The sequence below is a fragment of the Enterobacter sp. SENG-6 genome, assembly GCF_001605945.1.
GTDB classification, from domain to species: domain Bacteria; phylum Pseudomonadota; class Gammaproteobacteria; order Enterobacterales; family Enterobacteriaceae; genus Enterobacter; species Enterobacter cloacae.
In genome coordinates this window covers 23,952-73,514 of the sequence record NZ_LOMM01000017.1, presented here as the reverse complement: position 1 = coordinate 73,514, position 49,563 = coordinate 23,952, and the positions used below count along the sequence as shown (strand labels likewise).

Below are 49,563 nucleotides of genomic sequence, written 5' to 3'. Positions count from 1 at the left end.
GAGATAAGTGCTGAAAGCATCTAAGCACGAAACTTGCCCCGAGATGAGTTCTCCCTGAGACTTTAAGTCTCCTGAAGGAACGTTAAAGACGATGACGTTGATAGGTCGGGTGTGTAAGCGCAGCGATGCGTTGAGCTAACCGATACTAATGAACCGTGAGGCTTAACCTTACAACGCCGAAGATGTTTTGGCGAAGAGACAGATTTTCAGCTTTGATTCAGAGTCCGAAGGATTTTGCGCTGAGACAAGGCGGCAAGCGAAGGAAAGGAAGGAGCATACTGAGGTATGTGACTGACTTTACGAGAGCAGCCAACGCAGTATCAGCCCAAAAGACACAGGACAGAGCACAGGAATTTGCCTGGCGGCTGTAGCGCGGTGGTCCCACCTGACCCCATGCCGAACTCAGAAGTGAAACGCCGTAGCGCCGATGGTAGTGTGGGGTCTCCCCATGTGAGAGTAGGGAACTGCCAGGCATCAAATAAGAAGAACCCCGTACCGTAAGGTGCGGGGTTTTTTGCTTTTGTTTTTCTCCCTCACCCTGCGGGAGAGAGCATCAGACCGCACACCACCCCACAATAAACTCAGCAACCCCATCCTCATCATTTAAATCCAGCACCGGAACCTCAACATCGAGAGCGACATCGCTGGCCACCGCAATGACATACTCATCCAGCGTTAACTCGCTAACATCATGCCCGGCATCGCTTCTGAACAGCAGGATCTTTGCAACGGCCTCATGCTTAAATCCCTCAACCAGCACCAGATCAAGCGTAGAGTGATCCATCCGACTGACCAGATACGCGAGATCCAGCGGTGCTTCATCGGGCGTTTCCGTCATCAATGCCCACCGCTCACGACTTGCCACCATGGTTTGCGCGGCACCTGCCTTACGCAGTTCATAGCTGTCTTTACCCGGTTTATCGACGTCCATATTGTGGTGGGTATGCTTAATCAGCCCTGGGCGGATGCCTCTGGCACAAAGTGCGGGTATCAGCTTTTTGAGCAGCGTTGTTTTCCCGGTACCACTCCAGGCGGCGATAGCTAAAACAGGCGTCATTTTTTCTCCTGCATGGTCTGTAAATCTTCCGTCGTATTCACGTTCACAAATGCAGACTTCCAGTCGCTAAAATCAACGGAATGGCCGCCTGACTGACGCATAAACACCATGACTCTTCGCTCTCCCGCCGTCAGGTAATCCTGCAGCGCTGGAACTAATGATCTATGAATCAGCGTAATAGCAGGATGGTCGCGCTCACCGTCATGCACCCAGACAACCGGTGCACCATCACGAAATTGCACGAGACGCTCCACAAGGCAGGAGGGAATAAACGGCGTATCACACGGGCAGAAAATAAACCACTCTGCCTCAGACTGCTGCATGACCGAGAGCATGCCGGCCAACGGTCCTGGGTAATCCCCAAGAGTATCCTGATAAACGGGGTATCCGCTGCGCTGATAAATATCGATATGGCGATTGGCACTGATGGCCATTGCCGCAACCTGATCTGCAAGCGTGTCAGCAACATGCTGCCAAAGTGGCTTACCGTTAAGCTGCTGAAGCCCCTTATCTTTTCCCGCCATGCGCGTTGCCCTGCCACCCGCCAGAACCACTCCGATGATTTCCTGACCCGGATTCACGAATATCGCCTCTTTTATTGTGGGATTGACCCTGCTAACGTGTCACTCTAAATGAAAGGAGCACCACCATGAAATGTAAACGTCTGAATGAAGTCATTGAACTCCTCCAGCCAGCCTGGCAAAAAGAGCCAGAGCTGAATCTGATGCAATTTTTACAGAAACTGGCGAAAGAGTCAGGTTTTGAAGGTGAACTGACAGACCTTTCTGACGACATCCTGATCTATCACCTCAAAATGCGTGACTCTGCCAAAGATGCTGTTATTCCTGGTATTCAGAAAGATTATGAGGAAGATTTTAAAACCGCATTGCTGCGCGCCCGAGGCGTAATTAAAGAGTAAAAGCTTGTAAGCGGCGGCACCGAAATCGCCACAAGATGATATCCTGAATCATTCGTATAATTTCCGGATGATCGGATGAACGACCAGGCTTTTACTTTCCAGACATTACACCCGGATACCATTATGGATGCGCTGTTTGAGCAGGGTATTCGGGTGGATTCCGGGCTCACCCCGCTAAATAGCTACGAAAACCGCGTCTATCAATTCCAGGACGAGGATCGCCAGCGCTTCGTTGTTAAGTTCTATCGCCCCAAGCGCTGGTTCGCTGAACAAATTCAGGAAGAGCATCAGTTTGCTCACGATCTACTGAATGATGAAGTTCCTGTTGCCGCACCGATAAAATTCAATAACCAAACGCTGCTTACGCACGAAGGGTTCTATTACGCTGTATTTCCCAGTCTGGGTGGCCGCCAGTTTGAAGCGGATAATATCGACCAAATGGAGTGGGTCGCCCGCTATCTGGGGCGTATCCACCAGACCGGACTCAAAACGTCGTTTATTGCCCGCCCGACTATCGGTATTCAGGAATACCTTATTGAGCCCCGCCAGGTCTTCGAAACCTCAGCGCTTATTCCCTCTGCGTTAAAGGACGCGTTTCTCAGCGCGACGGATAAACTTATTGGGGCGGTAAAAGCCTGCTGGCGCGATGATATTTCTGTCCTGCGTTTGCATGGTGATTGTCATGCCGGGAATATTCTCTGGCGTGATGGCCCTCTGTTTGTTGACCTCGATGATGCGCGGATGGGGCCAGCGGTGCAGGATTTGTGGATGTTGCTCAACGGCGACAAAGCCGAGCAACGTATGCAGCTTGAAACGATTATTGAAGCCTATGAAGAGTTTAGCCCTTTTAATTCAGACGAAATTGCCCTGATAGAACCTTTACGTGCGATGCGTTTTGTTTATTATCTCGCATGGTTAATCAGGCGTTGGGATGATCCCGCATTTCCTCGTAATTTCCCGTGGCTTACCGGAGAGGATTACTGGCGCAGCCAGATATCCACATTTACTGAGCAGGTTAAGGTTCTTCAGGAACCCCCACTGCAACTAACGCCGATGTATTAATTGGACACACCCAGGAGAGAGTTAATCATGAAAAAAATTTGGCTGGCGCTGGCAGGTATGATTCTGGCATTTAGCGCTTCTGCTGCACAGTTTACCGACGGCAAACAGTACATCACGCTGGACAAGCCCGTCGCTGGCGAGCCACAGGTTCTCGAGTTCTTCTCGTTCTATTGCCCACACTGCTATGAGTTTGAGCAGGTGCTGCATGTTGCTGACAACGTGAAGAAAAAGCTGCCGGAAGGCACCAAAATGACTAAATACCACGTTGAGTTCCTGGGCCCATTGGGTAAAGACCTGACTCAGGCGTGGGCGGTTGCGATTGCGCTGGGTGTGGAAGATAAGATCACCTCCCCTATGTTTGAAGCGGTGCAGAAAACCCAGACCGTCCAGACCGCAGCAGATATTCGTAAAGTGTTCGTTGACGCAGGCGTGAAAGGTGAAGACTACGACGCCGCGTGGAACAGCTTTGTCGTGAAATCTCTGGTTGCTCAACAGGAAAAAGCCGCAGCCGATCTGCAGCTCCAGGGCGTTCCGGCGATGTATGTTAACGGCAAATATCAGCTGAACATGCAGGGCATGGACACCAGCAGCATGGATATCTTCGTACAGCAGTACGCAGACACCGTGAAATACCTGGTCGAGAAGAAGTAAACCCAATGATATAAAAACGCCGGTCAATGACCGGCGTTTTTGTTTGAAGCTTTGATGTTCTCTATCTGCTCATCTTTCTCTTTCCAGAGCGTATTAAGCCAAAGCTGGAAACGACGTTTGAAGTTCTTATCGTTAACGTAATCCCCATGCAGTTCGGTATCAATTTGCACCAGATCGACACGAACCACGATACGCGTCAGCTTGCCGCTGAGCATATCGAAGAAAGGCGTCTTATCGTTTTCCGGATAGCAGAGCGTCACGTTCAGTAATTTATCGAACTGTGCCCCCAGCACGTTAAGCGCCATGGCAATACCCGCCGCCTTGGGTGGCAGCAGGTTCTGATAAGGAGAGCGAGTCTGAAGACGCTTCTCTTCGGTAAACCGCGAGCCTTCGACAAAATTCACAATCGTTGTCGGATGTGCGCGAAACTTCTCGCAGGAACGACGCGTCGTTTCCACATCCTTACCACGCCGCTCCGGGTGGCGAATCAAATAGCTGCGCGAATAGCGTTTCATAAACGGCATATCCAGCGCCCAGCAGGCCAGGCCGATAAACGGTACCCAGGCCAGCTGTTGCTTCAGGAAGTATTTGTTCATCGGGATATGCTTACGGAACAGCACACATAACACCACGATGTCGGCCCAGCTGTGGTGATTACAGATCAGCAGATACCAGTTCTTTTTGTTGAGTCTTTCCAGACCCTCAACGTCCCACTTCAGGTGAGGATTCAGGCGCAGCAGGATGGCCAACCCTTCGCACCAGCAGTACATCATGAAATTACAAAACGCCGACACGGCTCGCCAAACCGTAGGCAAAGGTAACAGCAGTTTAATTATCCCGGCGATGATGATCGGTACAGAACAGGCGATCGTTACCAGAATAGTTAAAATGATGCTTAACAGTAATGTTATTGCAGCGAGCAATCTCGACATGATGAGCTTTTTCAAATGGTTAGCTGTAAGTTAGCGACCGACTATCCGGTGCAGGGCGCTGATTTTATCAGAAATCAGACAAAATAATGGGGCTTTCATACGGAGAGTTGACAGGCAGCATCTCGCTGCAGAAGATTTCACTACTATTACGCAGCAAACCGGGCATATATCCACATATGCTATATTCTCATTAGCTAGCAATATAAATCACCATACTCACATAACTAATTGATAAATAAATGATAATTATGTAGCCTCACGCTTTTTTTGCGTTTGTTAGTCATATGAAGTGAAAGTATTCACAAACTTATCCACAGTTTAAATTTTGCGAGCGATCCTCACGATCGTAAAATCTTTTCCTGTATCAGGCGCTAATAACTGATGTTTTCATCCTTCTGTGGCATCCTTTAGTCATAAATTGATTAAAGGCACGGACATTATGGTTCAGATCCCAGAAAACCCTCTTATTCTCGTCGACGGCTCTTCTTACCTGTATCGGGCGTATCATGCGTTTCCTCCTCTGACCAATAGCGCAGGGGAACCCACCGGCGCGATGTACGGTGTACTTAACATGCTGCGTAGCCTGATCCTTCAGTATCAGCCAACCCATGCGGCAGTCGTTTTTGACGCGAAAGGCAAAACTTTCCGCGACGAGTTGTTTGAGCATTACAAATCTCACCGTCCGCCAATGCCTGACGATCTGCGTGCGCAGATTGAGCCGCTGCACGCGATGGTGAAAGCGATGGGGCTGCCACTGCTGGCGGTTTCTGGTGTTGAAGCGGATGACGTGATTGGCACCCTGGCGCGTGAAGCCGAAAAAATGGGCCGTCCGGTTCTCATCAGTACTGGTGATAAAGATATGGCGCAGCTGGTGACGCCAGGGATCACCCTGATTAACACCATGACCAACACCATCCTCGGCCCTGAAGAGGTGGTCGCAAAATATGGCGTGCCGCCAGAGTTGATTATCGATTTCCTCGCGTTGATGGGCGACTCATCGGATAACATCCCAGGCGTGCCAGGCGTTGGCGAAAAAACGGCACAGGCACTCCTTCAGGGACTGGGCGGGCTGGATACGCTGTATGCGGAGTCTGACAAAATCGCCGGGCTCTCCTTCCGTGGCGCAAAAACCATGGCCGGGAAGCTGGAAGAGAATAAAGAGGTGGCTTATCTCTCCTATAAGCTGGCGACGATTAAAACCGATGTTGAGCTGGATCTGGGATGTGAGCAGCTTGAGGTACAGCAACCGTCAGCGGATGACCTGCTGAGTCTGTTTAAGAAATACGAATTTAAGCGCTGGACCACCGACGTGGAAGCCGGTAAATGGCTGCAGGCAAAAGGCGCCAAACCGGCTGCGAAGCCAAAAGAGACGATTGTCATTGATGCCGACGATCAGGCTGAAGAAGAAGCCGCAGCGCTCTCTTTTGAGCACTACGAAACCATTCTTGAAGAGTCACAGCTGGTTGCCTGGATCGAGAAACTGAAAAAAGCACCGGTGTTTGCTTTCGACACGGAAACCGACAGTCTGGATAACATTACCGCCAATATGGTGGGCCTGTCCTTTGCGACAGAGCCGGGTATCGCTGCCTATGTTCCTGTCGCGCACGATTACCTGGACGCACCGGAGCAACTCTCTCGCGAACGCGTGCTGGAACTGCTGAAGCCGATTCTGGAAGACGACAACGCGTTGAAGGTGGGGCAAAACCTCAAATACGACCGCGGTATTCTGCAAAACTACGGTATTGAGCTGCGCGGTATCGCGTTTGATACCATGCTGGAATCCTACATTCTGGACAGCGTAGCAGGCCGTCATGATATGGACTCCCTGTCTGACCGCTGGTTAAAGCACAAAACCATCACGTTTGAAGAGATTGCCGGCAAGGGCAAAAATCAGCTCACCTTCAACCAGATTGCGCTGGAAGAGGCGGGACGCTATGCGGCAGAAGATGCCGACGTCACGCTGCAGCTGCACCTGAAAATGTGGCCAAAACTGCAGAAGCACGAAGGGCCGCTGAATGTGTTTCAGAACATTGAGATGCCGCTGGTACCTGTCCTTTCACGCATCGAGCGCAACGGCGTAAAAATCGATCCGACGGTTCTGCATAACCATTCGGGCGAACTCGCCCAGCGTCTGACCGAACTGGAGCAAAAGGCGCATGAGCTTGCCGGTGAGCCGTTTAACCTCTCATCGCCAAAACAGCTGCAAACCATCCTGTTTGAAAAGCAGGGGATCAAACCGCTGAAGAAAACCCCTGGCGGCGCACCGTCCACCTCTGAAGAGGTGCTGGAGGAGCTGGCGCTGGATTATCCACTGCCCAAAGTCATTCTGGAGTACCGTGGTCTGGCAAAGCTGAAATCGACTTACACCGATAAGCTGCCGTTGATGATCAACCCGAAAACGGGTCGTGTGCATACTTCATACCATCAGGCTGTGGCGGCCACCGGACGTCTCTCCTCGACCGATCCGAACCTGCAGAACATTCCGGTACGAAATGAAGAAGGGCGTCGCATTCGTCAGGCGTTTATTGCACCTGATGACTATCTGATTGTTTCTGCTGACTACTCGCAAATCGAGCTGCGCATTATGGCGCACCTCTCGCGTGATAAGGGCCTGTTGACGGCCTTTGCCGAAGGGAAGGACATCCACCGGGCAACCGCTGCGGAAGTCTTTGGTCTGCCGCTGGACAGCGTGACAAACGAGCAACGCCGCAGCGCGAAAGCAATCAACTTCGGCCTGATATACGGCATGAGCGCCTTCGGTCTTTCACGCCAGCTCAATATTCCGCGTAAAGAGTCGCAGAAGTATATGGATCTCTACTTCGAGCGATATCCGGGCGTACTGGAATATATGGAACGCACCCGCGCGCAGGCGAAGGAAAAAGGCTACGTTGAAACCCTGGACGGTCGTCGTCTCTACTTACCCGACATTAAATCCAGCAACGCGGCGCGGCGCGCCGGGGCAGAACGTGCTGCAATCAACGCCCCGATGCAGGGAACCGCAGCTGACATCATCAAGCGCGCGATGATCGCCGTGGATGCCTGGCTGGAAAAAGAGAAACCGCGCGTGAAAATGATCATGCAGGTACACGATGAACTGGTGTTCGAAGTGCACAAAGACGATCTCGATAGCGTGTCGAAGACGATCCACGAACTGATGGAAAACAGCATGAAACTCGATGTGCCGTTGCTGGTGGAAGTGGGAAGTGGTGAAAACTGGGATCAGGCTCACTAATGGTTCGGCGAATAACGCGCTTTTTATGTAAGTTAGCAACATAACGACGTGCGTTTTGTGACGATCATTAGAATTCCCTATGTAAAGAATGAAAAAAAACTACAAAAAGTGCTTTTTCTGCAGCAAAAAAAGGGGTAGAGTTAGCGGCGTAGGGTACAGAGGTAAGATGTTCTATCTTTCAGACCTTTTACTTCACGTAATCGGATTTGGCTGAATATTTTAGCCGCCCCAGTCAGTAATGACTGGGGCGTTTTTTATTGCGGCAAAGAAAATTTCGGACAAAAAAAAAGCGCGGCCATGGCCGCGCCCGGTATTACTCTTCTTCCGCTTCTGTTGCGGGCTCCAGCTCACTGAACCAGCTGTCGAGCTTCTGACGCAGCTTATCCACACCCTGCTTTTTCAGCGAGGAGAACGCTTCAACCTGCACATCTCCGTTGAATGCCAGTACCGCTTCACGAACCATATTCACCTGCGCTTTACGCGCGCCGCTCGCCAGTTTATCCGCTTTTGTCAGCAGCACCAGAACGGCAATATCGCTTGCCACAGCCCAGTCGATCATCTGCTGATCAAGGTCTTTCAGCGGGTGGCGAATATCCATCAGCACCACCAGGCCTTTCAGGCACATGCGCTTTTCCAGGTATTCACCCAGCGCGCGCTGCCACTTGATCTTCATCTCTTCCGGTACCTGCGCGTAACCGTACCCCGGTAAATCGACCAGGCGTTTTCCTTCGGCCACTTCAAACAGGTTAATCAGCTGGGTACGGCCAGGTGTTTTTGAGGTACGCGCCAGGTTCTTCTGATTGGTCAGCGTATTCAGTGCGCTGGATTTCCCCGCATTCGAGCGGCCAGCAAAGGCCACTTCGATGCCGGTATCAGAGGGCAGGTGGCGAATATCGGGCGCACTGGTGACAAAATGCGTCTGTTGGTAGTTCCAGGTAGTCACGTGGTCGTCTCCAAAAATCGTAATCTGCGGGGGATTATACCTGAATGCAGGCAAAAGGCTTTTTTGATTGCACCTGGTCTGTAGGCTTAAGCCCTGGCCGATGTGAGACATCGGCTATAGATGTTATGAGAAATTTCAGAGAAATCGCAGGTGTAAAAAAATACAAACTGTTTTAAATCATAAGATTAATATTGAGTGATTATCTGAAAATCCGTTTTTGTACCCTTTCGTTGCTTGTTAGTTTAAATGAACAAGGTAAAGTGTGCGTCAAGGCGGGGATGCCAACAGGATAATGACTTAGGGATAAGGGTCAGGAGCGCCAGGAGGCGAAGACGCAGGATTGTCAGGATGACCAGCGCCTGGAGGCGTTTTAACAGGAAAAGGAACCGTATCACGGACGGTATCAGCCAACGGATAAACAGGGTTTGTTGTAGGCAAACACGGAATGTCTGACCCGTTAAGGGTTATGAGTCAGGAAAAAAGGCGACAGATTGCTCTGTCGCCTTTTTTCTTTGCTTGCTTTCTGCTAGATTTCGCCGCAATTCTATACTGAAGAAAACGACTTAAAGATAAAACATCATGAAAAAACCGACCTCCGCAGCGGGCGCGAAACGCCCTGCCAAAGCACGCCGCAAAACGCGCGAAGAACTGAACCAGGAAGCGCGCGATCGCAAACGCGAAAAAAAACATCGCGGTCATGCTGCGGGTAGCCGTGCAAACGGTGGCGGTGCATCTGGCGCTTCTGCTAAAAATAAGCCGCAGAAAGATCCACGTATCGGCAGTAAAACTCCCATTCCACTGGGCGTGACAGACACCCCGGTCACTAAGCAGCACAAACCAAAGAGCGAGAAACCTATGCTTTCACCGCAGGCTGAGCTGGATTTGCTGGAGAACGATGAGCGCCTGGACGCGCTGCTGGAACGTCTTGAAGAGGGTGAAACCCTGACCGCTGAAGAGCAGTCCTGGGTGGATGCCAAACTGGATCGCATCGACGAACTGATGCAGAAGTTGGGCCTGTCATACGACGATGACGAAGATGAAGAAGATGAAAAGCAGGAAGATATGATGCGTCTTCTGAAGGGTGGAAACTAACATTTGCACCCGGCAGGAACGATAGTCCTGCTTATAACCCTTCCGGTTATATGTTATCTGGTGTGGTTATTCGTTAAACTACGGCGGTTGTCGCGGCGACAGAAGTGGCTGCGCACCCGAATGATGGTCCGCAATGGGGCCAGAACGGGCCGCCGTATACGAACGCGACACCAACGGAAGGAGTGAGCATGTCTGTACCATCTATCGACTGGGATTTGGCCCTGATCCAGAAATATAACTATTCCGGGCCGCGTTACACCTCATACCCCACCGCGCTGGAGTTCTCCGATGCCTTCGGCGAGGGTGATTTTCAGCAGGCCGTCGCGCGCTATCCAGAACGCCCGCTGTCGCTCTACGTCCATATTCCGTTCTGCCATAAGCTCTGCTACTTCTGCGGCTGCAATAAAATTGTCACCCGTCAGCAGCATAAAGCCGATCAGTATCTGGATGCGCTGGAGCAGGAAATTTTGCACCGCGCGCCGTTGTTTACTGGCCGTCACGTCAGCCAGCTTCACTGGGGCGGCGGTACGCCAACCTATCTGAATAAAGCGCAGATCAGCCGTTTGATGGCGCTTCTTCGCGGCAATTTCCATTTTAATGACGACGCCGAAATCTCGATCGAGGTCGATCCGCGTGAAATTGAGCTGGATGTGCTGGATCATTTACGTGCCGAAGGCTTCAATCGCCTGAGTATGGGTGTTCAGGACTTCAATAAAGAGGTCCAGCGTCTGGTGAACCGTGAACAGGACGAAGAATTTATCTTTGCCTTACTCAACCATGCGCGTGAAATTGGTTTCACCTCAACCAATATCGATCTGATTTACGGCCTGCCAAAGCAGACGCCGGAGAGCTTTGCTTTTACGCTGAAACGCGTGGCTGAACTTAACCCGGACCGCCTGAGCGTGTTCAACTATGCGCATCTGCCGACGCTCTTTGCCGCGCAGCGCAAAATCAAAGATGCCGATCTGCCTTCTGCTCAACAGAAACTGGATATTCTCCAGGAAACCATTACCTCGCTGACCGAGACCGGCTATCAGTTTATCGGTATGGATCACTTTGCCCGTCCGGATGACGAGCTGGCTGTTGCTCAGCGCGAAGGGGTACTGCACCGTAATTTCCAGGGCTATACCACCCAGGGCGATACCGATTTGCTGGGGATGGGCGTTTCCGCCATCAGCATGATTGGCGATTGCTACGCGCAAAACCAGAAAGAGTTGAAGCTCTACTATCAGCAGGTGGATGAAAAGGGCAACGCGCTGTGGCGCGGCATCGCGTTAACACGTGACGACTGCATTCGTCGTGATGTGATTAAGGCGCTTATCTGCAACTTCCGTCTCGATTTCAGCGACGTTGAGTCGCAGTGGGATCTGCACTTCAGCGATTATTTTGCAGAAGACCTGAAGCTGCTGGCACCGCTGGCGAAGGACGGGCTGGTGGATGTGTCGGAGAATGCGATTGAGGTCACGCCGAAAGGGCGTTTATTGATTCGTAATATCTGCATGTGCTTTGACGCTTACCTTCGGCAGAAAGCGCGTATGCAGCAGTTCTCGCGGGTGATTTAAGCCGCAAAAGCATGAAACGTAGGCCGGGTAAGGCGAAGCCGCCACCCGGCTTTTACATTTTTACCCGCTAGCTAAACAGACCAACCAGCGCCGCACACAATACTGCAGCAACTGCGGTTTGCGGCGTATGGCTTTCTGCGGCTCCGCTAGAGAGCATATGTACTAATGTTTCCAGCATGATGTTCACCCCCAATTTCCGGGCACGATCATACAAAACTCATCGACACAGTAAAGCGCAAAATAACGGCAATTTGCGCTCAATTAGTAATCTTTACACAGCGGTGAAGATTACTCCATTCCCAGCTCTTTAAGCTTACGCGTCAGGGTATTACGTCCCCATCCCAGCAGGCGGGCTGCTTCCTGTTTATGGCCCTGCGTATGACGAAGCGCGGTGGTTAACAGCGTGCGTTCCATCTCAGGCTGCGCCTCAGAGAGCAAATTTTGATGACCGGAACGCAGCGCGCGATCGGCCCACTGCGCCAGCAGCGTCGCCCAGCTGTCCGGCAGCGCATGACCCGTACTGCTTTCAGGGGCAGTTGCTTCAAACAGCTCGGCCGGCAGATCCTGAATCAAGACCTCCTGTCCGGCGGCCATGACGGTGAGCCAGCGACAGGTATTTTCCAGCTGACGCACGTTACCCGGCCAGGCCAGGCGGGTGAGGGCGGCATCGGTTTCCGGGTGAAGCTGTTTGGCTTCTACGCCCAGTTCACGCGCGGCGACCTGCAGGAAGTGACGCGCCAGGCGAGGGATATCTTCGCGACGTTCACGTAGCGGCGGTAGATGGACGCGGATGACGTTCAGGCGATGGAATAAATCCTCACGGAATTTTCCCTCCTGCACGCGTTGCTCCAGGTTCTGGTGTGTCGCGGCAATAATGCGTACATCCACTTTCACCGGCGCATACCCGCCCACGCGATAAAACTGTCCGTCGGCCAGCACGCGCAGAAGACGGGTCTGAACATCCAGCGGCATATCGCCAATTTCATCCAGGAATAATGTCCCCCCGTCAGCCTGTTCGAAGCGGCCCTGACGAATGGTATTCGCTCCGGTAAAGGCGCCTTTTTCGTGGCCGAACAGTTCGGATTCAATCAAATCTTTCGGGATAGCCGCCATATTCAGGGCGATAAACGGCGCTTTTGCCCGCGGGCTATGGCGATGTAAGGCGTGCGCGACCAGCTCTTTACCGGTGCCCGATTCGCCATTAATCAATACGCTGATGGACGAACGCGACAGACGGCCAATAATGCGAAACACATCCTGCATCGCCGGTGCTTCGCCAATGATGTCCGTGGTAGGGCCGAAATCGGGCGCATTACGGGGCTGTTGCTGCTCCTGGTAATGGCTAATGGCGCGCTCAACCAGCGCGACCGCTTCGTCGATATCAAATGGCTTGGGCAGGTAGTCGAATGCCCCTTGCTGATAGGCGCTAACGGCGGCATCCAGATCGGAGTGTGCCGTCATTATGATGACCGGAAGCATAGGGTGGCGTTGTTTGATCTGCTTTAAAAGCGCCAGCCCGTCCATACCCGGCATACGAATATCCGACAGCAGAACATCCGGCGTTTTGGTGGTGAGTGCGTCGAGCACTTCGCTGCCGCTCTCAAACGTCGTGCAGCTTAATCCCGCCCCTGTGAGCGCGCGTTCAAGCACCCAACGGATGGAGCTATCGTCATCGACTACCCAGACTATCCCTCGTTGCATAAACGTCACCTTTATTTTTTAATCGGCAGGAAAACCGAAAACTCGGTATGTCCCGGCCAACTGGTAAATTCAATTTTTCCAGAGTGTTGATCGATCAAACTGCGGGCAATGGATAATCCCAGCCCGGTACCGCCTTCGCGACCGCTGACCATCGGGTAGAACAGGGTGTCCTGCAGATGAGATGGGATCCCCGGCCCGTTGTCCTCAACGTCGATGCGTGCCGCCAGCCGATAGCGCACGCCATGCAAGGTGAGCTGGAATGCGGTTCGGGTACGCAAAATGATTTCGCCGCCTTCCGGTCCCAGAGCCTGCAGCGCATTACGCACAATATTCAGCAGGACCTGCTCAATTTGGTCCGGATCGTGCGCCAGTTCCGGCAGGCTGGGGTCATAATCACGCACCAGCGTAACGTTCTCCGGCAGCTCCATTGAGACGAGCTTCACCACCCGTTCAGCCACTTTATGAATGCTTTCGGTGACGTGCATACCCGGCTGTTGCGGCCCGAGCAGGCGGTCAACCAGGTTACGCAGACGATCGGCCTGCTCAATGATGACGTTGGTATACTCCGCCAGCGCAGGGTCCGGCAGCGCTTTGGTTAACAGCTGCGCCGCCCCGCGTAATCCGCCCAGTGGGTTTTTGATTTCATGCGCCAGGCCCCGCACCAGATCGCGGGCAGCAATTTGCTGCGCATGCTGAAGTTGCTCCTGGCTCAGTCGGCGCTGATTGTCCATCGGTGCCATTTCGAGCAGGATCAGCCCTTCAGGAAGACGTTGCGCGGTAAGCGACAAAATATGCGAGCGCCCGTCGATCACCAGCGTCACTTCGTTATCGGTGAACCCCTGACCGGCCTGCAGACTTTCCTGCATCAGGCCAATGTTCAGCGAAAAATAGCTCAATAATTCTGGCAGCGGAGTGCCAAACAGTTTGCGTGCGCTTTGGGCGAGCAGTTGCTGCGCCGCCGGGTTGGCGTAATGAACAGCCAGCTCGTCGTCGACCAGCAAAATGCTGTTAATTAACGAATTGAGGATCTGCCCAGCATCGGGCAGCGTGCCAGTTGCCATTCAGCAGTCTCCTGGAGTTGGTTGCACTAATTTAGTGCAGTATAGCTTTTTCGTCGTAAAAAGCGCGTGAGATCAGGTTGTTGGTGGAGAAAAAAGCCCATCCGGAGATGGGCTGAAAGTTTCCACGGCAACAAAAAAAAGCTTTCGGGGCCGCGCCTGAAGGGTGGCGCGAAACCCGTTGTAACTTAAACGCTGTAGTACAGTTCGAATTCAACCGGATGCGGAGTCATGCGCACGCGGTCGTTCTCTTCAGTACGCAGGGCGATGTAAGCATCGATAGCGTCGTCAGTGAACACGCCACCCGCAGTCAGGAACTCGCGGTCTGCGTCCAGTGCTTGCAGGGCTTCTTCCAGAGAGCCTGCAACCTGTGGGATCTCTTTCGCTTCTTCTGGCGGCAGGTCATACAGGTTTTTGTCCATTGCTTCGCCTGGGTGGATCTTGTTCTTGATACCGTCCAGACCGGCCATCAGCAGTGCTGCGAAGCACAGGTATGGGTTAGCTGCTGGATCCGGGAAGCGCACTTCGATACGACGCGCTTTAGGAGAAGCCACCACCGGGATACGGATAGAAGCAGAACGGTTACGCGCTGAGTAAGCCAGCATAACAGGTGCTTCGTAGCCTGGGACCAGACGCTTGTAAGAGTTGGTGGTTGGGTTCGCCAGGGCGTTGATCGCTTTAGCGTGTTTGATTACGCCGCCAATGTAGTACAGCGCCTGCTCAGACAGACCTGCATATTTGTCACCAGAGAACAGGTTGGTACCGTTCTTGGACAGGGACATGTGGCAGTGCATACCGGAACCGTTGTCGCCAAACATTGGTTTTGGCATGAAGGTCGCGGTTTTACCGAAACGGTGTGCAACGTTGTGCACAACGTATTTGTAGATCTGAATTTCGTCCGCTTTTTTGGTCATGGTGTTGAAGCGGGTTGCCACTTCGTTCTGACCAGCAGTCGCCACTTCGTGGTGGTGAGCTTCAACTACCAGGCCCATCTCTTCCATCACCAGACACATGGTGGAACGGATGTCCTGTGAAGAATCGACCGGAGGAACCGGGAAGTAACCGCCTTTCACGCCAGGACGGTGACCTTTGTTACCACCTTCGTATTTGGTGGAGGAGTTCCATGCACCTTCGATGTCGTCGATAGCCACGTGGGAGCCAGAGATAGAGGCACCGAAACGAATGTCATCGAACAGGAAGAATTCTGGCTCTGGCCCGAACAGAACGGTGTCTGCGATGCCGGTAGAACGCAGGTACTCTTCTGCACGTTTAGCGATGGAGCGTGGGTCACGGTCGTAGCCCTGCAGCGTGCCTGGCTCGAGGATATCGCAACGGATGATCAGGGTTGGCTCTTCGAAGAACGGATCAATGACCGCCGTGGTCGCGTCTGGCATCAGAACCATGTCAGATTCGTTAATGCCTTTCCAGCCACCAATGGAGGAGCCGTCAAACATTTTGCCTTCTTCAAAGAATTCGGCGTTTACCTGATGAGCAGGAATAGTGACGTGCTGTTCTTTACCTTTAGTATCGGTGAAGCGCAGATCAACAAACTTCACTTCATGTTCGTTCAGCATCGTCAAAACGTGTTCAGCGGACATACTTAACTCTCCAGATTGGTCATTGTCGTCGTGGTAACGAGGTCTTCAACTTCTATCAAGGTGGCTATGAGGCCATCTTTTTGCCGTATTTTTATAAAGCGAAATCTGTGCCAACTTTTAAAACACCCCAAAAAGGCGTTATCATGCGCACCATAGTGCAAAAGTGCTGCACCACAATGGTTATGTTGCACCAGTATAGTGCTTCAGTGTGAACACTGAGCACCATATTGGTGCAATTTTCGTTAAAGTGCCCTTTTTACGCTCCGTGAAAGCGATCACAAAGCATCTCTGCAATACTTGTTTGCGGGGGATGTTTGTGATCCTGTTTTGTAGTGCGATTAATCCGTGTACAATAACGCGCTATTTCTAATGCCTGAGGCAAAGTTGTGATCGAAAATTTGCGTAACATCGCCATCATCGCGCACGTTGACCATGGTAAAACTACCCTGGTTGATAAGCTGCTGCAGCAATCCGGTACGTTTGATGCACGTGCCGAAACTCAAGAGCGTGTGATGGACTCCAACGATTTGGAGAAAGAGCGTGGGATTACCATCCTCGCGAAAAACACCGCTATCAAATGGAATGACTACCGTATCAACATCGTTGATACCCCAGGGCACGCCGACTTCGGTGGTGAAGTTGAGCGCGTGATGTCCATGGTGGATTCCGTGCTGCTGGTGGTTGACGCCTTTGACGGCCCAATGCCGCAAACGCGTTTCGTGACCAAAAAAGCATTTGCCCATGGCCTGAAGCCTATTGTTGTTATCAACAAGGTTGACCGTCCTGGCGCACGTCCTGACTGGGTTGTTGATCAGGTGTTCGACCTGTTCGTTAACCTTGACGCGACCGACGAGCAGCTGGACTTCCCTATCATCTACGCTTCGGCGCTGAATGGTATTGCGGGTCTGGATCACGAAGATATGGCGGAAGACATGACCCCGCTGTATCAGGCGATTGTCGATCACGTACCGGCTCCGGATGTTGATCTTGATGGTCCTCTGCAGATGCAGATCTCCCAGCTGGACTACAACAACTACGTTGGCGTTATCGGTATCGGCCGCATCAAACGCGGTAAAGTGAAGCCGAACCAGCAGGTTACTATCATCGATAGCGAAGGCAAAACCCGTAACGGTAAAGTGGGCAAAGTGCTGACTCACCTGGGTCTGGAGCGTATCGACAGCGATCTGGCTGAAGCGGGCGATATCATCGCGATCACCGGTCTGGGCGAGCTGAACATCTCTGACACCATCTGCGACCCGCAGAACGTGGAAGCGCTGCCAGCCCTGTCTGTTGATGAACCAACGGTAACCATGTTCTTCAACGTCAACACCTCTCCGTTCTGTGGTAAAGAAGGTAAATTCGTTACCTCTCGTCAGATCCTTGACCGCCTGAACAAAGAGCTGGTGCACAACGTTGCGCTGCGCGTTGAAGAAACGGAAGACGCTGATGCCTTCCGCGTATCCGGTCGTGGTGAACTGCACCTGTCTGTTCTGATCGAAAACATGCGTCGTGAAGGTTTCGAGATGGCGGTTTCCCGTCCGAAAGTTATCTTCCGCGAAATCGACGGCCGTAAACAAGAGCCGTTCGAAAACGTAACGCTGGACGTTGAAGAGCAGCACCAGGGTTCTGTGATGCAGGCTCTGGGTGAGCGTAAAGGCGACCTGAAAAACATGAATCCAGATGGCAAAGGCCGCGTACGTCTCGACTACGTGATCCCAAGCCGTGGCCTGATCGGCTTCCGTTCTGAGTTCATGACCATGACTTCCGGTACCGGTCTGCTGTACTCCACCTTCAGCCACTACGACGACGTACGTCCGGGTGAAGTGGGCCAGCGTAACAACGGCGTGCTGATCTCTAACGGTCAGGGTAAAGCGGTTGCGTTTGCGCTGTTCGGTCTGCAGGATCGCGGTAAGCTGTTCCTGGGTCACGGTGCTGAAGTGTATGAAGGCCAGATCATCGGTATTCACAGTCGTTCTAACGACCTGACGGTAAACTGCCTGACCGGTAAGAAACTGACCAACATGCGTGCGTCCGGTACTGACGAAGCAACGGTTCTGGTTCCACCGATCAAAATGACGCTGGAGCAGGCTCTGGAATTCATCGATGACGACGAACTGGTAGAAGTGACTCCACTGTCTATCCGTATCCGTAAACGTCACCTGACCGAGAACGATCGTAAACGTGCAATGCGCGGTGCGAAAGAAGAGTAATACGGTCAATCCGTTAGCCGGGTAAGCGCATGCGCCGCCCGGCAGTAAAAAGCCGCTGATTGCTCAGCGGCTTTTTTATTAGAACGAATACCGCAATCCCAGGCGAATCCGGTACTGCTCCCGGTTGTAATCATTCCATCTGTCCAGCCACTGCAGTTCAAGATATGGCAGCCAGTTTTTGTCGATCTTGTAGCTGAATTTATTGGTAATTTCCCAGTGATGATCTTTGCCATTTTTGCTGTGGTAATCATTCACCCGCTGGAAAAAGTGCGGTTCAAAGGTATAAAAAAACGCATCCGTCACTTTGAAATTCCAGTAGTTAGCAAACTCATGCGTATCGTTCTTATCCATCTGCCCGTTATAGTCCGGCGTATCGTAATTGTTATGGTTATAGCGATAGCGGAACGTCAGGTTGAACCCGTCCGTAAATTTATAATTGGTATCTAAATAGACCGCACCACCCGATCCTGCGCTGCTGTCGTTAATCAATCCGCCGGGCTGGAAGGTGAGCTTGTCGGTGGGTTTAAAGAGCGGATACCACCCCTCTATTTCGTTATAGCTGTGCTTAAGCTCATCCCATTTCCCCACGTTATAGGCATTGGTGAACATCAGCCCCGCGCCCATATCGAAGTTATAGCCTGCACGCAGGATCACCTCGTGCAGCTCAGAGGCCGTATTGTATGCTTCGCGGGTTTCGACATAAGCCCCGGCAAATACCGGGCAGGAGACAGACGACACGATCAGTACAGTAATGATTCTTTTCATAATTTGTCCATGTATCAGGTACAGAAAGGCCTCCCTCCTGATGAACAGGAAGGACATAGTGGCCGGTTTTATTGTTATAAAGTGACTGCTGACGCTTTATTGTTGGTGGTTATCTCAGGGGTATTCGCGGTTTGTTTTTTCCGTTTTCCAATCTCCTCGATAATAAAGGCGAAGCGCGCTTCGTTGAGTTTATAAAACAGCCCCATGGTCACGGCGGCAACGACGGCCAGGCCGCACGGCCAGAGGAAAATAAGCTGACGCAGGCCAAGTAGCGTGCCAGCGCTCTGCACCGCATGGGGAACGTAGCCAATCTGGGTCAGCATGATGCCAGGCAGAAAACCGGCGAGGGCGGCAGAGATTTTGCGTGAGAAGGTATAGCCGGTATAAACCGACCCTTCAGCACGAATGCCTGTTTTCCACTCGCCGTAATCAACGGTATCCGGTACCAGTGCCCAGTTCAGGCTGTTCACAAACGCCGTGCCGAAAAACGCCATGCAGGAAAACAGCACGAACAGCAGGGAACTGGTCCCCCAGAAGAAGTTCAGCACGTCGCCCACCGCCCACAGCGCCAGCCCGCCCAGATAGACCGGTTTTTTGCCAAAGCGCTTCACCGCGCCGGGCACCAGAAACACGCCAATCAGAATGCATCCCATGCTGAAAAAGCCCATCCACGACAGCAAATGCAGATCGTTTAGCACGTACTGGGTGTAATAGACCTGAATCGCCAGCTTGATGTTAAACGCGGCAAGGGTACACAGGTTGGCGATACACAACACCAGCAGCGGCGGATTGCGGAAAATCGCGCAGAATGATTTCAGAATGCCGGGCTTATGGTGATCGGGCGTAAGCTCCACGTAGCGCTCTTTCACGCCGCTGTAGCACCACCACATGCAGAACAGGCCACCGGTGACGAACACCAGCGCCGCCACCAGATAGCCGAGGGAGGGCTGGCTGACGAACAGCGCCTGAATGGGCATAAAGCCGACGGTGCAGAGCAACAGCCCCACGGTTGCGCCGCCCTGACGCCACGCCGCAAGCTGCGCGCGCTCGTTCGGGTTTTTGGTGATGGCCGGGACCATCGCACCGTAGGCGCAATTCATCAGGCTATAGCAGAGGCCAAACATCATGAAGAGTACGGTGGCGAGCGCCGTTTTCACCGTCAGGCTAAAGTCGTTGGCCATAAACTGCGCCGTCGCGACCAGCGCCACCGGGACGGAGGCATAAAGAATGAATGGCCGGAATTTTCCCTTCGCGCCGATGTTACGCCGGGTGTCCAGCAGCACGCCGGTCAGCATGTCGGTGAACGCGGTAAAAAACTTCGCTACCAGGAAAATAATGCCGCCATAGAAGGCGGGCATGCCCAGTTCGTCGGTGTAAAACTTCAGCAGATACAGCGTGCCAATACACAGCATCAGATTCGAGCCAAAATCGCCCATCCCGTAGGCGCACTTCTCTCGCAGGCTCAATTTCAGGGTTAACGGATCAGTGTTATGTGTCATGGTCGATCCTCAGAGCGCCCGCAGGGCGCTCTATCTCGTCATTTATGCCGTACGTTTACGCAGTTCGATCTCTTCCACGATGCGCACATACATCTTCTCGTTGAGATTGTAGAAACAGCCCATCGCCACAATGGTGATGACCGCCAGCAGGCTCGGATAGATAAAAATCAGCTGCCGCAGTCCTTCAACCGTTCCGGCGGATTGCACCACGTTGGGCACATAGCCAATTTGCGTGAGCATGATCCCCGGGAAGAAGCCCGCCAGTGCCTGAGATACCTTCCTGAAGAAGGTAAAGCCGGTGTAAACCGTTCCTTCAGATCGCACGCCGGTGCGCCACTCGCCGTATTCCACGGTATCGGATACCAGCGCCCAGTTCAGGCTGTTCACGAACGCGGAGCCGAAGAAGGCCAGGCAGGAGAACGCCACAAAGCTCACCGAGCCGCCGCCGAAGAAGTAGTTGAGCAGATCGCCCGCCACCCAAACCATCAGCCCGCCGATATAGACTTTTTTCTTGCCGAAGCGCCGCACCGCGCCGGGCATCATAAAGACGCCGATAAAAATACAGCCCATGCTGAAGAAACCCATGTAAGACAGCAGGATCGGGTCGTTCAGCACGTACTGCGTGTAGTAAACCTGGATGGCGAGTTTGACGTTAAAGGCACCCAGCGTGCAGAGGTTGGCGATGCACAGGATAAACAGCGGACGGTTTCCGGCAATGGCGCGAAACGACTGCAACAGCCCCGGTTTTTGCGCCGAATGAGCAGGCTGCGTCTCGACGTAACGCTCGGTCACGCCCTTGTAGCACCACCACATAAAGAACAGCCCGAACAGCGAGAAAAGCGTGGCGGCAAAGATATAGCCAAGCTGATCGTTGCCCTCAATCAGGTTCATTACCGGGACAAAACCGACGGTACAGAGCAGCAAGCCAAGCGTGGCGCCGCCCTGACGCCAGGCGGCCAGCGAGGCGCGCTCGTCCGGGTTTTTGGTAATGGCGGGCACCATCGCGCCGTAAGAGCAGTTCATCATGCTGAAGAACAGGCCGTACAGCATGAACAGCACCGTTGCCATCACTGTTTTACCGGTGATTTCAAACGGCGTGCCGACGAAGTTGGCAATCGCCAGCAAGGTCACCGGGAAGGCGGCATACAGCACGAACGGGCGGAATTTCCCTTTCGGGCCGATGTTGCGCCGGGAGTCGAGCATGATCCCGGTGCCCATATCGGTGAAGGCGGTAAAGAATTTGGCAATCAGGAAGATGATCCCGCCGTAGGTACCCGGCAGGCCCAGCACGTCGGTATAAAACTTCAGCAGATACAGCGTGCCGATATCCAGCAGGATGTTAGAGCCGAGATCGCCCATCCCGTAGGCGAGTTTTTCTTTAAACGGCAGGCGTAGGGTTGCCGGATCAGAAGTATGTTGACTCATTATTGTTCTCCGTCTGCCCGCAGGTTTCCCCGCGGGCGAGCCTTATCAGATATGACGTAAGGTATTAAACAGATCTGCCCATTCGCTTTGCTGGCGATAGAAGACCGGCGGTTTGCCGAGCGGGGCAGCAACGGTCACCTCACCGCCCTGGCAGGTTTCACCCGTCCACACATTCACCCAGTTGTCCTGCGGCAGATAGAGCGTCCAGTCGTGGCGGCCCTCTTCATGAACCGGTGCCACCAGCAGATCGCGGCCAAACAGGTACTGGTATTTCAGCGTGTAGGCGCGCGCGTCGTCTTCATAATGCAGGAACAACGGGCGCATCACCGGCAGGCCACTTTTCGCGTTCTGCGCAACCGCAGCTTTGATGTACGGCTTCAGGGTGGTAAACACGGTGGTCATACGTGCAAAGTGCGCGATGGTTTCGACGTCGCCGTCGAACTGCCAGTTGTCACCCGGGCGGTTACCTTCGTGGGTACGCATCATCGGCGTAAAGGCGCTGAAGTCGCACCAGCGCAGCAACAGCTCTTTGGTGCGTTTCATCTCGAACAGGGTGGTATAGCCGCCGATGTCGCTGTGGTGCAGCCCGTGACCAGTCATCGCCAGAGACAGCGCAGCAGGTACGACGGACGCCAGACCGTCGTCCAGGCTCCAGTCGACGTTCTGATCTCCCGCCCACATCATCACCGAGTGCTTCTGGCTGCCGGTATAACCTGCGCGCATGAAGAACAGGATCTCGCCGAGCTTGCCGGTCTCTTCCAGCGCCTCGTAGTTACATTTGGCCCACAGGGAAGGCCAGGCGTTATGCATGATCTCCGCGCTGACGCCGTTATGCAGGAAGGTATCGGTTGGCAGATATTCGCCAAAATCGGCCATCCAGCCACTGCAGCCCAGTTCGATCAGGTTCTTTTTGATCACCTCTTTGTACCAGCCGTAGGCTTCCGGGTTGGTCAGGTCGATGACGCCCGCGTAAAACTCGCCAAACTCGACGTGGTAGTCCTTGCCGTCGGCATTTTTGGTCAGATAGCCGCGTTTTGCCGCCTCTTCACAGAGATCTTTGTCGCTGGCGACGTACGGGTTGATATAGGAGAGGAACTGCACGCCTTCCTGTTTCCACTGTGCAATACGCTCATTAAGCTGCGGATACAGCTCGCTGTTCCACTTCCAGTTCCACATCACGCGTTTGCCAAAGGAGGTCATGCGGATGCCGGACCAGTCCTGCGCCCAGATGCCGTTCACCTTCACCCCGCCCTGACGCATGACGTCGAGCTTGTGCTGACACACCCCGGTGCCGCCCTGAATGCCCAGCGTCACGCCGTCGTAAACCCAGTCCGGCAGCTCCGGCTGACGCCCCAGCAGGCCGGTGAGTTTTTCCAGCAGATCGACGTAGGTTCCTGCACAATCGAAGCGCAGCGTGGCGTTATCTTCCCAGAACGCCAGTTCGTGGAAATCCGGTGCGCTGAAGTCGAAGTTCATGTAGCAGCTGTTATCCACGTGGCAGTAGTACTTCTGGGTGCTCACGAAGGTAGGCTGGGGGAAGAAGGTCCAGTAATAATCGCCGCCCGCATTCTCTTTGCAGTCGGCCTGCCAGGTCACGTAGGTCTGCTTATTGCGGCCCACCCCCTGTTCGCTGGTCCACAGCGGGAACGGCTTTCCGCGCAGATCAAAGTACGAGAACTGCTCGCCGCAGCCGTAGATATGATCTTCAGGCTGGGCCGCCAGCCGCAGCCAGATGCGGTTGTGACAGGTGGCATCATTTTTCAGCTTCAGTTCCAGACGGCCTTCCGCATCCACACCCACCAGCAGCGTCGCGCTCACCGCATCGCCACGGGTAAAGCGGATCGCCCAGCCTGCGCTTTGCTGTGTAACGGTCGCGTCCGTTAGAGCGATTTTTTCGTTGAGCTTGTCTTTGATGCTGAAGTTGCCGCGAAACATTTCGATATCGGCAACGCCCGCGCCGATCCACAGGCAAGGTTCATCGGTGGAGTGGGATAAAATCAGACGGTCCTGCCAGCGCAGGGTGAAGCCATGTTCGTTATTTTTCAGATCAATATTGTGTAGGGTACGCATAGAAAACTCCGTCTTTATTATTTGGCCTGGCTATCCAATAATCCGGCGGCTACGGCAGGGGCTAAGCCCGGGGCCAGCGGCAGGCGGGGGATCACCAGGCAGTGCAGCAGGTGGTAAATATCCTGCTTGCCGTCCCAGACTTTGGTGGTCACTTCGTTGTTGGTGTCCAGCTCCTGCCACCAGGATCCGTTCTCGTAATCCATCAGGTATTTGATGCAGTAATCCCACCATTTCTGATACCAGGCTTCGTACTGCGCCTCGCCGGTTACGGTGTAGAGCGCATACGCTGTGCCCATCGCCTCGACGATCGGCCAGCGCACGCGTTCGCGCACGATAGGCTTGCCGTCCCAGCCAACGGAGTAGACGAACCCATCGGCTCCGTCTGGCGCCCAGGCATCGCGGATGGTGGCGTGGAACAGTCCTTTTGCGTCTTCCAGCAGCCACGCCGGTGGGGTTTCGAAGCGGGCTTCCAGCGCGGCACGCAGGTGCAGCATCAGGCGGCCCCACTCAATCCAGTGCCCTGGTGTGCCGCCGTAGGCGCGAAAACGGTGGGCGGGATTATCGATGTTGTAGTCGCGGATCGGGTTCCAGTTGGTATCGAAATGCTCGTTAACGCGATACTCACCTTTGCGCGCCACGTCGTGAATAATCACCGAGGCGATGCGCAGGGCGCGGTCGAGCCATTTACGATCGTGGGTTACGTCATACACGATGAGGAAGGCTTCCACGGCGTGCATGTTGGCATTACCGCCGCGGTAATCTTCCGTTTTGCTGAACGCTTCATCCCAGGATTCCAGGCACATCTGCTCCTGTTCGCTCCAGAAGTAGCGCTCAATCACCTCAATGGCGTCGTCCAGCAGCCTGCGCGCCTGCGGATGTCCGGTGGTTACGGCGCTCGCCGCGCCCAGCAGTACGAAGAAGTGCTGATAGCCCTGCTTGGAGGCATCCACCACGCCTTCATCGTTAACACAGGCGTACCAGCCGCCGTACTGTTTGTCGCGCAGCGGGCCGTTCAGGGCATTGATGCCGTGCTCAACCAGGGCATACGCACCGGGACGACCCATGTTCGCCGCCACCGCGTAAACGTGCAGCATACGGGCGGTGATCCACAGATGCGTGCCCATATCGCTGCGAACCTGCCCGTTATTGCCCAGCCAGCCGAAGCCGGTCGGTACGGCTGCGTTTTTACCGAAATCAAGAATGCGGTCGGTCTCTTGTTCGAGCCAGCGGTTATGGCTCAGGGTGTTAAACCATTTCATGTTCGGGTCCTTTCTCAACGGCGAGCCATCATTTCGTCGACGATCTCACCCAGACGCTGCAGTTTAGGTACGGAAATATCGCGAAGCATCAGCCCGGTGTCCGGCAGGCCAATCACCGATGACCAGACGGCGCGACCGGCTAAAAAGCCTGATGCCCCCGCCTGCATGGCAACGCTCACGGCGCGCGGGAATAATTTTTCGTCCACGCCGGAGGAGAGGATCACCCACGGCATGGCGATGTGCTCGTTCAGCTTCTTCGAGGCCGTCAGCAGTTCCTGCTGCGTGCCTTTACCCAACAGCGGCATCTCCACTTTGTAGAGATCTGCACCGCTGTCACCCAGCTCTTTGGCCGCATCGATAATCGCCTGTTCGCGGTTAAACCCGGCGCCGCGACGCGGTGGACGCACCACCGGCTCGATAATGCTCAGCAGGCCGTTGTCGTGGCACAGGGAGTTAAATGCCTTCACCATCTCAAGACGCTGCTGCGCGTCTTCATCGCTACGCCACAGCACCAGTAATTTCAGCGCCTTGCCGCCATCGCGTTTGACCGCCTGCGCATCGACGTTCTTGTCGATCGTCACGCTGTCGACGGGAATACCGTTCCCAGGAATAAACTCGTCGGCCGCCACAATCAGCGCGCAGCTTTTAGCTACGGCCTGCTGCTCCACAATCTGGCGATAGCAGAACTGCTGGTCGACGAGAATGGCAGAGGCGTACGGCGACAGAATTTTCGCCGCACTGACCTTAAAATCCGTCAGATGCTGGTCCGTGACCGGCACCGGCGCACCTGCTGCGGCAAACATCAGGCGCATCGCTTCGCGCTGATCGACGGCCAGCATCGCAAAACCGCCGGAAGGTCGGGTGATATCTTTCAGGGTGTACATCGTCATTCCTCAGTCCTTTCGTATCAGTGTGATTTTTTCAGCCCGGCAGATGCGCGAACCTGTTCAAGAATGGCTGTCCAGTCTTCGCGCCCGCGCCCGGCGGCGCGTGCCTGGTTGTAAACTTCGCGGGAAGCCGCGCCCAGCGGCATCGGAACGTGGAGCTGGTTGGCCACGTCCAGGGCGATCCCCAGATCTTTATGTGCAAGGTCGATCATGAAGGCGGGTGAAAGATCCCCTTTCAGCACCTTGTTCGGCCAGGAGGTGGTGAAATGGCCTTTACCTGCAGGCGTGCCGCTCATGACCTTGAGCGCCACCTCAAAGGAGAGACCGAGCGCTTCACACAGCACGGCCGCCTCGGCGGACAAGGCGTTTAGCGCAATGCTCATGTAGTTATTGATAAGCTTCACGCGGATGCCCATGCCCGGCCCGCCGGCGTTAATCAGTTCATTGCCCATCGCCATTAAGACGGGGGTGGCGCGCTCAACCTGCTCCGCCGTGCCGCCTGCCAGCAGGAGCAGCGTGCCGGCGATGGCATGGTCTGAGGTGCGCCCGACAGGTACGTCCATCAGGCTGAAGCCACGCCCGGCCATGTCGCGGATCAACGCGTCGGTTTGCAGGGGATGAATGGTCGACATATCGATCACCAGCGCGTTGCGAGATAAGCCTTCGCAAACGCCGTGTTCGCCAAACAACACGCTGCGCACCAGGTCGCCGTTGGGCAGCATGGTAATGACGAACTCGGCATCCGTTGCGGCCTGCGCGGGCGTTGCCGCCGCCTTCGCGCCGCTCTCCACCAGGATCTGAACCGCCTGCGGGTTCACATCAAAGACCTGAAGCTGGTGACCTTGCTTCAACAGATTCTTCGCCATTGGCGCGCCCATCTGCCCTAAACCGATAAATGCGATTGCTGACATGCCTCTCTCCTGTCATATCGTGTCAATTTTTGCGCGTTTATATTGTCTGTTTTTGATCGTATTTGTAATTTATAGTCAAAAAATTGACAGGGGTCACTTTTTAAACATTTGATGAAATTAAAATGAAGGCATCAGAAATTGCAGAAGGAAGCACCATGACTCGCATCGTTTGTGTCGGCATAACCGTGCTGGATCGCATCTGGTATCTCGATGATTTACCAAAAGAAGGTGGGAAATATGTCGCAAAAGACTATACGGAAGTGGGCGGCGGCCCGGCGGCAACTGCGGCGGTGGCGGCGGCAAAACTGGGGGCATCCGTGGATTTTATTGGCCGGGTGGGTGACGACGATACCGGCAGAAGGCTGCTTGCGGAGCTGGAATCCCTGGGGGTGAACACCCGCTACACGCGCATAGTGAAAGATGCCCGCTCGTCACAATCGGCGGTGCTGGTGGACGGCAGCGGGGAACGCATCATCGCGAACTATCCTAGCCCCGATCTTCCCGCTGCGGCAGACTGGCTGCAGGGCATCGACTTCTCGCAATGGGACATTGTTTTAGCCGATGTGCGCTGGCATGAAGGGGCGAAGCAGGCGTTTACCCTTGCCCGCCAGCAAGGCGTCCCCACGTTGCTCGATGCGGACACAACCCCTCAGGACATCGCGGAACTTATCGCCCTCAGCGATCATGCTGCCTTTTCCGCGCCGGGGCTGCGTCGGGTAAGCCATCTTGAGGAAACGGAAGGTGCGCTTAAAAAAGCACAAACGCTCACAAATGGACATGTCTATGTCACGCAGGGCCGGGACGGCTGCTTTTGGCTGGAGAACGATGCCCTGTGCCATCAGCCGGGTTTTGAGGTCGAGGTGGTTGATACCACCGGGGCGGGGGATGTTTTCCACGGTGCCCTGGCGGTCAGCCTGGCGCAACGGTTATCTCCAGCGCAAGCCGTGCGTTTCGCCAGCGCCGTCGCCGCGCTGAAATGTACTCAGCCCGGCGGTCGCGCAGGTATACCCGACTGTGATCAAACCCGCTCTTTTTTGTCACTTTTTGTATAAAATGCGGGGCGTGATGGTTTTCAGAGGACAGCCCATGAGCCTTACCGAACTGACCGGCAACCCGCGTCACGATCAGCTGCTGACGCTGATAGCCGATCGCGGATATATGAACATTGATGAACTGGCGCAGCTGCTGGACGTCTCGACGCAAACCGTGCGCCGGGATATCCGCAAGCTGAGCGAACAGGGACTGATTACGCGACATCATGGCGGTGCGGGCAGGGCATCCAGCGTGGTGAACACGGCCTTTGAGCAGCGCGAAGTGTCGCTGACTGAAGAGAAGCGGGCGATTGCCGAAGCGATTGCAGACTATATTCCTGATGGTTCCACTATTTTCATCACCATTGGCACGACCGTGGAGCACGTGGCCCGTGCACTGCTCAACCATAACCATCTGCGTATCATCACTAACAGTCTGCGGGTGGCACACATCCTCTATAAAAATCCGCGTTTTGAGGTGATGGTGCCCGGCGGTACGCTGCGTCCACATAACGGCGGCATTATCGGTCCGGCGGCGACGGCGTTCGTGTCTGGCTTTCGGGCGGATTATCTGGTGACCAGCGTGGGGGCGATTGAACACGACGGCGCGATGATGGAGTTTGACGTCAATGAAGCCAGCGTGGTGAAAACGATGATGGCTCATGCCAGACATATTTTACTGGCGGCCGATCATACGAAATACACCGCCTCTGCCGCCGTGGAAATTGGCAACGTGGCGCAGGCAACGGCGCTCTTTACCGATGAACTGCCCGGCTCTGCGCTACATAATCATCTCAAATTCAGCAAGGTAGAAGTTGTCGAAGTCAGCACAGGCGACGAGCAGCAGGCTGGATAACCTCTCTGACGGCCCGAAAATCCCTTCGGGCCGTTCCTTTCTTTAAGCTGAATCTGGCGCATAGCCAAACCTTATCTTTCCCGCTACAGTTACTTTTCCACGGCGAGCAGGAGATAAACATGCTTTATATCTTTGACTTAGGAAATGTAATCGTCGATATCGATTTCAATCGGGTGCTGGGCGCATGGAGCGATTTTAGCCGTGTCCCGCTGGCGACGTTAAAACAGAGTTTCGCCATGGGCGAGACATTCCATCAGCATGAACGGGGTGAGATCAGCGACGAAGTGTTTGCTGAACGCCTGTGCCATGAAATGGATCTGCCGTTAAGCTACGAACAGTTCTCCCACGGCTGGCAAGCTGTATTTGTCGCTATCCGCCCTGAGGTTATCGACATCATGCATAAACTTCGCGAGCAGGGTCACCGGGTCGTCGTGCTGTCGAACACCAACCGCCTGCACACCACGTTCTGGCCTGAGGAATACCCAGAAGTTAAGGCCGCAGCAGATAAAATCTACCTCTCGCAAGAGATGGGGATGCGTAAACCCGAAGCGCGGATTTATCAGGCGGTACTGCAAGCGGAAGGATTCTCCGCGTCCGATGCGGTCTTTTTCGATGACAATGCCGATAATATAGAGGGAGCTAACCAGTTGGGTATTACGTCAATTCTGGTGACCGGAAAAGAGACGATACCGAACTACTTTGCGAAGCAGTTATGCTAAAAACCGTTCATCAAAAAGCCACGCACCATACTCGCCCGCTCAGGGCCTGGCTAAAACTCCTCTGGCACCGTATTGATGAGGACAACATGACCACGCTGGCGGGTAATCTCGCCTACGTGTCGTTGCTCTCCCTGGTACCGCTGGTGGCGGTTATTTTTGCCCTTTTTTCCGCTTTTCCCATGTTTGCAGAGGTCAGCCTGCAGCTGCGTCACTTCGTCTTTGCGAATTTTATTCCTGCCACTGGCGATGTGATCCAGAACTACATTGAACAGTTTGTCGCAAACTCCAGCAAGATGACGGCAGTGGGGGCGTGCGGGCTTATCGTCACCGCGCTGCTGCTGATGTACTCCATCGACAGTGCGCTTAATACAATCTGGCGGAGTAAAAAAGTCCGCCCGAAGGTCTATTCCTTTGCTGTTTACTGGATGATTTTAACTCTCGGCCCGCTGCTGGCGGGGGCGAGCCTGGCGATTAGCTCCTATCTGCTCTCCCTGCGCTGGGCCAGCGATCTCAACGGTGCCATTGATAACGTGTTGCGTATCTTCCCGCTGATTTTATCGTGGCTCTCTTTCTGGCTGCTCTACAGTGTGGTGCCGACCACGCGCGTGCCGAACCGTGATGCGGTTGTTGGCGCACTGGTGGCAGCGGTACTCTTCGAACTGGGCAAAAAGGGGTTTGCCCTTTACATCACCATGTTCCCCTCCTATCAGCTCATTTACGGCGTACTGGCGGTGATCCCCATTTTGTTTGTCTGGGTTTACTGGACCTGGTGTATCGTCTTGCTTGGTGCGGAAATAACTGTCACTCTCGGCGTATACCGCGAACTTAAAAAAGCAGCAGAAGCTGAAAAACAACAAGAAGCAGACCAACCATGATTGCATTGATACAGCGCGTAACCCGTGCCAGCGTCACCGTGGAGGGAGAGGTGACGGGTGAAATTGGCCCAGGACTTTTAGTGTTGTTAGGTGTCGAAAAGGATGACGACGAACAAAAAGCCAACCGCTTATGTGAACGCGTGCTGGGCTACCGTATCTTCAGTGATGCGGAAGGCAAGATGAACCTTAACGTCCAGCAATCGGGCGGAAGCGTGCTGGTGGTTTCCCAGTTTACGCTGGCCGCCGATACCGAACGCGGCATGCGCCCGAGTTTCTCAAAAGGTGCGGCCCCGGATCGGGCAGAAGCGCTTTACGAGTACTTTGTTGAGCGTTGTCGCCAACAGGAAATGAATACGCAAACCGGACGATTTGCTGCAGATATGCAGGTATCGCTGGTGAACGATGGCCCCGTCACATTCTGGCTCCAGGTATGAGCCAACTGGCGGCGTGGCCGCGGGTAACAAGAGAGAGTACAGCTATGTATCACCTTCGAGTACCGCAAACGGAAGAAGAGTTAGAAGCCTATTACCAGTTCCGCTGGGAAATGCTGCGCAAGCCATTACATCAGCCTAAAGGGTCTGAACGCGACGCCTGGGACGCCATGGCACATCATCAGATGGTGATGGACGAAGAGGGTAACCTCGTTGCCGTCGGACGTCTGTATATTAATGCCGATAACGAAGCCTCTATTCGTTTTATGGCGGTCCATCCCTCCGTGCAGGACAAAGGGTTAGGTACGTTGATGGCCATGACCCTGGAGTCAGTGGCCCGTCAGGAAGGCGTTAAGCGCGTGACCTGTAGCGCCCGCGAAGATGCCGTTGAGTTCTTCGCCAAACTCGGTTTTGTTAATCAGGGGGAAATTACGACCCCGCAAACCACGCCGATTCGCCACTTTTTGATGATTAAACCCATCGCCACGCTGGATGATATTCTCCACCGCGCGGACTGGTGCGGACAGCTTCAGCAGGCCTGGTATCAGCACATCCCTCTGAGTGAAAAGATGGGGGTGCGTATTCAGCAGTACACCGGGCAAAAATTCATTACCACCATGCCGGAAACCGGCAACCAGAACCCACACCACACGCTATTTGCCGGCAGCCTGTTTTCGCTCGCCACGCTCACCGGCTGGGGGCTTATCTGGCTGATGCTGCGTGAACGCCACCTTGGCGGCACGATCATTCTGGCTGATGCCCATATTCGCTACAGCGCCCCCATAAGCGGCAAACCGAGCGCCGTGGCCGATCTCGGCTCTTTGGGGGGCGATCTCGACCGCCTGGCGCGCGGCCGCAAAGCCCGTGTACAGATGCAGGTTGAACTCTTTGGCGATGAAACCCCAGGCGCGGTGTTTGAAGGCACCTATATCGTTCTGCCTGCGAAGCCGTTTGGCGCGTATGAAGAGGGCGGGAACGAGGAGGAGTAAGGTTCCCCGATGTTATCGCCGGGCGGAGTTGATCCGCCAGGCGATGTCCCGAAGAACATCTCGCGCTGATGGACTGACGCCGGCAAGTACAGTACTGGCTACATATCCGGCTCTCCGGTCATCAATACTCTGCTTACGCGCGCCAGGTCGGCCTGCAGCGATAAAATCCTGCACAAGCCTATCAATACCCTTTTCCAGTGCCATGGTGATGTCCTTTTGCTGTATGTATATACAGGTTTATAGCCTGATTTAGTGCAGATGAAAACAGCGAAATCTGAGGATGCGAACGATATGGAAAGCGGCTCGCAAAATTGATTACTCTCGAAAAAATGCCCTTTAACCCTAAATTGATAAGGTGTATTTTGCCTGAAAATTAACCGCAGATGATATACTAAGGTGATATATGAGTGTTTTGGCGGAACTGGATATGGGCAGAATACTGATCGATTTATCTGATGACGTGATTCAACGGCTGGATAACCTCAAGCAACTGCGAAATCAGCCGCGCGCTGAGCTGCTACGGGAGGCGATAGAGCTGTATCTCGACCAGCAGAGTTCGTCTGTTATCCGCGCTGCGCTTGGCTTGTGGGGAGACAAGAAAGAAGACGGGCTGGAGTATGAACGTAAGCTGCGTGAGGAATGGTGATCATGAATAATATGGCCGTGTTTGATACCAATATTCTCATTGATCTCTTCAACAACCGTGTCGAAGCTGCGGATGCGATTGATCATGCCGCGTCACATCGAGCCATTAGCTTAATTACCTGGATGGAGGTGATGGTGGGCGCACGCAGGCATGGTCATGAAGCGAAAACGGCAGCCGTGATGGGCGCTTTCGAAGTTATTGATGTGTCTCGGGATATCGCGGAAAGAAGCGTTTTACTGCGTGAAAAACATGGAATGAAACTGCCTGATGCCATCATTCTGGCCACAGCCCAGAGCAGAAAATGTCCGTTGATTTCTCGAAATACGAAAGATTTTTCGGGTATTGATGAGGTCGTTACGCCTTATCAACTGTAGGCCGGGCAAGCTTGCGCCGCCCGGCACTATTACAGGAGATTACTCCCCTTCACCCGGGAACAGGAACGGGTTGATAGAGCTACGGGCAAAGCCCTCTTGCTCCATTTTGGCGTCCAGAATCAGCGAGGCGAGATCGTCGGCCACCGCTTCAACTTTCGGGTCTTTTTCCTGATACAGAATCTTCAGATACGTACCGCAATCGCCGCAACTTTCGGCTTTTACCGCCGCGTCTTCATTTTCCAGTGACCAGTAGTTCAGATCGCGGGTCTGCTCGCAGTTGCTGCACTTCACGCGCACCACATGCCACTCGGTTTCACACAGGTTGCAATGCAGGTAGCGCAGCCCCTGGGTGGTGCCGATCTGTACCATGCTGGAGACTGGCATTGAGCCACACACCGGACAGAACTGGCGCGCTTCGCCGTATTCGGCGCGCGCTTTACCGGGGATCAGACTGGCCATTTGGGCCCAGTAGAGCGACAGCGCAGCCCAGATAAACGGCGCTTTATCGCTGCTGACCAGCGAGAAGTCAGAGGCAAACAGCGCGCTCGCCATCTCTTCCAGCTCCTGATCGGAGGCTTTTTCCAGGTTCTCAATGACCGCCAGCGCGGTGCCGCTCATCTCGGGCTTCAGCTCGGCAATCAGAGAGTGCAGCAGCTTATGCCAGTGCTTGTCACGCGGCAGGACGTGAATATCCAGCGGCGGCTTGCCCTGCTCACTGGCTTCTTTGATGCGCGCAGTCAGATCCATTTGCAGAGGGTGGTCGTACAGCACCACTTCCTGCGCATGGGCAACCAGCGCGGCAAAACGCAGAAAATCGCCCAGCGGGTTGTTCTCTGCCAGCTCGCGCAGGCGCTCTGCACGGCGGTTGTAGAGGTTCTTGAGTCTGGGGAATAACAACGGCGGAATATATTCCGCCGTGCGTTTCTCGCTCGACCCCAGCTCATCTTGCGGGATTATGCGAATACTCATTCAGATGACTTTTCCTGTTTCTGGCGGACTTCACGGTACCAGCGCGGGTGATGTTTCTTCGCCCACGTTTTGGTTACCCATCCTTCCACCATCGCGGTAATGGTGCCTTTCACCCAGAGGGCGGCGTAAATATGCACCATGATAACCACAATTAACGCCACTGCGGCAAATGAATGCAGCATCAGCGCGAATCGGATCACCGGGATTGAGAAAGCAGGCGCAAAGTACGGACGCCAGATGATCACGCCGCTCACCAGCAACAGGACCAGGAAGATAATCGCCGCCCAGAATACGCACTTCTGGCCGAAGTTATAACGCCCGGTGTCACCCACTTCCTCGTTGACGACGATCTTACGAATATTCTTCGCCCAAAAGATATCATCCCGATTGATTAGGTTATGGTGCCAGTAACGGAAAAACATGATGATAAACGAGGCAAACATCACCACACCCACGAACGGGTGAAGGATGCGCGCCAGCTGTGGCGTACCCAGTATCTGCATCAGCCAGTTGAAGGACGGGAAGAAGAACCCCAGCCCGCTTATCGCCGCCAGCATGAAGCAGAAGGCGGTGACCCAGTGGTTGATGCGTTCCGGCGCGGTGTAGCGCACGATGGTGTCACGTTTTTTCATTTGCGCACCTCGTCTTTCTCTTCATGCAGGTTATCGTTTTCCTCTTCCGCGCGGTTCGGACCAACGCCGACGTAGTGGAAGATGCTCGCTGCGAAGGTGGCAGCAAAGCCTACCGCTGCCAGCGGTTTCCAGATGCCTTTCCAGAACTTCACGGTGGCGCTGATTTCCGGGTTCTCCGGCAGGCCGTGATACAGATTCGGCTTGTCGGCATGGTGCAACACGTACATCACGTGCGTACCGCCCACACCGGCCGGATCGTACAGGCCAGCGTTATCGTAACCACGGGTTTTCAGTTCACCCACGCGTTCGGCCGCCAGCGTTTTCATATCCTCTTTGGAGCCAAAGTGGATGGCGCCGGTTGGACAGGTTTTCACGCAGGCTGGCTCCTGGCCAACGTTCACGCGGTCAACGCACAGCGTACATTTGTAGACGCGGTTGTCTTCCGGGTTCAGTCGCGGCACGTCAAACGGGCAGCCCGCGATGCAGTAGCCGCAGCCGATGCACTGCTCGGACTGGAAGTCGACAATGCCGTTGGCATACTGAATGATAGCCCCTTCTGACGGACACGCCTTCAGGCAGCCCGGATCCGCACAGTGCATACAGCCGTCTTTGCGGATAAGCCATTCCAGTTTGTCGTTCTGCTCCACTTCAGAGAAACGCATTACCGTCCAGGATTTGGCGGTCAGGTCGGCCGGGTTGTCGTACACCCCGACGTTGTGACCCACTTCGTCACGGAGGTCGTTCCACTCTGAACAGGCCACCTGACAGGCTTTACAGCCGATACAGGTGGTAACGTCGATAAGCTTCGCCACTTCCTGCTGGTGGTCCCGCGCCTGAGGCGCGGGCGTGAAACCGTTAGTCGCGGAACGACGAATAATGTCCTGAGATTGATAAGCCATAAGTCGTCTCCGTTACACCTTTTCCACGTTCACGAGGAAGGCCTTAAACTCCGGCGTCTGCGTGTTCGCATCCCCGACGAATGGCGTCAGGGTGTTCGCAATGAACCCTTTCTTCGCCACGCCCTCATAACCCCAGTGAATCGGAATACCGATGGTATCCACCTGCTGACCGTGTACGTTCAGCGTGCGAATACGCTTGGTCACTACCGCCTTGGCCTTGATATAGCCACGGTTGGAGGAGACCTTCACGGTATCGCCATGGGCAATGCCGAGCTTGTTCGCCAGCTTCTCGCCGATCTCCACAAACTGTTCAGGCTGCGCGATGGCGTTAAGCAGCGCGTGCTTGGTCCAGTAGTGGAAGTGCTCGGTCAGACGGTAAGTGGTGCCCACATACGGGAACTTGTCTTTTTTACCCAGCGCTTCAAAGTCGCCCTTAAAGATACGGGCAGCCGGGTTAGAGACCACGTTCGGGTGCAGCGGGTTAGTACCCAGCGGCGTTTCAAACGGCTCGTAGTGTTCCGGGAACGGCCCTTCCGCCATTTTATCGATGGCAAACAGGCGTCCCATCCCTTCAGGCTGCATGATAAACGGCCCGACATCGCTGCCTGGTGCGGCAGTGCTGTAGTCCGGAATATCCACGCCGCCCCATTTCGCGCCGTCCCATTTCAGAAGCTGACGCTTCGGATCCCACGGGTTGCCCTGCGGGTCAGCGGAGGCACGGTTATAGAGAATGCGGCGGTTAAGCGGCCATGCCCATGCCCAGCCCAGCGTATTGCCAAGGCCCGATGGGTCAGCGTTATCGCGGTTGGCCATCTGGTTGCCTTTCGGCGTCCAGCTACCGGTAAAGATCCAGCAACCGCTTGAGGTGGTGCCGTCATCACGCAGGTGCGCGAAGGTGCTGAGCTGATCGCCTTTTTTCGCCAGCACGGTACCGGTGGCCGGGTCGATAACGTCCGCCAGCGCCTTACCGTTGCTCTCCATCGCCACTTCTTCCGGGGATGGATTCTCCGGCGTCGAGTAGTTCCAGGTCATGTTCAGAACCGGTTCCGGGTTCGCGCCGCCTTCTGCCGCGTACATCTTACGCAGGCGTAAGAAGATACCGGCCAGGATCTCGCCGTCGTTCATGGCGATGCCCGGGGCGTCCGCACCTTTCCAGTGCCACTGCAACCAGCGGCCAGAGTTGACGATAGAACCGTTCTCTTCCGCGAAGCAGGTTGATGGCAGACGGAATACTTCGGTCTGAATTTTTGACGGATCGACGTCGTTCGATTCACCGTGGTTCTGCCAGAAGGTCGAGGTCTCGGTGTTGAGCGGGTCGATGGTAATCAGGAACTTCAGTTTCGACAGCGACTCGACAACCTTGTTCTTGTTCGGGAACGAGGCGACCGGGTTAAAGCCCTGGCAAATGTAGCCGTTGACCTGACCCTGGTGCATCATCTCGAAGTACTGCAGCACGTCGTAACCTTTGTCCCACTTCGGCAGCCAGTCAAAGCCCCAGCTATTTTCCGCCGTCGCTTTGTCGCCGTAGAAGGCTTTCATCAGCGAGACGAAGAACTTCGGATAGTTGCCCCAGTAGTTCACCTGGCCTTCAAGCAGCGGTTTTGGCGTGCTGGCTGTAAGGTAGGTTTGCAGGTCCGGTTGTTTCTCGCTTGGCAGGTTCATATAACCCGTCAGGCTTTGTGACAGCAGGCCGAGGTCGGTCAGACCCTGAATGTTGGAGTGACCGCGCAGGGCGTTCACGCCACCGCCTGCCATCCCCATGTTGCCGAGCAGCAGCTGAACCATCGCCATGGTACGGATGTTCTGCGCACCAATGGAGTGTTGCGTCCAGCCGAGGGCATACAGGAACGACGCGGTTTTGTCTTTCGCGCTGGTTTCGGCGATAAGCTCGCAGACCTTCAGGAAGTCAGCCTTTGGCGTACCACAGATGTTCTCAACAATGTCCGGCGTATAGCGAGAAACGTGCTCTTTCAGCAGGTTCCACACGCAGCGCGGGTGTTGCAGGGTGGTGTCGCGCTTCGCAAAGCCGTTCTCGTCCAGCTCGTAGTTCCAACTGGTTTTGTCGTACTTGCGTTTTTCGGCGTCGTAACCGCTGAACAGGCCATCTTCGAAGTGGTAATCCTCACGCACGATCAGGCTGGCGTTGGTATAGGCTTCGGTGTATTCGCGGTTGTATTTTTCGTTAGTCATCAGGTACAGCAATACGCCTGACAGGAAAGTGATGTCAGTACCTGAACGAATAGGGGTGTAGAAATCCGCCACTGACGCTGTACGCGTAAAGCGGGGATCGATCACAATCAGTTTCGCACCGTTGTGGATTTTGGCTTCCATCGCCCAGCGGAACCCGACAGGGTGCGCTTCAGCGGCGTTACCGCCCATCACCACAATGAGGTTGGCGTTCTTGATGTCGACCCAGTGGTTGGTCATCGCACCGCGACCAAATGTTGGAGCAAGACTTGCTACCGTTGGTCCGTGTCAGACACGCGCCTGGTTGTCGACCGCGAGCATACCGAGTGCGCGCGTGAATTTCTGAGTTAAATAGCCGGTTTCGTTACTGGAAGCCGATGCACACAGCATCCCGGTGGAGAGCCAGCGGTTGACCGTCACGCCGTCGGCGTTCTTCGCAATAAAGTTGGCATCGCGGTCTTCTTTAATCAGTTTAGCGATGCGGTCAAATGCTTCTTCCCAGCTGATTTGCTGCCATTTATCAGAGCCAGGCGCGCGATATTCCGGGAATTTCAGACGGCTTTCGGAGTGGATAAAGTCCACCAGACCGGCCCCTTTCGGGCACAGCGCGCCGCGGTTGACCGGGTGGTCCGGGTCGCCTTCGATGTGGAAGATAGACGCTTTGGCGTTTTTAGCACCGTCGCCGAGGCTATACATTAACAGCCCGCAACCGACAGAGCAGTACGTACAGGTATTACGGGTTTCACGGGTGCGCAGCAGTTTATACTGCCGCGTTTCCGCCAGCGCTACGCCAGGCGCAAAGCCCAGTGCCGCTGCCGTGGTGCCTGCCATACCGCCAGCGCAGATCTTAAAGAACTGCCTTCTGCTGACCTGCATGGGTCACTCCTTGTTTCGACATTGCTTACATATGTAGTTTTGACTTCGCGGTTGAATAATGACCGCAAAGGAGAAAAATTTGCGTTAATCCCTCATTTCTCCGGGGGATATCACCAGAATACCACAATGTCGGTACGCCTGTTCCAATGGCGTTAATACAAAGTGAACGTATTATCACCGTGTTGATTATAAAGTGTGATATCAATCACATTATTAACCCCGCATGTTACAGGGGTGTAGCATGGCGCCGGTTGCACCTCTCCAGAATGAGTAGGTAAACTTGAGGCGGTTGGGTGCTGAAAAGTTGATCCATACTATGCGTAAGGCCTGCGGTTTATGCTGCAATAGCAGGCTCACCTCCGTGGTTGTTCAGGAAAACCGTTGTGTCTAAACAAAACCGTGCTACCCACTCGTCACCGCTGCCAGCAGGCATTGTGGCGCTGTCGGTACATCGACCCCCTCACATTACCCACGCCACGCCCGATTTTCTGGCGGAAGAAGTCCCCGTCGCCCTGGTGTACAACGGCATCTCGCACGTTGTGATGATGGCGTCGCCAAAAGATCTTGAACTGTTCGCCATCGGGTTTTCGCTCTCGGAAGGCATCATTGCGCATCCGCAGGACATTTACGGCATGGATGTGGTTCAGGCCTGCAACGGTCTGGAAGTGCAGATCGAACTCTCCAGCCGTCGCTTTATGGGGCTGAAGGAGCGTCGTCGCGCGTTGGCCGGGCGAACAGGGTGCGGCGTCTGTGGCGTTGAGCAACTGAACGATATCGGCAAACCGGTCGCGCCGCTGCCCTTTACGCAGACCTTCAATCTGGCCAACCTCGACCACGCGCTTGCCCACCTCAACGACGTGCAGCCCATCGGTCAGTTGAGCGGCTGTACGCATGCGGCGGCATGGGTTCTGCCATCAGGCGACATCGCCGGGGGGCATGAAGACGTGGGACGTCATGTGGCACTGGATAAACTGATGGGGCGTCGGGCGCGGGAGAGCGATCTCTGGCAGCACGGCGCAGCGCTGGTTTCCAGCCGTGCCAGCTACGAGATGGTGCAAAAGTCTGCAATGTGCGGTGTCGAAATCCTGTTTGCGGTCTCGGCGGCGACGACGCTGGCGGTAGAGGTGGCAGAGCGTTGTAACCTGACGCTGGTCGGCTTCTGCAAACCGGGAAGGGCTACCGTTTACACGCATCCTCAGCGTTTAATTGTTGATCAGTAATTTTGAATGATAATAGCAAATCCTTCCGCTTTTAGTTGTCGGTTATGAGGTCTAGTATTTATCTCATCAAGGCACGGTGCCTTACCTGAACAACTTAACGAAAGGGTTTATATCATGAAAAGCATCAAAACTTTTGTCGCTGTAATCGCTCTGGCTGCTTCATTCGGTTCTTTCGCTGCACAGACTGTCACCGCTTCCGCCTCCACGCTGGATGGTGCAGAAGCGAAAATCGCCGCTCAGGCTCAGGAAGCGGGCGCGTCCTCTTACAAAATTACTCAGGCGTTCTCTGGTAACCGCGTACACATGACCGCGGAACTGAACAAATAAGTTGTGTTGCCACTGTCCCTTGCTCTTCGGAGCGGGGACAGGTGTAAAAAACTCATCCCGCTTCTCGCTTGCAAAGGCGATATTTCCTCTCCCTTCTCAATCGTTATTCCTGTTTAGCGCTTATCCTTAAATAACCCGCTTAAATAATTTGTCTGATAAGACTGTCGATAACATAATTCCCTTCAATGCTTTTAAGCCGCTGGCGCTATTTACATTCATATTCCAAATAATTGATCTTAATAGTTAAGGAATTCCTCGGGTCTAAATCCTAAAGATGGGTCAGACAATTGATAGCGGTTATTGATGCTGGTATTTTCCGGCAATTAATATTGCTTATCGATACCCTCGGCCAAATGTCGGCATTTGGCTTTCTTTTGTATTTCACCTTAATAAGGAAATTGAATGAACGCACTGATCAAAAAAGGAATGCAGGTTACAGCGTTAGCCTTGTCGGTTAATACAGCTATGGCTGCACAAAGCATTGATATTAAAGTAACAGGTAAAATCCTTCCATCATCATGTACCCCAGCCTTCCCAAGCGGTGGCGGTGTGGCTGACTTCGGTACCATGAAAGTTTCTTCTCTCAATTCGACAAGTGTAACCCCGCTGGCGGATATGAAAGAAATTCCCGTTACCATTACCTGTGAAGAAGCCACGCGTGTTGCGGTGAAGTTTACCGATTCGCGTGACGACTCTTCCCCAACAGAAAGTATCAAAATGGGTAATGGTTTTAGCGGTTCGCCAAATTCTGTGTTTGGTCTGGGAATGTATAACGATAAAAAAATTGGTGCCTATGCATTAGCGTTATACCGCAATCAAGGCGAAAACACTAACGCGAGCGGAGACCCACTTTATCCATTGATAAGTATTGATGGTGGAAAAGGCTGGCTTGTTAGAGGTGCCGACTATATGCAAATTTACAGTGACAATTCTGAAATTTATGCCTTTACTTCAGATAAAGCGGGTAGTGCGCCTTCTCCAGAAAGCAAGATCAACTTCAAAGTTGCTGTAAGCGCCACAATTAACCCAACCAACGATTTAAACGTCACGGATGAAGTGACGCTGGACGGTTTAACCAACGTTGAGCTGGTTTACCTCTAATTATCACAGTGCTGATAATTCACTGCTCCTCTGATTAGGGGAGCAGTCTCCATCAATATTAACGGACTAATATTATGATTCTCTCTAAAAAAACGTTGTTCTGCGTTTGCCTGCTTTCGTCGTTGCAGACATTTGCCGCCGGTATGGTGCCAGATACTTCCCTGCTGTTGATTAACGAAGACGAGCGGGGAGCGAGCATGGATGTGAAAAATAGCGACGATACCGCCCAGCTTCTTTATACCCGTATTGTCGATTTACCGGATGATCCCACACCCGGTGTTATTGTCACTCAACCGGTGGTGCGTGTAAATGCCGGCAAAACGCAGCGTGTCCGCTTTGTCTTAAAAGACAGCGCGGAAAAATTAAAAACAGAACACTTAAAACGCGTCATTTTTTCCACTATTCCGCAACGAGAGCAGAATAAAGTGAAAATGGTGTTCAGCCAGAATCTCCCGGTCATTATTCACCCGGCGGGTCTCGACGTGAATATGGAGCCGTGGAAAGATCTGCGCTGGCAGATTAAAAATGGCAACCTGACGGTGGTAAACGATACGCCTTATGTGGTGCGTATGGAGCAAAACGCCACATTATTACCGTCACGAATTAAGGTCAAATTCGACAAAAGCTATATCCTTCCCGGCCAGACGATGATAGCGACGTCAGAAAACAAAATAACCGGGCAGAATAACAAGGTAGAAATGTACCCTGCTACCCGCTTTGGCTATAAAGCCAGTTCTTATGTTGCTGAATTAAAATAATAATACCCGACGGAGTGGCCATGAAAATTTCCCCCTGTAAAACAGGCGTGCTGGCATTTTGCCTGAGCGCGGTGGCATTCGGAATTCGTGCAGAGATTCTGCCAACGGCAGCGCCCACTATGGAGCTGGCAAGAGCATTTTTCGATACCCAGGCGTTAAAAGAGAATGGCCTCGATCCGGCTATTGCTGACTATTATGCCGTCGCCCCGCGATTTATGCCGGGTTACCATAATGTCACCGTGCTGATTAACGGCAAAAAGCGCGGCATTATGCCCGTAAAATTCAATGATGAAGGTCTTCCCTGTATTGATGGAGAATTTCTGGACGCCGCCGGGTTATATAAAAAACTCAAGCGTGAAACGTGCCCTTCAATTCACCAGTACTGGAAAAACGCAACGGTCGTCACTTCTCCAGACGTAGACGAAATTTCACTGGTTGTTCCGCCGGAGGCCATTAACCCGGAAAGTGGCCGCCAGGTGGCTGACGTGCGTGGCGGACGCGCGGCTATGCTGAACTACTCCATGTTTGGCACCCATTACGACTTTGATGATGATAAGTCCGATCGTTTTCAGTCTTCGTTTGAATTTGGCTTTAACGCAGGTGACTGGATTGTGCGCAGTTCGCAGTTTATCAGCGACGGCAGCGGCATGTCGTTCGAGAGCGACTCGCTCTACACCTATGCACAGCGCACCTTTACCGACTACGGCGTGATGGTGCAGGGGGGGCAAATTAACATCGCCAACAGCCGCTTCAGTATCCCCGGCATCTATGGCGTACAGATGATGCCGGATAACGCTCTCCTGCCGGGCTACAGCAGCGGTATTGAGGTAAGCGGTATTGCCCGCAACGCCCAGGCGCGCGTAGACATTCGCCAGGGCGGACAGTTGATCTTCTCCACGCTGGTGCCAGCCGGGCCGTTCACCTTAAGCGATGTGCCGGTTGCTAACCTGAACACGGATTTAAAGGTGACGGTGACAGAAACCGACGGCAGCGAAAGCCATTTTACGGTTTCCGCCAGCACCTTCCGTAGCAACCACGTGGGCCGCGCGCCGGGGTTTTCACTGGCCGTCGGGCGTGCAGAGGACATGGAGACAAACTTTACGCAGCCGTGGATTGTCGCCGCATCAAACGGCTGGTCCATTAACAACCGGATGAACTTTCTCGCCGGCATGGTGATGGCAGATAACCACTATTACGGTTTCTCCGCCAACATTGACACCGTGCCGATGCAGCATATGTATGCCTCGCTGGGTTTTCTCGGCTCCATTGATAACCTCTCGCAAACCGACGGTAATAAAACCACGCTGGATCTCGGCTACGCCTTACCGTGGGGGCTCGGCCTGTCCCTTGGCGGGAGCTACGGTACGCCGAAGTATCGTGAAATGCAGGAGTTATACAGCGATGACGATGACTACTCGACCACGAAATACGACACCAACGTTGGCGTGAGCTGGTCGAACCCGACGCTGGGCCGTTTCTCTCTGAGCTATTACAACAACCAGACCTGGAACAGCGAATACGACAGCCGCCGCATCATTTCGTCATGGTCGCGGTCGTTCCGCTATTTTAACGTCAGCGTAAACTGGGAATCAGACATCAGCCACGGTGATAAGTACACCAGCGACAGCGATATGTTTTATGTGAACGTATCTGTGCCGCTGGGCCGCACCGGCGTATCCACCAACAGCTGGTACCGTGAAAACGAGGGCAAAGCCTCTTACGGGACCCGCGCCATGGGGTCATTTAACGATGAAAACACCTACACGGTGGGCGTCTCTCAGGATCACGATGACAGCGTAACCAACTGGGATGGTTCGCTGAACAGTAACCTGCACTACACCACGCTCGCGTTGGGGATTGGCGGTGACAATGAAAGCAACCGTAACTCCTCGATCGCGCTGAGCGGCGGCATTGTCGCGCACGGTGATGGCGTCACCTTCTCACCTTATCCGGTAACAGATACCTATGCGGTAGTGGCGCTGGACAAGCCCGTTGCCGGGGTGGCGATAGGTACCCCGCGCGGTAACGTCTGGACGGACAAATGGGGCAGGGCGGTTGTTCCCGCCCTGACACCGTTCAGCGAAAGTACGGTTGAAATAGATACGCAAAGCCTGCCGGGCAATGTGGACGTCAGCAACGGTCATGCATCGCTGAAGGCCTCCCACGGAGCATTTGCTCACTGGAAGTTCACCACGCTGAGCCAGCGCCGCGTACTGCTGAATATTACGCGCGCGGACGGCACGCCGTTACCGAAAGGCGTCTCTGTCGTGAACGGGAAAGGGGAGTACATCACCTCTGCACCGGAAGACGGCATCATTTTCCTGAATGATATTTCCGCCAGCCAGACGCTGTATGCGAAGCAGGATACTGGCCGTTGCACGCTGAGTTTCACCTTGCCGGAAGCGGATCCCACTCAATTCTACGAGGAGATAAACGGAAAATGTCTCTGATTATTCATCGCACGTTTTTACTGCTGCTGGCCTGCGTCGCCCTCAGCCATGCTCCGTCCGTCCTGGCAGAAGAAGAGTGTCAGGTGGTTTCGTCAGTAAAGAGTATCAATAATGGTCTGCTACGTCGGGAGGCGATGCGCGAGGTCAGCACGGATATTGCCGGAAAAACGTACCGGGGGTACGCCTCGTCAGAGCGTGAGATCCAGGTGTCGGTGATCTGTCCGGACGCGCGCAAGATCCGTCTGCAGGTGGATGGTCCGGCCCGTGGAAACAAAGCGTATCGCTTTAGCGACAACGGTGTGCTGAAAATCACGGCGAAAGAGGCCCGCATGGATAATGGTGCCGTGCAGCTGGCGGCCGTGCCGCGCGGCGCGGCGCAGGTCACCGCGGGTGCAGCGGAGGTTACGCTACCACCGGATACGTCGCTTGTGGCGGTGAACGGCAGCGAGGTGGCGGGCAAACAGCTGGTCGTTACGCTCTCGGTGGTCACTTATCTCAACGATAACGCGTTCAGGATCGGCAACACGGCGGAGCTCGAAGAAATGCTGACGGTGAATTACGTTACCCTCGCGGCGCAGTAAACGCCGCCTTGCCCGACTGACGCGTGCTGTCGGGCTTTTTTATGCCATTCCCGCCAGACGCAGCAGCGCCGTAACGACCGCCGCCGCCACGATCACCACAATCAACGGCATTTTTCGCCAGGCCAGAAACACCGCAAACGCCACGCCCAGCACCCGCGCCATCCCGGCGAAGTGTTCCCCTTCATAGAAGGTGGTCGCCAGCGCCACGGAAAACAGCAACACTGTTGCCGCATCCGACAGCAGTGCCTGAGATCGCTCGGACAGCGCCAGTCGGCTACCCAGTTTCGCCCCGCCAAGACGCATCAGATAGGTCCCTGCTGACAGAATGGCGATACCGAGGATAAAGAGGGTCATGTTTTCCATTATTTTTTCCTCGCGGCGAGACCGAGTAAAGAGAGCAGTACCGGTAAGCCCACCGGAGCGAACGGTACGGCGGCCAGCGACAGGGCGGCGCCGCTGCAGGCGCGGATAAGCGTGGTGCGGTTTTTAAACGCCGGAACCACTAAGGCCAGCAATATGGCCGGAAATACCGCGTCCAGCCCGATGGTTTCCGGGGCCGGCAACAGTTTTCCGACCATGGCACCCAGCAGGGTACCCAGCGGCCAGAGGATGGCAACGCCCAGGCCGCACAGCCAGTAGGCCGTTTTGCGCTGCTCCGGGGTTTTTTGCGACAGCCCAAACACCACGCTTTCGTCGTTCATGATGTGGCAGCCCAAAAAGCTTAAACCGCGTTTACCCACCAGCTCGCGCACCGTAACGCCAAACGGCACATGGCGGGCGTTCACCAGCAGCCCGGCCGCGGCCGCCGCCAGTGGGTTACCCCCGCTCGCCACGATACCGATAAACATAAACTCCGAGGCCCCCGCCAGCACGGTAATAGACAGTACAAACGGTACCCATAGCGGGAAACCGTAGGCCATCGCCAGCGAGCCGTATGACATCCCCACCACGCCAACGGCGAGGCAAACGAGGATAATTGCTTTGATGGTGTCGCCTTTCAGGCAAGAGAGAGAACGTTTCATACAATTTTAGCCATATCGAACGTGTATCCATTATAATGAACGGATCAGATTCGGTTTACAAGATGAACGAATCGTTCGATTTATAGAACAAGAGGCCGTTTATGACGCAGCCAATCAGCGTGATCGCCAAAAGTCTGGTGCGAGAACGCCTGCGAACCGGACTTTCACTGGCGGAAATTGCCCGCCGTGCCGGTATCGCCAAATCCACACTTTCGCAGCTGGAGTCCGGCAATGGCAATCCCAGCCTTGAGACGCTGTGGTCGCTTTGTGTGGCGCTGGATATTCCCTTTGCACGGTTGCTGGAGCCGCAGCAGCCGACCACGCAGGTGATCCGCCGCGGTGAAGGCACAAAAGTGGTCGCCGGGCAGGCCAATTACGAAGCCATTCTGCTGGCGGCATGCCCCCCGGGCGCACGGCGCGATGTCTACCTGCTCATCACCCAGCCAGGTGCCGATCGTATTTCCCAGCCCCATTCACCGGGGTCAGTTGAACATATTATTGTGACCCAGGGCCGGGCGCTGGTCGGTCTGCTTGATGCCGCGGAGGTGCTGGAGGCAGGGGATTACATTTGCTATCCCGCCGACGAACCGCATATCTTCAAGGCCCTGGAGCCAGACACCTACGCGCTACTGGTGGCGGAACAAAATTAACCAGGAAACGGAAACGCATGTCGCTTAAAGCTATCGCCAAAGAACTGGGGCTTTCGGTTACCACCGTCAGTCGTGCCCTCAACGGATATGACGACGTCTCCAGCGAGACGCGCGCCCGCGTGGAAGCGGAAGCCCAGCGACGCGGCTATCGGCCCAATACCTTTGCCCGTCGTCTGAAGATGGGCAAGATCGACGCGGTGGGGCTGGTTTTTCCGGTACATCCTGTTCCGCTCAATAACAGCGTATTTATGGACATGGTCGGCGAAATTAGCCACGAACTTGCGCGACATGAAATCGATCTCCTGCTGATTGCCGATGACGATCTGGCCGATAAACACAGCTATATGCGCATGGTGCAAAGCCGTCGCGTGGATGCGCTGATTGTGGCGCACACGCTGGATCACGATCCGCGCCTGGAGCAGCTTCAGGCTGCCGGGTTCCCTTTTCTGGCTCTCGGACGCAGTCAGCTGCCGCAGCCCTATGCATGGTTTGATTTTGACAACTACGCCGGTACGTATCAGGCCACCCGCTGGCTGATCGAAAAAGGCCATCAGCGTATTGCTTTGCTTGGCGAAAGTAACAACCAGGCGTTCATCACCCAGCGTCGCCAGGGGTATCTGGATGCGCTGCGTGAAGCCGGGCTGTCCAGCAAGTGGCTGCGCGCCATGCCGCCTTCCCGCCGGGTCGGCTACGCCACAACAAAAGAGCTGCTCTCTCTGCCGCAACCCCCCACGGCCATCATCACCGACTGCAACACCCACGGCGACGGTGCGGCAATGGCGCTGGCACAGCTTGGCCGTCTAACCGGCGAGAATGCCGTATCGCTGGTGGTCTACGACGGTTTGCCCCAGGACAGCATCGTCGATATCGACGTGGCGGCGGTGATCCAGTCTACCCGTCAGGGCGTCGGGAAGCAGATTGCCGATATGGTGCGCCAGCTGATTAACGGCGACGACATCGACACTCTTCAGGTGCTCTGGCAGCCGGAATTCTCCCCAGGCCAGACGGCGTAAACCACGCAAAATTCCAAAGCCGATCACAGATCCGAAACGTTTTGGTTTGTATCCGAAACGTTTCGGATCAACACTCAGGACATCCCGATGACTGGAGATGTCTGATGCAAGATTACGTTTTTCGACTCGTAAGCAACACGGTGGACGTGGTGATAAAAACGCACCCGTTTTCCGAAATTCTCTACTGGGGGCCGCACCTTCAGCACTTTTCGCCGCAGGATGCCGCTACGCTCGAACGCCCGGTGGCTAACGGCAGGCTCGACGTGGATTCCCCGGTTACGCTGATGGCTGAACCTGGACACGGCCTGTTTGGTTCACCCGGCATTGAGGGGCACCGGCAGGGGCTGGATGGTTCCCCGGTTTTCAGCACCACCGACGTGCAGCAGCAGGGACAAACCCTGACGATAACGGCAGAAGATGAATACGCGGGCCTGCGCCTGACCAGCGAGCTGGCGCTGGACGCCAGCGGCGTGCTGGTCGTACGGCACGGCGTAACCAACCTGAAATCGCAGGCGTGGCAGGTGGACCGTTTTGCCGTTACGCTGCCCGTGGCGGAGCGCGCCCGGGAGGTGATGGCGTTTCATGGCCGCTGGATCCGTGAATTCCAGCCGCACCGCGTCATGCTGGAGCATGACAGCTTCGTGATTGAGAACCGCCGGGGTAGAACGTCTCACGAACACTTCCCGGCGCTCATTTCAGGCACGCCGTCGTTCAGCGAAATGCACGGCGATGTCTGGGGTGTGCATCTGGGCTGGAGCGGCAACCATCGCCTTCGCGCTGAAGCCAAAACCGATGGCCGTCGCTATCTGCAAGCGGAAGCGCTCTACCTGCCAGGAGAGATGGCGCTGGAAGAGGGACAAACGCTCTGGACGCCACGCCTTTATGCGAGCTACTCCGCGCACGGGCTGAACGGGATGAGCCAGCAGTTTCACCGCTACCTGCGCGACAACATCATCCGTTTCCCGGAAAACAAACCGCGTCCGGTCCATCTCAACACGTGGGAGGGGATCTACTTCAACCATGATCCGAACTACATCATGCGTATGGCTGACGAGGCGGCCGCGCTGGGTGTGGAACGCTTTATCATCGACGACGGCTGGTTTAAAGGGCGCAACGACGACCATGCTGCGCTGGGCGACTGGTATCTGGATGAGAAAAAATACCCGAACGGCCTGCGGCCAGTGATCGACCATGTCAAAAAACTCGGCATGGAGTTCGGCATCTGGATTGAACCGGAGATGATCAACCCGAACTCCGATCTCTACCGCGCGCATCCTGACTGGGTTCTGGCGCTGCCGGGATACGCGCAGGCGACCGGACGACACCAGCTGGTGCTCAATCTGAACATTCCGCAAGCGTTTGATTACCTGGTGGAGCGCATGAGCTGGCTGCTGGGTGAGCATGCGGTTGATTATGTGAAATGGGATATGAACCGCGAGCTGGTGCAGCCTGGCCATAACGGCAGAGCCGCCGCCGACGCGCAGACCCGCCAGTTTTATCGACTTTTGGATGTGCTGGGCGAGCGTTTCCCGCATATTGAATTTGAATCCTGCTCCTCAGGTGGCGGACGAATCGATTACGAGGTGCTGACCCGCTGCCATCGCTTCTGGGCGTCCGACAACAACGACGCGCTGGAGCGCAACGCTATTCAGCGCGGCATGAGCTACTTCTTCCCGCCGGAGGTGATGGGCGCGCATATCGGTCATCATAAATGCCACGCGACGTTTCGCCAGCACAGCATTGCCTTCCGCGGCCTGACGGCGCTGTTTGGCCATATGGGGCTGGAGCTGGATCCGCTCACTGTCGATGAGAAAGAGCGCGAAGGTTATCGCCATTACGCTGCGCTGCACAAGCAGTGGCGCGAGGTGATCCACCACGGCATCCAGTGGCGTGTGGATATGCCGGACGCCACCACGCTGGCGCAGGGGATCGTGAGCGAAGATAAGTCGCAGGGGCTGTTTATCATCAGCCAGCTCGCGATGCCGGATTATACCCTGATGATGCCGCTGCGCATGCCGGGGCTGGAGGCCAGCGCGCAGTACCGTATCTCGCTGCTCGATCACCCGAATATTAAGATTACGGGAGAGGGCGGGCACACCATGCGCAAGCTGCCGGCATGGATGG

46 protein-coding genes, 2 rRNA genes and 1 pseudogene are annotated in these 49,563 nt (G+C 54.6%); 27 read left to right on the top strand and 22 right to left on the bottom strand.

From position 1 onward, the window contains the following. Together AX755_RS10235 and rrf are read left to right on the top strand one after the other, a co-directional pair. Positions 1-170: ribosomal RNA gene (locus tag AX755_RS10235) — 23S ribosomal RNA — on the top strand; the annotation flags it as partial. Positions 171-357: 187 nt separating this feature from the next. Beyond that, positions 358-473 (top strand): 5S ribosomal RNA (gene rrf, locus AX755_RS10230). An 80-nt stretch (positions 474-553) separates the two neighbouring features. On the opposite strand, the gene mobB is transcribed toward rrf, so the two are convergent. Then, positions 554-1,057: a molybdopterin-guanine dinucleotide biosynthesis protein MobB gene (gene mobB, locus AX755_RS10225; protein ID WP_062729269.1), complete on the bottom strand. Its 504-nt coding sequence runs from the start codon at positions 1,055-1,057 to the stop codon at positions 554-556. Beyond that, entirely contained in the window at positions 1,054-1,638 is a 585-nt protein-coding gene (gene mobA, locus AX755_RS10220; protein WP_062856713.1) for a molybdenum cofactor guanylyltransferase MobA, read from the bottom strand. The genes mobB and mobA overlap by 4 nt, the downstream gene beginning before the upstream one ends. A 68-nt stretch (positions 1,639-1,706) precedes the next feature. On the opposite strand from mobA, the gene AX755_RS10215 reads away from it, so the two are divergent. From AX755_RS10215 to dsbA, 3 genes are all read left to right on the top strand, one after another. Beyond that, positions 1,707-1,976 carry a YihD family protein gene (locus AX755_RS10215; RefSeq protein WP_013099387.1) on the top strand — a complete coding sequence of 90 codons (270 nt, stop codon included), beginning with the start codon at positions 1,707-1,709 and terminating at the stop codon, positions 1,974-1,976. Between the two features lie 75 nt (positions 1,977-2,051). Beyond that, entirely contained in the window at positions 2,052-3,038 is a 987-nt protein-coding gene (locus tag AX755_RS10210) for a serine/threonine protein kinase (RefSeq protein ID WP_062856712.1), read from the top strand. A 27-nt stretch (positions 3,039-3,065) separates the two neighbouring features. Further along, positions 3,066-3,689 (top strand): thiol:disulfide interchange protein DsbA, encoded by a 624-nt coding sequence (gene dsbA / locus AX755_RS10205; protein WP_013099385.1) that lies wholly within the window; start codon positions 3,066-3,068, stop codon positions 3,687-3,689. A gap of 23 nt (positions 3,690-3,712) precedes the next feature. Here the strand turns inward: dsbA and AX755_RS10200 are convergent, their stop codons facing one another. Next, on the bottom strand, positions 3,713-4,621 hold the full coding sequence (locus AX755_RS10200; protein WP_062856714.1) for an acyltransferase: 909 nt from the start codon (positions 4,619-4,621) through the stop codon (positions 3,713-3,715). A 439-nt stretch (positions 4,622-5,060) separates the two neighbouring features. Between AX755_RS10200 and polA the strand changes: the two genes are divergently transcribed. Both polA and AX755_RS26060 read left to right on the top strand, forming a co-directional pair. Then, on the top strand, positions 5,061-7,853 hold the full coding sequence (gene polA / locus AX755_RS10195) for a DNA polymerase I (RefSeq protein WP_062856711.1): 2,793 nt from the start codon (positions 5,061-5,063) through the stop codon (positions 7,851-7,853). Positions 7,854-8,019: 166 nt separating this feature from the next. Then, entirely contained in the window at positions 8,020-8,067 is a 48-nt protein-coding gene (locus AX755_RS26060; protein ID WP_071892919.1) for a spot 42 RNA, inhibition of DNA synthesis, read from the top strand. A 99-nt stretch (positions 8,068-8,166) separates the two neighbouring features. Here the strand turns inward: AX755_RS26060 and yihA are convergent, their stop codons facing one another. Next, positions 8,167-8,796 (bottom strand): ribosome biogenesis GTP-binding protein YihA/YsxC, encoded by a 630-nt coding sequence (gene yihA, locus AX755_RS10190; protein ID WP_020686870.1) that lies wholly within the window; start codon positions 8,794-8,796, stop codon positions 8,167-8,169. A gap of 579 nt (positions 8,797-9,375) precedes the next feature. Between yihA and yihI the strand changes: the two genes are divergently transcribed. Together yihI and hemN are read left to right on the top strand one after the other, a co-directional pair. Next, positions 9,376-9,888 (top strand): Der GTPase-activating protein YihI, encoded by a 513-nt coding sequence (gene yihI / locus AX755_RS10185; RefSeq protein WP_062856710.1) that lies wholly within the window; start codon positions 9,376-9,378, stop codon positions 9,886-9,888. Between the two features lie 188 nt (positions 9,889-10,076). Beyond that, a complete protein-coding gene (hemN, locus tag AX755_RS10180; RefSeq protein ID WP_020686871.1) occupies positions 10,077-11,450 on the top strand; it encodes an oxygen-independent coproporphyrinogen III oxidase in 1,374 nt (457 codons plus the stop codon). 67 nt (positions 11,451-11,517) lie between these two features. Here hemN and AX755_RS25335 read toward each other — a convergent pair whose 3' ends face one another. The 4 genes from AX755_RS25335 to glnA all read right to left on the bottom strand — a co-directional run bounded on the left by AX755_RS25335 (position 11,518) and on the right by glnA (position 15,807). Then, a complete protein-coding gene (locus AX755_RS25335; RefSeq protein ID WP_032618432.1) occupies positions 11,518-11,628 on the bottom strand; it encodes a YshB family small membrane protein in 111 nt (36 codons plus the stop codon). Between the two features lie 110 nt (positions 11,629-11,738). Continuing rightward, a complete protein-coding gene (gene glnG, locus AX755_RS10170) occupies positions 11,739-13,151 on the bottom strand; it encodes a nitrogen regulation protein NR(I) (protein WP_013099377.1) in 1,413 nt (470 codons plus the stop codon). Positions 13,152-13,162: 11 nt separating this feature from the next. Further along, the gene (gene glnL, locus AX755_RS10165) at positions 13,163-14,212 is read right to left on the bottom strand and encodes a nitrogen regulation protein NR(II) (protein WP_008501857.1); all 1,050 of its coding nucleotides are present in this window, start codon (positions 14,210-14,212) and stop codon (positions 13,163-13,165) included. 185 nt (positions 14,213-14,397) lie between these two features. Continuing rightward, the gene (gene glnA, locus AX755_RS10160) at positions 14,398-15,807 is read right to left on the bottom strand and encodes a glutamate--ammonia ligase (protein WP_013099376.1); all 1,410 of its coding nucleotides are present in this window, start codon (positions 15,805-15,807) and stop codon (positions 14,398-14,400) included. A gap of 386 nt (positions 15,808-16,193) precedes the next feature. Here glnA and typA point away from each other — a divergent pair, with 386 nt between their 5' ends. Further along, complete coding sequence (gene typA / locus AX755_RS10155) at positions 16,194-18,017, top strand: ribosome-dependent GTPase TypA (RefSeq protein WP_008501854.1); 1,824 nt, start codon at positions 16,194-16,196, stop codon at positions 18,015-18,017. Positions 18,018-18,095: 78 nt separating this feature from the next. On the opposite strand, the gene ompL is transcribed toward typA, so the two are convergent. The 7 genes from ompL to yihU all read right to left on the bottom strand — a co-directional run bounded on the left by ompL (position 18,096) and on the right by yihU (position 26,833). Further along, positions 18,096-18,782 carry a porin OmpL gene (gene ompL / locus AX755_RS10150; protein WP_013099374.1) on the bottom strand — a complete coding sequence of 229 codons (687 nt, stop codon included), beginning with the start codon at positions 18,780-18,782 and terminating at the stop codon, positions 18,096-18,098. A 74-nt stretch (positions 18,783-18,856) separates the two neighbouring features. Next, positions 18,857-20,281 (bottom strand): MFS transporter, encoded by a 1,425-nt coding sequence (locus AX755_RS10145; RefSeq protein WP_062856709.1) that lies wholly within the window; start codon positions 20,279-20,281, stop codon positions 18,857-18,859. A gap of 42 nt (positions 20,282-20,323) precedes the next feature. Continuing rightward, positions 20,324-21,706 carry an MFS transporter gene (locus AX755_RS10140; RefSeq protein WP_038985321.1) on the bottom strand — a complete coding sequence of 461 codons (1,383 nt, stop codon included), beginning with the start codon at positions 21,704-21,706 and terminating at the stop codon, positions 20,324-20,326. A 45-nt stretch (positions 21,707-21,751) separates the two neighbouring features. Continuing rightward, positions 21,752-23,776 (bottom strand): alpha-glucosidase, encoded by a 2,025-nt coding sequence (locus tag AX755_RS10135; RefSeq protein ID WP_062856708.1) that lies wholly within the window; start codon positions 23,774-23,776, stop codon positions 21,752-21,754. A 17-nt stretch (positions 23,777-23,793) separates the two neighbouring features. Further along, entirely contained in the window at positions 23,794-25,035 is a 1,242-nt protein-coding gene (gene yihS / locus AX755_RS10130) for a sulfoquinovose isomerase (protein WP_013099370.1), read from the bottom strand. A gap of 14 nt (positions 25,036-25,049) precedes the next feature. Next, positions 25,050-25,925: a sulfofructosephosphate aldolase gene (yihT, locus tag AX755_RS10125; protein ID WP_062856707.1), complete on the bottom strand. Its 876-nt coding sequence runs from the start codon at positions 25,923-25,925 to the stop codon at positions 25,050-25,052. Between the two features lie 17 nt (positions 25,926-25,942). Further along, positions 25,943-26,833, bottom strand: coding sequence for a sulfolactaldehyde 3-reductase (gene yihU / locus AX755_RS10120; RefSeq protein WP_062856706.1), 891 nt, complete (start codon positions 26,831-26,833; stop codon positions 25,943-25,945). A gap of 155 nt (positions 26,834-26,988) precedes the next feature. Here yihU and AX755_RS10115 point away from each other — a divergent pair, with 155 nt between their 5' ends. The 6 genes from AX755_RS10115 (at position 26,989) to fabY (ending at position 31,734) form a co-directional block, all read left to right on the top strand. Further along, on the top strand, positions 26,989-27,885 hold the full coding sequence (locus tag AX755_RS10115; RefSeq protein ID WP_058651831.1) for a sugar kinase: 897 nt from the start codon (positions 26,989-26,991) through the stop codon (positions 27,883-27,885). Positions 27,886-27,919: 34 nt separating this feature from the next. Next, entirely contained in the window at positions 27,920-28,720 is an 801-nt protein-coding gene (locus AX755_RS10110) for a DeoR/GlpR family DNA-binding transcription regulator (RefSeq protein ID WP_020686879.1), read from the top strand. A gap of 119 nt (positions 28,721-28,839) precedes the next feature. After that, a complete protein-coding gene (gene yihX, locus AX755_RS10105) occupies positions 28,840-29,439 on the top strand; it encodes a glucose-1-phosphatase (RefSeq protein WP_013099365.1) in 600 nt (199 codons plus the stop codon). Next, positions 29,433-30,314, top strand: coding sequence for a virulence factor BrkB family protein (locus AX755_RS10100; protein ID WP_013099364.1), 882 nt, complete (start codon positions 29,433-29,435; stop codon positions 30,312-30,314). Before yihX ends, AX755_RS10100 begins: the two co-directional genes overlap by 7 nt. Next, complete coding sequence (gene dtd, locus AX755_RS10095; RefSeq protein ID WP_013099363.1) at positions 30,311-30,748, top strand: D-aminoacyl-tRNA deacylase; 438 nt, start codon at positions 30,311-30,313, stop codon at positions 30,746-30,748. The genes AX755_RS10100 and dtd overlap by 4 nt, the downstream gene beginning before the upstream one ends. A 44-nt stretch (positions 30,749-30,792) precedes the next feature. Next, positions 30,793-31,734: a fatty acid biosynthesis protein FabY gene (gene fabY / locus AX755_RS10090; RefSeq protein WP_013099362.1), complete on the top strand. Its 942-nt coding sequence runs from the start codon at positions 30,793-30,795 to the stop codon at positions 31,732-31,734. Positions 31,735-31,812: 78 nt separating this feature from the next. Here the strand turns inward: fabY and AX755_RS25765 are convergent. Continuing rightward, positions 31,813-31,938 (bottom strand): annotated as a pseudogene (locus AX755_RS25765) (alpha/beta hydrolase); the annotation flags it as partial. Between the two features lie 199 nt (positions 31,939-32,137). On the opposite strand from AX755_RS25765, the gene AX755_RS10080 reads away from it, so the two are divergent. Further along, positions 32,138-32,380, top strand: coding sequence for a ribbon-helix-helix domain-containing protein (locus tag AX755_RS10080; RefSeq protein WP_020686881.1), 243 nt, complete (start codon positions 32,138-32,140; stop codon positions 32,378-32,380). A 2-nt stretch (positions 32,381-32,382) separates the two neighbouring features. Further along, on the top strand, positions 32,383-32,754 hold the full coding sequence (locus AX755_RS10075; protein ID WP_080344325.1) for a type II toxin-antitoxin system VapC family toxin: 372 nt from the start codon (positions 32,383-32,385) through the stop codon (positions 32,752-32,754). Between the two features lie 39 nt (positions 32,755-32,793). Here AX755_RS10075 and fdhE read toward each other — a convergent pair whose 3' ends face one another. The 4 genes from fdhE to fdnG are packed head-to-tail and all read right to left on the bottom strand — an operon-like array spanning position 32,794 to position 38,317. Further along, positions 32,794-33,723, bottom strand: coding sequence for a formate dehydrogenase accessory protein FdhE (gene fdhE / locus AX755_RS10070; protein WP_029882351.1), 930 nt, complete (start codon positions 33,721-33,723; stop codon positions 32,794-32,796). Beyond that, positions 33,720-34,355: a formate dehydrogenase cytochrome b556 subunit gene (gene fdoI / locus AX755_RS10065; protein WP_013099357.1), complete on the bottom strand. Its 636-nt coding sequence runs from the start codon at positions 34,353-34,355 to the stop codon at positions 33,720-33,722. Before fdoI ends, fdhE begins: the two co-directional genes overlap by 4 nt. Next, entirely contained in the window at positions 34,352-35,254 is a 903-nt protein-coding gene (gene fdxH, locus AX755_RS10060; protein WP_062856704.1) for a formate dehydrogenase subunit beta, read from the bottom strand. Before fdxH ends, fdoI begins: the two co-directional genes overlap by 4 nt. Positions 35,255-35,266: 12 nt before the next feature. Beyond that, positions 35,267-38,317, bottom strand: coding sequence for a formate dehydrogenase-N subunit alpha (gene fdnG / locus AX755_RS10055; RefSeq protein ID WP_146095406.1), 3,051 nt, complete (start codon positions 38,315-38,317; stop codon positions 35,267-35,269). A 383-nt stretch (positions 38,318-38,700) separates the two neighbouring features. Here fdnG and fdhD point away from each other — a divergent pair, with 383 nt between their 5' ends. The 6 genes from fdhD (at position 38,701) to AX755_RS10020 (ending at position 44,754) form a co-directional block, all read left to right on the top strand. Continuing rightward, positions 38,701-39,537, top strand: a complete 837-nt coding sequence (gene fdhD / locus AX755_RS10045; protein ID WP_062856702.1) for a formate dehydrogenase accessory sulfurtransferase FdhD — start codon at positions 38,701-38,703, stop codon at positions 39,535-39,537. Positions 39,538-39,651: 114 nt separating this feature from the next. Further along, the gene (locus tag AX755_RS10040; protein ID WP_013099352.1) at positions 39,652-39,864 is read left to right on the top strand and encodes a DUF1471 domain-containing protein; all 213 of its coding nucleotides are present in this window, start codon (positions 39,652-39,654) and stop codon (positions 39,862-39,864) included. 402 nt (positions 39,865-40,266) lie between these two features. Further along, positions 40,267-40,965 carry a DUF1120 domain-containing protein gene (locus tag AX755_RS10035; RefSeq protein ID WP_062856701.1) on the top strand — a complete coding sequence of 233 codons (699 nt, stop codon included), beginning with the start codon at positions 40,267-40,269 and terminating at the stop codon, positions 40,963-40,965. A gap of 74 nt (positions 40,966-41,039) precedes the next feature. After that, positions 41,040-41,723, top strand: coding sequence for a fimbria/pilus chaperone family protein (locus AX755_RS10030; protein WP_062856700.1), 684 nt, complete (start codon positions 41,040-41,042; stop codon positions 41,721-41,723). Between the two features lie 20 nt (positions 41,724-41,743). After that, positions 41,744-44,173 (top strand): fimbrial biogenesis outer membrane usher protein, encoded by a 2,430-nt coding sequence (locus AX755_RS10025; protein WP_062856699.1) that lies wholly within the window; start codon positions 41,744-41,746, stop codon positions 44,171-44,173. Then, a complete protein-coding gene (locus AX755_RS10020) occupies positions 44,164-44,754 on the top strand; it encodes a hypothetical protein (RefSeq protein WP_062856698.1) in 591 nt (196 codons plus the stop codon). Before AX755_RS10025 ends, AX755_RS10020 begins: the two co-directional genes overlap by 10 nt. Before the next feature lie 39 nt (positions 44,755-44,793). Here the strand turns inward: AX755_RS10020 and AX755_RS10015 are convergent, their stop codons facing one another. Together AX755_RS10015 and AX755_RS10010 are read right to left on the bottom strand one after the other, a co-directional pair. Further along, complete coding sequence (locus AX755_RS10015; RefSeq protein ID WP_020686891.1) at positions 44,794-45,117, bottom strand: AzlD domain-containing protein; 324 nt, start codon at positions 45,115-45,117, stop codon at positions 44,794-44,796. After that, positions 45,117-45,776 carry an AzlC family ABC transporter permease gene (locus tag AX755_RS10010; protein WP_013099346.1) on the bottom strand — a complete coding sequence of 220 codons (660 nt, stop codon included), beginning with the start codon at positions 45,774-45,776 and terminating at the stop codon, positions 45,117-45,119. The genes AX755_RS10015 and AX755_RS10010 overlap by 1 nt, the downstream gene beginning before the upstream one ends. Positions 45,777-45,877: 101 nt before the next feature. On the opposite strand from AX755_RS10010, the gene AX755_RS10005 reads away from it, so the two are divergent. From AX755_RS10005 to AX755_RS09995, 3 genes are all read left to right on the top strand, one after another. Beyond that, positions 45,878-46,426: a helix-turn-helix domain-containing protein gene (locus AX755_RS10005; protein WP_013099345.1), complete on the top strand. Its 549-nt coding sequence runs from the start codon at positions 45,878-45,880 to the stop codon at positions 46,424-46,426. Next, entirely contained in the window at positions 46,345-47,439 is a 1,095-nt protein-coding gene (locus AX755_RS10000; protein ID WP_257286873.1) for a LacI family DNA-binding transcriptional regulator, read from the top strand. Before AX755_RS10005 ends, AX755_RS10000 begins: the two co-directional genes overlap by 82 nt. Positions 47,440-47,543: 104 nt before the next feature. Then, positions 47,544-49,563, top strand: a 2,020-nt coding sequence (locus tag AX755_RS09995; RefSeq protein WP_062856696.1) for an alpha-galactosidase, incomplete at its 3' end; no start/stop codon positions are given.

Bases quoted from the DNA above. Each gene is read 5' to 3' on its own strand.
- mobB (WP_062729269.1), bottom strand. From the start codon at position 1,057: ATGACGCCTGTTTTAGCTATCGCCGCCTGGAGTGGTACCGGGAAAACA.
- AX755_RS10215 (WP_013099387.1), top strand. From the start codon at position 1,707: ATGAAATGTAAACGTCTGAATGAAGTCATTGAACTCCTCCAGCCAGCC.
- AX755_RS10210 (WP_062856712.1), top strand. From the start codon at position 2,052: ATGAACGACCAGGCTTTTACTTTCCAGACATTACACCCGGATACCATT.
- dsbA (WP_013099385.1), top strand. From the start codon at position 3,066: ATGAAAAAAATTTGGCTGGCGCTGGCAGGTATGATTCTGGCATTTAGC.
- AX755_RS10200 (WP_062856714.1), bottom strand. From the start codon at position 4,621: ATGTCGAGATTGCTCGCTGCAATAACATTACTGTTAAGCATCATTTTA.
- polA (WP_062856711.1), top strand. From the start codon at position 5,061: ATGGTTCAGATCCCAGAAAACCCTCTTATTCTCGTCGACGGCTCTTCT.
- yihI (WP_062856710.1), top strand. From the start codon at position 9,376: ATGAAAAAACCGACCTCCGCAGCGGGCGCGAAACGCCCTGCCAAAGCA.
- hemN (WP_020686871.1), top strand. From the start codon at position 10,077: ATGTCTGTACCATCTATCGACTGGGATTTGGCCCTGATCCAGAAATAT.
- AX755_RS25335 (WP_032618432.1), bottom strand. From the start codon at position 11,628: ATGCTGGAAACATTAGTACATATGCTCTCTAGCGGAGCCGCAGAAAGC.
- glnG (WP_013099377.1), bottom strand. From the start codon at position 13,151: ATGCAACGAGGGATAGTCTGGGTAGTCGATGACGATAGCTCCATCCGT.
- glnL (WP_008501857.1), bottom strand. From the start codon at position 14,212: ATGGCAACTGGCACGCTGCCCGATGCTGGGCAGATCCTCAATTCGTTA.
- glnA (WP_013099376.1), bottom strand. From the start codon at position 15,807: ATGTCCGCTGAACACGTTTTGACGATGCTGAACGAACATGAAGTGAAG.
- ompL (WP_013099374.1), bottom strand. From the start codon at position 18,782: ATGAAAAGAATCATTACTGTACTGATCGTGTCGTCTGTCTCCTGCCCG.
- AX755_RS10145 (WP_062856709.1), bottom strand. From the start codon at position 20,281: ATGACACATAACACTGATCCGTTAACCCTGAAATTGAGCCTGCGAGAG.
- AX755_RS10140 (WP_038985321.1), bottom strand. From the start codon at position 21,706: ATGAGTCAACATACTTCTGATCCGGCAACCCTACGCCTGCCGTTTAAA.
- AX755_RS10135 (WP_062856708.1), bottom strand. From the start codon at position 23,776: ATGCGTACCCTACACAATATTGATCTGAAAAATAACGAACATGGCTTC.
- yihS (WP_013099370.1), bottom strand. From the start codon at position 25,035: ATGAAATGGTTTAACACCCTGAGCCATAACCGCTGGCTCGAACAAGAG.
- yihT (WP_062856707.1), bottom strand. From the start codon at position 25,925: ATGACGATGTACACCCTGAAAGATATCACCCGACCTTCCGGCGGTTTT.
- yihU (WP_062856706.1), bottom strand. From the start codon at position 26,833: ATGTCAGCAATCGCATTTATCGGTTTAGGGCAGATGGGCGCGCCAATG.
- AX755_RS10115 (WP_058651831.1), top strand. From the start codon at position 26,989: ATGACTCGCATCGTTTGTGTCGGCATAACCGTGCTGGATCGCATCTGG.
- AX755_RS10110 (WP_020686879.1), top strand. From the start codon at position 27,920: ATGAGCCTTACCGAACTGACCGGCAACCCGCGTCACGATCAGCTGCTG.
- yihX (WP_013099365.1), top strand. From the start codon at position 28,840: ATGCTTTATATCTTTGACTTAGGAAATGTAATCGTCGATATCGATTTC.
- AX755_RS10100 (WP_013099364.1), top strand. From the start codon at position 29,433: ATGCTAAAAACCGTTCATCAAAAAGCCACGCACCATACTCGCCCGCTC.
- dtd (WP_013099363.1), top strand. From the start codon at position 30,311: ATGATTGCATTGATACAGCGCGTAACCCGTGCCAGCGTCACCGTGGAG.
- fabY (WP_013099362.1), top strand. From the start codon at position 30,793: ATGTATCACCTTCGAGTACCGCAAACGGAAGAAGAGTTAGAAGCCTAT.
- AX755_RS10080 (WP_020686881.1), top strand. From the start codon at position 32,138: ATGAGTGTTTTGGCGGAACTGGATATGGGCAGAATACTGATCGATTTA.
- AX755_RS10075 (WP_080344325.1), top strand. From the start codon at position 32,383: ATGAATAATATGGCCGTGTTTGATACCAATATTCTCATTGATCTCTTC.
- fdhE (WP_029882351.1), bottom strand. From the start codon at position 33,723: ATGAGTATTCGCATAATCCCGCAAGATGAGCTGGGGTCGAGCGAGAAA.
- fdoI (WP_013099357.1), bottom strand. From the start codon at position 34,355: ATGAAAAAACGTGACACCATCGTGCGCTACACCGCGCCGGAACGCATC.
- fdxH (WP_062856704.1), bottom strand. From the start codon at position 35,254: ATGGCTTATCAATCTCAGGACATTATTCGTCGTTCCGCGACTAACGGT.
- AX755_RS10040 (WP_013099352.1), top strand. From the start codon at position 39,652: ATGAAAAGCATCAAAACTTTTGTCGCTGTAATCGCTCTGGCTGCTTCA.
- AX755_RS10035 (WP_062856701.1), top strand. From the start codon at position 40,267: ATGAACGCACTGATCAAAAAAGGAATGCAGGTTACAGCGTTAGCCTTG.
- AX755_RS10030 (WP_062856700.1), top strand. From the start codon at position 41,040: ATGATTCTCTCTAAAAAAACGTTGTTCTGCGTTTGCCTGCTTTCGTCG.
- AX755_RS10025 (WP_062856699.1), top strand. From the start codon at position 41,744: ATGAAAATTTCCCCCTGTAAAACAGGCGTGCTGGCATTTTGCCTGAGC.
- AX755_RS10020 (WP_062856698.1), top strand. From the start codon at position 44,164: ATGTCTCTGATTATTCATCGCACGTTTTTACTGCTGCTGGCCTGCGTC.
- AX755_RS10015 (WP_020686891.1), bottom strand. From the start codon at position 45,117: ATGGAAAACATGACCCTCTTTATCCTCGGTATCGCCATTCTGTCAGCA.
- AX755_RS10010 (WP_013099346.1), bottom strand. From the start codon at position 45,776: ATGAAACGTTCTCTCTCTTGCCTGAAAGGCGACACCATCAAAGCAATT.
- AX755_RS10005 (WP_013099345.1), top strand. From the start codon at position 45,878: ATGACGCAGCCAATCAGCGTGATCGCCAAAAGTCTGGTGCGAGAACGC.